Origin of the sequence: Actinoplanes sp. NPDC051470 (genome assembly GCF_040682035.1) — a bacterium.
Lineage (GTDB): Bacteria > Actinomycetota > Actinomycetes > Mycobacteriales > Micromonosporaceae > Actinoplanes.
In genome coordinates, this window is the sequence record NZ_JBFBAA010000024.1 from 1 (window position 1) to 57671 (window position 57671).

Below are 57671 nucleotides of genomic sequence, written 5' to 3' on the forward strand. Positions count from 1 at the left end.
AACAGGGTCTGCCACTGCCGGACCATGCCCAGGTTGCCGTTGTTGATGATGGCGATCTTGACCGGGATGCCCTCCAGCGCGCAGGTGGCGAGCTCAGCGAAGACGACCGACCTCCGGGGAGCGTCGGATGATGCTGGGAGCCGCCTGAGAGGGCTCCGAGGTAGTTCCGAGGTGAGCACGAGGCGGCGGCGAGGACCGGCGGCCAGACTTGGCTCCCATGCGACTCGGCCGGTGGATCCCCTGGGCGGTGGCCGGCCTGGTGGTGCTGGCCGGCGCTGCTTTCGGCGTACGCGCGCTGCTCGCCGGCGACGCCGAGCCGGCGGCCGCCCCCGCCACCGCGACGGCCGACCGGGGTGCGGTCACGGCCCAGGTCGCCACCACCGGGACGGTCCAGCCCGCGCAGACCCGCAGCCTGTCGTTCACCGCCGCCGGCACCGTGGAGAGCGTCAAGGTCAGCGCCGGCACCGTGGTGACGGCCGGCCAGGTGCTCGCGTCGATCGGCGACGACTCCGCGGCCGAGGCCGTCGACACCGCCCGTGACAACGTCGACTCGGCCGAGGACGCGCTGACCGCGGCCCGTGCGGCGGCCACGAAGAGCGCCGCCACGACCGCTTGCGACGTCGCGGCCGCCGCCCCCGCGCCGACCTCCGCCTCGCCGTCGTCCTCGCCCCGCCCGTCCGCCTCCGCGAGCACGCGCCCCACCAGCGGCGGCGCGACGCAACAACCGCGGCCGTCCGCAACCACGCCGGCCCCGACCTGCGGGACGCAGCGGACCAGCCAGGGCGGCGGGACCCAGGGCGGCGACCAGATCTTCAGCGCCCAGCAGCGCCTCCACCAGGCCGAGAAGACCCTGGCCGACGCCGAGGACGCGCTGGACGGGACCACGATCACCGCCCCGATGGCCGGCCGCGTGCTGAGCGTTGCCGGCCGGGTCGGCAGCGGCGTGCGGGCCGGTTCCCCCTTCATCTCGCTGGCCGGGGCCACGATGGAGATCAGCGCCGACTTCCCCGAGGCCGACGCCGGCCGGCTCGCGGTGAAGCAGCGGGCCACGGTGACCCTGGCCGGGCCGTCCGAGGAGGCGGCGGCCACGGTGGTCCAGGTGGATCCGGTGGGTACGGACGACGGCACGATGGTCCGCTACGGCGTCGTGCTCGCCTTCGAGAAGGCGCCGGCCGACCTGCTCATCGGCCGGCGGGCGGCGCTGCGGGTGACCACCGGCTCGGCCGATGACGCGTTGCGGGTGCCCAGCACCGCGGTGCACGACGTGGCCGGCGACCGGGGGACCGTGCTGCGCGGCGGCGCCCGGGTCGCGGTCGGTGTCGGGCTGCGCGGTGACGCGTACACCGAGATCACCTCGGGTCTCACCGAGGGTGACGTGGTCAGCCGTTCCTGGTAATTCAGCGCGCTCCTACGACATTCATGGCGAATTCAAAGGAAGCGTTGATACTTCTTCCGGGTGCTTCCCGACAGCAGCGCCTCGACCGCCCTTCTCGCCGACCCGCCGCCGCGCGCCGGACGGGTCCTCGTCGTCGACGACGACGCCGCCGCGTCCGGCTTGCTCTCCGCCACGCTGCGGCTGGTCGCCTACGACGTCCGGGTGGTGACGTCCGGACAGGCCGCGCTCACCACCATCGACGAGTTCGAGCCCGACCTGATCGTGCTCGAGGTGGTGCTGCCGGACGGCGACGGGCTGGAGGTCGCGCGGCGGCTGCGGGCCGGCGGCCAGACCGTCCCGGTGCTGGTGCTGACCGCCCGGAACACGGTCGAGGACCGGGTGGCCGGGCTGGCCGCCGGCGCCGACGACTACGTCACCAAGCCGTTCAGCATCGAGGAGGTGGTGCTGCGGATCCGGGCCATCCTGCGCCGGAGCCTGCCCGGCCCGGCCGCCCCGCCGACCGGGGCCACGTTGCGCTACGCCGACCTGGAGCTGGACGAGGACGCGCACGAGGTGCGCCGGGCCGGCCGCCTGGTCGACCTCTCCCCCACCGAGTTCAACCTGCTGCACTACCTGCTCTGCAACGCCGGCCGGGTGGTCAGCAAGGCGCAGATCCTGGACCGGGTGTGGAAGTACGACTTCGGTGGCGACGGGCGCATCGTCGAGTCGTACGTCTACTACCTGCGCCGCAAGATCGACACGGTCGGCCCGCCGCTGCTGCACACGGTCCGCGGCGTCGGGTACACGCTGCGCCGCCCGCGAGTCGACTCCGAGGCCACTCCGAGGTTCTCTTGAGCCGCGATCTCCACAGTGGGCGCGTGCCCTTCCTGTCGCGGCTCCGCCACCCCTCCGTGCTCGTCAACATCGCGCTGGTGCTGCTGCTGGCCGGTGGCGGCTACGCGATCTACCGGGTCCTGGCGGGACCGTCGACCGCGCAGGCCGCGGGCTCGTCCGTCCGGGCCGTGGCCGCGCAACAGGGAACCGTCACCAAGACCGTGACCGCCGACGGCTCGGTGGCCGCCGCGAGCACGGCGAACGCCACGTTCACCACCGGTGGCACGGTCACCGCGATCTCGGTGAAGGTCGGTGACCGGGTCACCAAGGGCCAGCGGCTGGCCAAGGTGGACCCGGCCGCCGCGGAACGGACGCTGAACACCGCGCGGGCCGACCTGGACGCGGCCGAGGACGCGCTGGACCGGGCGCAGGACGCCGGCTCCGACACGTCCGGCGCCGAGAACGACGTCGAACAGGCCCGGCTCGCGGTCGACGAGGCCGAGGCCGGCGTCGACGGCACCGTGCTGACCGCGCCGATGGCCGGCACCGTGGTCGCGGTCAACGGCACGCTGGGCAGTGCGGCCACCGGCTCGTCGAACAGCCAGGGCGGCGCCCAGCAGCCGGCCTCGACGACCACCACCACCACCACCACCACCGACAGCACCGGCTTCATCGACATCGCCGACCTCACCAGGCTGTCGGTGACCGCCCAGTTCGCCGAGGCCGACGCGACCACGCTCAAGGCCAAGCAGGCGGCCACGGTCACCTGGAACGCCCTCGACGGCGTGCAGGAGGGCGCCAAGGTCGCCGCGATCGATCCCCAGGCCACCTCGTCGTCGTCGGGCACCTCGTCCGGCCAGAGTGAGGGCTCCTCGGTCACCTACGGCGTGACGCTCACCCTGGACAAGGTGCCGACCGGCGCCAAGCCCGGCCAGACGGTGTCGGTGGCGGTGGTGACCGGCGAGGTCGACGACGCGGTCTTCGTGGTCTCGCAGGCGGTCACCACGGCCGGGCGGCGACACACGGTGACGGTTCTCAACGGCGCCGCCCAGGAGGTCCGGCCGGTCGAGATCGGCCTGGAGGGCGACTCGGCCACCCAGATCACCTCGGGGCTCGCCGCCGGCGAGCGGGTGGTCCTGCGCGAGACCACCACGACGGGTACGCAGCAGAACGGCGGCCAGTTCCGGGGCGGCGGCGGGCTGGGCGGGCTGACCGGAGGCGGCGGCCCGGCGGGCGGCGCACCGGGCGGCGGCATCCCGGCCGGCGGCGGGCAGAACCGGGGTGGACGATGAGCCGGCCCGTCCTCAGCATCCGTGACCTGCGCAAGACCTACGGCGAGGGCCCGACCGCGGTGCACGCCCTGCGCGGCGTCACGCTGGTCGTGCCCCGGGGCGAATACCTCGCGATCATGGGCTCGTCCGGCTCCGGCAAGTCCACGCTGATGAACATCCTGGGCGCGCTCGACGTGCCCACCTCGGGCAGCTACCGGCTGGACGGGGTGGACGTCAGCCGGCTCGCCGACCGGCAGCTCGCGCTGGCCCGGAACCGGCTGATCGGCTTCGTGTTCCAGGCCTTCAACCTGATCCCGCGGACCACGGCGCTGGCCAATGTGGAGCTGCCGCTGGCGTACGCCGGGATGAAGGCCAGGACCCGCCGGCGCCGCGCCCTCGACGCGCTGGACCTGGTCGGCCTGGCCGACCGGGCCGGGCACGAGCCCAACCAGCTCTCCGGCGGCCAGCAGCAGCGGGTCGCGGTGGCCCGCGCGCTGGTCACCGAGCCGGCGCTGCTGCTCGCCGACGAGCCCACCGGCAACCTCGACAGCCGCTCCACCGAGGACATCCTCGACGTGTTCGACCAGCTCAGCGCGGCCGGGCGAACCATCGTGCTGATCACTCACGAGCGCGAGGTGGGCGACCGGGCGGGCCGCCTGATCCGCCTGGTCGACGGTCAGATCGTTTCCGACGTACGCCAAGAGCCTCATCTCACGGGCCGGCACAGCGCATGAGCGTCGCGGAGGTCATCCGGTTCGCGTTGCGCGGGCTGTCGGCCAACAAGCTGCGCTCGGCGCTCACCATGCTGGGCATCCTGATCGGCGTGGCGGCGGTGATCCTGCTGGTCGCGGTGGGCAACGGCTCGGCCCAGGCGGTCGCCTCCCGGATCGAGGCGCTCGGCACCAACACGGTGACCGTGCTCGGCGCCGGTCGCAGCGCCACGCTCACCCTGCCGGTGGCCGAGGCCCTCGACGACAGGACGCTGGCGCCCGACGTGGCCTCGGTGTCGCCGGTGGTCAGCGCGGCCGCGACGCTCACCTACGACGGCAGCGACCACGACGTGAACAGCTTCGTCGGCACCACGCCCGGCTGGTTCGCGGCGTCCAACACCCCGGTCGGCCGGGGCGCCGCCTTCACCGCCGACGACGAGGCGCAGGGCCGCCGGGTGGTCGTCATCGGGCAGACCGTGGCCGAGGAGCTGTTCCCCGGCGTCGACCCGATCGACCAGCAGGTCACCGTGGGCGGGGCGCTGTTCACCGTGGTCGGGGTGCTCGCCGGGAAGAGCTCGACCGGCTTCCAGGACAGCAACGACACCGCGGTCGCCCCGCTCTCGGCGGTGCGTCAGGTCCTCACCGGGTACGGCGCGCTGAACTCGATCCTGGTCGAGGCGTCGTCGCCCGGCCGGGTCAGCGCGGTGCAGTCCCAGGTGTCGTCCATCCTCGACCAGCGCCTCGGTGTCACGGCCGGCGACACGGCCCCCTACCGCATCCAGAACGCCTCCCAGCTGCTGGAGACGCAGACCGAGACGGCCGACACGTTCACCGCGCTGCTCGGGGCGGTGGCCGCGATCAGCCTGCTCGTCGGCGGCATCGGGATCACCAACATCATGCTGGTCACGGTGACCGAGCGGACCCGCGAGATCGGCATCCGCAAGGCGCTCGGCGCGCCCCGGCGGACCGTGCTGACCCAGTTCCTGATCGAGGCCACGCTGTTGAGCGTGATCGGGGGCGCGCTGGGCGTGCTGGCCGCGCTGATCGGCAGCCGGTTCGAGATCGTCGGCGTACGCCCGGTGATCGTACCCAGCTCGGTCGCGCTGGCCCTGGGCGTCTCGATCGCCATCGGCCTGTTCTTCGGCGGCCTGCCCGCGGCCCGCGCCGCCCGCCTCCGCCCCATCGACGCCCTGCGCTACGAATGAGGACCCGCCCGTGACTGCCTCCCCTTCCCCCGAGGACACCGTGACCATCCCGGTGGCCGACGACGAGCCGCCGCAGGACGGGCTGGCCGCCGAGCTGGCCCAGGCCGCCCCGCGGCGCTGGCGCAACCGGGCGACCATCCCGCTGATCGCGCTGGCGCTGGTCGCGGGCGGCTTCCTGGGTGGCGTGCTGACCGAGCAGAAGACCGGATCGGGGCAGCGGGCCACGGCCGGTTTCCCCGGCGGCGCCAACTTCCCGGCCGGCGGATTCGCGGCCGGTGGCTACGGCCAGCGGGGCGCCGGCGGAACCGGCACACCACAAGGCGGCATCCCACAAGGCGGCACCCCGCAAGGCGGCGCCGCCACCGCGCCGGCGGCCGGGAGGGCGACCACGGGCACGGTCAAGCTCGTGCAGGGCGCCACGATCTACGTCGAGACGGCGGACGGCACGGTGATCACCGTGAAGACCGGAACGGACACCTCCGTCCGTACCTCGGCCCCGGCCAAGCTCAGCGACATCAAAGCCGGCGCCAAGGTCTCCGTGCAGGGCGCCGCCGCAGGCGAGGACGCCGTCACGGCCACCACCGTCACCACGCAGTAGTGGTCCCTATACGCGCTCAGAGCTGCTCTGAGCGCGTATAGGCACCACCCGGGCTGTTACCTGAGCCACTTTCCTGACCGATCGGTCAGAGACTGTCCGATCGGTCAGGCACCATAGGGCGCATGGTTCGCGTCAGCACGCGCGACGAGATCCTCCGGGTCGCGGGTGACCAGTTCGCCCGCGTCGGGTTCAAGGGGACGTCGCTGCAGGACATCGCCGTCGAGGTGGGCTGCTCCAAGGCCGCGCTGCTCTACCACTTCGCCGGCAAGGAGCAGATCCTGCTCGCCCTGGTCTCGACGGCCGAGACCGCGCTGGCCGACCTGCTCGCCGACCTCGACGACCGGGACGACGAGACCGCCCAGGCGCTGGCCATCGAGCGCTTCGTCGACCTCGTGCTGCACTACCGGCGCGAGGCCGCCCTGGTCTACGAGGTCGTGCCCCAGTTCCACAGTGAGCCGGCCTTCTACGGCGTCCTCCAGCACGCCGACAAGCTGTGCGCCGCGGTCACCGCCCGCTCCGGCGATCCCGCCGAGATCATCGCCGCCCAGACCGTGATGCACGGGATCGTCAACGTCGCCATCGACGACAAATGGGACGCCGCCGAGCTGCGTCCCGCACTCCTGCGCGTCGCACGGCGCGCGCTGATCACCACCCCTCACCACGACAAGGATTGAGATGGCAACCCTTCTCTACCGGCTCGGCCGGGCCTCGTTCCGCCATCGCACCGCGGTGGGCCTGCTGTGGCTCGTCGTTCTGGTCGCCCTGGGCGCCGGGGCGCTGACCCTGCGCGGCGAGACCGGCAACAACTTCACCATGCCGGGCACCGAGTCGCAGCGCGCGATCGACGCCCTCCAGCACGAGTTCCCCGAGGCCAGTGGGGCCACCGGCGTGATCGTGGTGCAGGCCCCGGCGGGCCAGACGCTCCAGCAGCCGACGGTCGCCAACGCGGTCATGGGCCTGGTCAAGGAGGCCAACGGGCTGCCCGGCGTGCTCGCCGCGGTCGACCCCTTCCAGGCCAAGGCGATCACCCCCGACGTCCGCACCGCGATGATCAACGTGCAGTTCAAGGAGCGCGCGGACACGATCACCCAGGAGCAGAAGGACGCGTACCTGGCCAGCGGTAAGGCCGCCGAGCAGGCCGGCCTGCGGGTCGAGCACGGCGGCGAGGTGCTCAGCGCCCCGCCCGAGGTCGGCGGCACCGAGGCCATCGGCGTGGTGATCGCGCTGATCGTCCTGCTGGTGACCCTCGGCTCGCTGGTCGCGGCCGGGATGACCATGCTGAACGCGCTGATCGGCGTGGGCGCGGGCATGGCCGGGCTGTTCGCCCTGAGCGACGTGATCGAGCTGACCAGCACCGCGCCGGTGCTGGCGCTGATGCTCGGCCTGGCCGTCGGCATCGACTACTCGCTGTTCATCACGTCCCGCCATCGGCAGAACCTGGTCGAGGGGCTGGACCCGGAGGAGGCCGCCGGGCGTGCGGTCGGCACCGCCGGGTCGGCCGTGCTGTTCGCCGGGGTCACGGTCATCATCGCGCTGGCCGGGCTGTCCGTGGTCAACATCCCGTTCCTCACGGTGATGGGTCTGGCCGCCGCCGGCACGGTCGCGGTGGCGGTGCTGGTGGCCCTCACCCTGCTGCCCGCCCTGCTCGGCTTCGCGGGGCTGCGCATCCTGCCCCGCAAGCTGCGGAGCGACCCGGCGTCGGCCCCGGTCACCGAGGGTTTCGGCTTCCGCTGGGCGCGGCTGGTCATCAAGCTCCGCGTACCCGTCATCCTGGTCGGCATCCTCGGCCTCGGCGCGCTGACGCTGCCCGCGCCGGACATGCGCCTCGCGCTGCCCGCGCCCGGGTCGAGCGCCGAGGGCTCGCCCGCGCGGCTGGCCGCCGACCTGGTCACCAGCACCTTCGGGCCGGGCTTCAACGGCCGGCTGGCGCTGGTCGTGTCGAGCGACTCGCCGGAGACCACCGCCGCGGCCGCCGGAGAGGTCAATGAGAAGCTCCAGGGCACGCCGAACCTGCTGTTCATCACGCCGCCCAACCCGAGCGGCGACAAGAAGACCATGGTCATCGGACTGATCCCCAAGGACGGCCCGACCTCGGTGAGCACCGAGGATCTGGTTCATGAGGTACGCGACCGCACGCACAACCTCGGCGGCGCGGACGTGTCGGTGACCGGCCAGACCGCGATCGGCATCGACGTGTCCGAGAAGCTGTCCGACGCGATGCCGATCTACCTGCTGCTCGTGGTCGGCCTGTCGGTGCTGCTGCTGATGCTGGTCTTCCGGTCGATCCTGGTGCCGATCAAGGCCGCGCTGGGCTTCCTGCTCACCGTCGGCGCCACCTTCGGCATCACGGTGTTCATCTTCCAGCAGGGCCACCTGGCCGGCCTGGTCGGCCTGGAGACCCCCGGCCCGCTGGTCAGCTTCCTGCCGATCCTGCTCATCGGCATCCTGTTCGGCCTGGCCATGGACTACGAGGTGTTCCTGGTGTCGCGGATGCGCGAGGACTTCGTGCACGGCGAGACCCCGTACCACGCGGTGGTCGGCGGCACCGGCCACGGCGCCCGGGTGGTGACCGCGGCGGCGCTGATCATGACCAGCGTCTTCGCCGGCTTCGTGCTGATCGAGGACCCGGTCATCAAGTCGATGGGCTTCGCCCTGGCCATCGGCGTGGCGATCGACGCCTTCGTCGTCCGCATGACCATCGTGCCGGCCGTGCTGTCCCTGCTGGGCCGCGGCGCCTGGTGGATCCCGGCCTGGCTGAACCGGATCCTGCCCGACGTCGACATCGAGGGCGAGAAGCTGCGCAAGCAGATCGACGCCCCGCCGACCGCCGACACGTCGCCGGAACCGGCCCGGGTCTGATCCACCGGATGGGGTGTGGCTCCCGGGCCGCACCCCATCCTGCTTTAATCTCCGCCGTGCCCCCCTCCCGTCCTGTCATCCTCCTCAGTGGACTGCTGACCCTGGTCATCCTCGCCGCCGCCGGCGTCATCTGGTTCCTCCGGCCGGGCCCGGCCGCGACGGAGCCGACCCCGGTCACGGTGGCCGATCAGATCCGGGCGGTGTTCGACGCGCAGGCCGCCGCCTACCGCGACAAGAACGAGGCCGGCTGGCTCGCGCCGGTCGACGAGACGATCCTCATCCGCTACGGGGCGACCTTCCAGAACCTGCAGAAGCTCGGCGTGTCCGAGGTGGAGTTCGTGCCGAACCTGGGAGCGGTGGACGCGACCGCCGCCTCGGTCGCCTTCGACGTCGACCTGGCCTACTGCCCCGCGAAGCGGACCTGCCCGCCGGGCGCCGGCCGGCCCGTCGTCCACTACCGGATGGAGATGGTCCCGGGCGGGAACGGGCTCCAGGTGTCGAAGGTCGCCGAGAAGGACGGCCGCTTCGACACCCAGCCGGTGCCGTGGGACCGCGTACCCCTGGCCTTCGCCACCGGCGACCGGGTCGTGCTGGCCGGATCGCCCGGCGAGGCCGCGCACGTCAAGCAGATCCTGCCCGAGGCGGAGAAGGCCGCGCGGACCGCCGGTCGACCAGGCCGCGCAGGCCACCCTCGGCAGGTCTTTCGCCACCGCGGACAAGGCCTGCGTGACCCGCATCCGGACGATGGTCCGTTAACTCAATGAACGGGCCACCGCCGTCAGGGTGGTGATCGACTCCTGTTCCAGCGCCTCGTCCTCCTCGACCGGCCAGGCGCTCGTCTTCACGATCACCACCTCTGCCGCCGGGTCGACGAAGAGGTACTGGCCGTGCACGCCGATGCCGGTGAAGCGGCCGTCCTCCAGCGTCCACCACTGGTTCGAGTAGCCCGCAGCGGCCGAGGCCGGGGCGAGCAGGCCCGGTTCCTCGATCATCAGCTGCCCGACCCGGGCCAGGTCGCGGGCGGTCGCGTTGAGGCCGCCGGCGCTGATCGCGGTGCGCGGCTTCGAGCGCGAGAGACCGTAGTAGGCGTCCGACTCGGCGCCCATCGGCTGCCACAGCCGTCGTGACGCGTACGCCGCGATCGGCTCCTGTGTCGCCGCCTCCAGCACCCAGCCGAGCACCTGCGCGTCGAACGTCGAGTAGTTGAACCGCGCGCCGGGCACCGACAGCCGGGGCGCCGACCGCACGATCGCGGTCACGTCGCCACCGTTGAGCACGGCCCGTTCGAAGCGGCGGATCGCGGTGTCCGTACCCCAGATCTCCTCGTCACCGACGCCGCTGCGCATGTCGAGCAGGTCGGCGATCGTCACCCCGTCGTAGCCGGAGCCGTGGAAGTCGGGCCGGTAGTCGGTCACCGTGTCGCCGACGCTCCCGATCAGGCCGTCGGCCAGCGCCGCGCCGACCAGGATCGAGGTGATCGACTTCGAGAGCGAGAAGACCTGCATCCGGGTACGCCGCCCGGCGAACACGCCCGGGTAGCTCTCGTGCACGATCCGCCCTCGGTGCAGCACCACGAACGCGGTGGTGTGCGTACGCCGGTGGAAGCCGGCCAGGTCGAGCGGGCGCTTCTCGCAACGCAGCGGCCGGCAGACCGATCCGCGCGCCACGCGGGCGGTCGGCAGCAGCCAGTTCATGTGGGTGAAGGTCCACTCGTTGAGCGGTCGTCGCATGACGCGGTCGGTCTGCCGCTCCCACCACGACGGCGGGCTCTGGACAGTGGTGTACGGCGGAGCACTGGTGATGGTCATGTCGGTCCCCGGTTTCGTTCGGGGGCGCGCCCGATCTCTGCTGTGGAATACGCGTGGTCCCGGCCGTCCGGTTCGCGCAAGATGGTCGCGGTGTGGGAAGCCTTGCGCGTAAGAGATTTCCGGCTGCTCTGGCCGGCCCGGCTGATCAGCCAGCTCGGCACGTGGTTGCTGGTGGTCGCCGCGCCGGCCTACGTCTTCGAGCTGACCGGCTCGGTGGCCGCGACCGGGCTCACCCTGGCCGCCGAGTTCCTCCCGCCGCTGCTGCTCGGCCCGATCGCCGGCGTCCTCGCCGACCGCTGGGACCGCCGCCGCGTCATGATCGCCGCCGACCTGCTCCGCGCCGCCGCCGTGGCCATGCTGCTCCTGGTCGACTCCCCCGGAACCGTCTGGCTGGTGTACGCCGCCCTCATCGTCGAGAACGTCGGCGCGGTCCTCTTCAACCCCGCGGCCCAGGCCCACACCCCCGCCGTGGTCGGCACCGGCAGCGCCCTGAGCAGCGCCAACGCCTTGAACGGGGTGACCGACGGCGCGGTCCGCCTGATCGCGGCGCCGCTGGGTGGCGCGCTGTTCGCCGTGGCCGGCTTCGCGCCCCTGGTCATCGTCGACGCGGGCACCTACGTGGTGTCGGCGATCCTGATCCTGTGCACGTCGCGGCGGGCCGCGGTCCCGTCGGCGACCAGGCCGAGGATCCGTGCCGGCCTGGCGTTTATCCGTCGCTCGCCCGTCGTCCGGGCGCTGCTGCTGGTCAGCACGGTGTTCCTGGCCGCCAACGCGTGCTTGTCGGCGCTGCTCATCCCGTACGGCATGACCGTGCTCGGCGGAAGCGCCCAGATCGGCCTGGTGATCTCGGCCCTGGGCGTGGGTTTCCTGATCGGCGCGCCGGTCATGCGGGCGCTGGTCGACCGCCTGCGCCCCGGCCACCTGCTGGGCGCATCGCTCGCCGCGACCGGCCTGGGTTTCGTGGCCCTGTTCTCGTCGCGCTCGCTGCCGCCGGCCCTGGTGGCGGCGGTCGCGATCGGACTGACCGGGTCGATCACGCTGGGCGCGACCCAGACGACGATGCAGCGCGTGACGCCGGCCGAGGTGCTGGGCCGCACCAGCGCCGCGATGTTCACGGCCGAGGCCGCGGCGACGCTGTTCGGCGCCCTGGCCGGTCCCGCCCTGGCCGCGGCGACGTCGATCGCCTGGACGGCCCGGGCGTCCGGCGTGACCGCGGCCCTGTGCGGGGTGCTCGCGGCCGTGCTGCTCAGCGGCCGACCGTACCGTCCGCCTGCTCGCGAATGATGTCGGCGTGCCCCGCGTGCCGCGCCGTCTCCTCGATCATGTGGATCAGCACCCAGCGCATCGTCGGCGGCCGTACGCCCTCCTCCAGCACCCGCGACCCCACCGCGTCGAGGTCGGCCGCCTCGACGATCGCGTTCGTCTCGGCCGTCTTGGCCCGGTAGGCGGCGACCAGCCCTTCGAGGGTGTCCGCGTCCTCGACGGCGTCCGCCTCCGGTCCACGCCACACCTCCGAGCCGGCGTAGTACCAGACGAACCACCGGTGTTCCGCCCGGGCCAGATGCCGGAGCAGCCACAGCAGGCTGGTGCCCGACCCCACGGCCGGCCGCCGCGCCACCTCGTCGGAGACCCCGGCCGTCTTGGCGATCACCGCCTCGCGCACGTAGTCGAGAAACGCGACCAGCGTGGCCTTCTCACCGGTGTCCACCGCGGGCGGCCGCTGATCTCCCCTGGTCATCGCCTGATCCCGTACCGGCGTTGGATCATGCGCTCGGCCGCACGCCGGGTGATCAGTCTTCGCAGCGCGAACACCAGCGGCGCCCCGCTCCCGACCGCGTAGAACGGCCGCGGCCGCTCCGCCTCGACGGCGGCGATGATCGTACGCACGACCCGGCCGACCGGCGTACCCCCGCGCTCGTTGCTGTTGAGGGCGGACAACACGGTCGCGAAGTCCTTGGCGTGCACCGAGTCCTCGGCCACGTAGGTGGTGCGGCGTTCGCTGATGCCGGTCCGGATCGAGCCCGGCTCGACCGTGGTCAGCCACACCCCGAACGGCGTCAGCTCGTACCGCGCGGCCGTGGCGAACCCGCGGATGGCGGCCTTCGACGCGACATAGGACGACCGGTAGGCGATCGGGAACGAGGCCACCATCGACCCGACCATGACGACCCGCCCGTACCCCCGCGCCCGCATCCCCGGCAGCGCGAGCTGGGTGAGCCGCACCGCCCCGAACACGTTCGTCTGGAACAGCCGCCGCACCGCGTCCCCCGGCAGATCCTCCAGCGGCCCCGACTGGCTCTCGCCCGCGTTGTTGATCAGCACGTCGACGCCGGCGAGGGTGGGCCCGAGCCGATCGATCGACGCGTCGTCGTTGAGGTCGAGGGCCACGAACTCGACCCCGTCGACCGCCGGCGCCGCCTCCGGGTCACGGCTGGTGCCGAGCACCCGGTACCCCCGCGCCACCAGCGCCGCCGCGGTCGCCCGCCCGATCCCCGACGATGCTCCGGTCACCAACGCCGTTCGACTCATCCCGGCAGCATAGGGTGATTGCCATGACGTGTCCCTGCGGCCTGGGCCTCCCCTACGCCGAATGCTGCGGCCCTGCCCACAACGGCACCGCCCCGCCCACAGCCGAATCCCTGATGCGCTCCCGCTACACAGCGTTCGCCATGAACCGCCCCGACTACCTGCTCAGCACCTGGCATCCGGACACCCGCCCGGCCACCATCGAGCCCGACCCCGGCACGCAATGGACGGGTTTGACGGTGCTCGCGGCCCGCGGCGGCCTGCTCGACACCGAGGGCGAGGTCGAGTTCGTGGCCCGCTACCTCACCGCCGGCCGCCGCGCCCGCGTCCAGGAACGCAGCCGCTTCCTCCGCCACGACTCCAAGTGGGTCTATTGGGGGGCCCTCTAGATCAAAGTCAACGTCCGGCCAGATCAAAGTCAACTTCATGCTCAGGTACGAGCGACCAACACCCCAACCGCAACACCGATCCGACGTGGCACCCCGCGGCCGGCCGGCCAGGCACGGCCGTGAACGCGCCTTTCGCGTGACCGGTCACTCCAGCCAGCCACCCGCCGCGGCCCCGGCGACCGAGCCGTCGGGCAACGCGCATGGCGCCGCGGTCAGACGACCCGCGTGACGGCGCTGTCGGCGACGCGGGTGGTGGCGAGGTCAGGCGACGCGGGTGGTGGCCTTGATCAAGGTGTTGAGGGTCGTGCGCTGCCAGGGGCCGGAAGTGATGACCACGGCGTGGTCCAGGCCCAGGTCGGTGAGGCGGGTGAGCTGGGCGGTGATGTCGTCGATGGTGGCGGTGGGAAGGACTCGGGTGCTGATGGTCTTGTCGATCTCGGCCGGGTCGCGGTTCTCGGTGTCGCAGTGGCGGGCCAGGACGTCGAGCTTGTGGCGCACCGTGCGGCCGCCGTCGGGGATGTCGAAGATGTTGCAGGCCTGGGCGTAGCGGGCCACCAGGCGCAGGGTCTTCTGTTCGCCGGCGCCGCCGATCAGGATGGGCGGATGGGGGCGGGTCGCCGGCAACGGGCGGCCGATCGGATTCTGGGCGCTGACGTGCGTACCCGTGAAGGGTTGGTCGTTGCCGGACCACATCTGGAGGGCGAGCCGGACGGTCTCCTCGACCTGCTCGAAACGCTCCGCCGTGGCCGGCAACGGCAGGCCCATCATGGTCGCCTCGCCCTGGTGGTAGCCCGCGCCCAGCCCCAGCCAGGCCCGGCCGCTGGAGAGCACGTCGATGGTCGTGACCGCCTTCACCAACAGTGCCGGCGGGCGGAATGACACCGCGGTGACCATCGCGCCCAGGCGGATCCGCTCGGTGATCGCGGTGAGGTGACCGAGCGTCGCATACGCCTCGAGCATCGGGTCGGTCGGCTCGGTGCCGGGTTCGGCCTGCACCAGGTGGTCGGCGACCCAGAGCGTGTCGAGACCGCCCTCGTCCGCCTGCCGCGCGATCGCGTCCAGCTCGTTGACGGCCGGCCAGGTGAAATTGGTGACGCCCAGGCTCACTCGCATGCCCCGCTCCAATCCTAGAGTCACCCTAACTTTAGAGCGACCCTGCTAAGATTGGCCAGTGGGATTGCGGGAGCTGAAGAAGGAGCGCACCCGACAGCTGATCAGCGAGTCGGCGAACCGGCTGTTCGCCGAGCGCGGCTTCGACGCCGTCCGGGTGGCCGAGGTGGCCCGCGCCGCGGAGGTGTCCGAGGCGACGGTGTTCAACTACTTCCCGGCCAAGGAAGACCTGTTCTTCGCCGGGCTCGACGACTTCGGCGACCGTCTGGTGGCGGCCGTCCATGATCGACCGCCCGGCGAGCCGGTCCTCACCGCGTGCCGCCGCGAGCTGCTCCACGGCAACCGCTGGCTCGAGGCGATCGACGCCGGCGACACGACCGCGCGCGACCGGGCCCGGACGATCGGCCGGGTGATCGCCGGCAGCCCCACCCTGCGGGCCCGGGAGCGCCTCGCCCTCGACCGCATCGCCGCCGCGCTGACCGCCGAGCTGGGCGGCACCTTCGAGGCCCAGGTGATGGCCGGCGCGATCGCGGCCCTGCACGCGGCCCAGATCCGGCTGACCCGCGAGCTGGCCGCCGACGGCGAACCGGGCAACCTGGCCGCGACCGCCCACGAGCAGGCCGCCCGAGCCTTCGACCTGCTGTCCACCGGTTTCGGCGCGCGCTGACGCTCTACTTGCGCCAGTTCTCGAGGCGGGTGGCGGCGCGGGCGGCCAGGTGTTCGGTGTCGGCGCGGTCGGCCGAGCCCGATTCCCAGCCGGTGTCGCTGACCACGGCGACCGCGTCGCCGACCCGGATGGCGCTGAAGTAGACGCGGTGCAGCGAGCCGTCGCCCGCCGGGACGCCCTCGTCGGTCATGGCCGGGTGGTTCCGTTCGATCAGCAGCGACTCGTCGCCCGCGCCGAGCGGGCCACGCGACACGTTCTTGTCGTTCTTCGGGGACGGGCAGTCGCGGACGGCCGCGCGGAGGTCGTCCATGAACTGCTCGGCGCCGTCCCCGCGGAAGACCATGATGTCCTCGAAGACGGCCGACTTCGGGGTCGAGTCGGGCGGCGCGTCGGCGGATCGGTAGTACATCAGCTGGGTGGCCCGGATGCCGAGGTCGCCTCGCTGCTCGTACCCGTTCCCGCAGAATTCCGGCAGGTCGTGATCGCCGGCGCCCTGGCGCTCGGGGGTGCCGCCCTCGCCGGGAGCGTCCGACGCCTGGAGGAAGGCGCGCGCGGGGATCGACGACGGGATCTCGGGCGTCTCGGGCGTTTCCGGTGGCGGCGATGACTTCGACGTGGTCGACGGGGTCGATCTCGCCGGCGCCACGGCGGACGGGGACGGGGAGGGCGACGGTGATGGCGACGTCAGGGTCGGGCTGGCCGCGGGCACCGGTGGTGGTTCGTCCCGGTCGGGGCCGGCGAGCACCATCCGGGCGCCGACGGTCACGCCGGTGACCAGCACGATCACGGCGGCCGCGCCGGCCACGGCCCGGGACAGGGTCTGCCGGTCGCCGCGGCGGCGGACGGCCCGCGCCGGCGCGAGCTGGGCCCGGTCGGCGTCCGCGGACAGGGAGGCGAAGGCGCGCTCCAGATCATTCGACATCGTGCGCCTCCAGAAGCGTCTTCTCGTGCGCCGGGCCCGGCGCCAGGATCGCGGCGAGCTCCAGCCGCCCGCGGCGCAGCCACGAGGTGACGGTGCCGACCGCCACCCCGGTCTCGGCGGCGATGTCGTTCACCGGCATGTCGTACAGGTAGAAGAGGACCAGGGCCTGCCGCAGGTTCATCGGGAGCTTGCGCAGGGCAGAGCCGAGGAGTACGGACGTTTCGCCCGGTGGGGCCGCGGGTTCAGGCGGTCCGGTACGGATCAGAGCCGCCCGCCACCCGCTCAGCCTGCGCCACCGATCGGTGGCCAGCCGGTTGACCGTCAGCCGCACCCAGGCCTCGGGCGCCGGATGATCGGCCACCGTCCGCCAGTGCCGCCAGGCCCGGGTGTACGCCTCCTGCACCACGTCCTGCGCATCGCCGAGATCCCCGACCATCGCGTACCCGTACCGCACCATGCGCGCGGAGGTGTCCCGGTAGAACTCGTCGAAGGCCTCGCTGTCCCGCATCCCCGCTCCCCCCGCTCGCCTCTTCAGCTAACGGGCCACCCCGGCGGTTTGCTGCACCTTTTCACGAACCACCTATTCGGGCGTCCGCGCCTCCGGCGTTCGCCGAGTACGCCCACCCGCCTCACCGCGATCCCGAGCTCCACGGTCACCGGGGCCGCCGAGGACTGCCCTCAATCGCGTTGAACAGCGGAAACGCCGCCACTGAGAGACCCGTCGGCCACGACGAGCCCCTCGGCTCGCCGATTTTGGGCTTGCGCGCACGGACCCGGAAGGGCTCGGGCCATCTCCGATGGGCCCCAGCCCGTAGCCCGCGGGAGCATACGATCCGTACCCCGACGAACGCGGGAAACAAAGCCCTTTGAACTTGATCTTGGCCTTGAAGGCGCCAATCGCGAAGATCGCGGCCGGAAGCGGCAGCTACGACAGGATCAGGCGCAGCGAGCGCTGGACGTGCACGGTCCAGACGGTCACCAGCTCGCGGGCCACGGACAGGCGGGTCGGCGCCGGGTCCGATGCGCGCCACGTGCTGATCACGGTCATGGCGGAAATTCTGGCCGCGCCGGGGCAGCGAACGGGTCGCGGCCCCGGCGCAGGTGGGTTGCATCACCCGGCGTCACCAGAAGAGTGTTACCGGATGGTGACCGTGGCGTTCAGGTTGTTCAGGCCGGTGCTCGCGTCCCAGGTGCCCTGGTTGGCGAGGCGGATCGAGTACTCCGGCCGGGTGGCCAGCAGCGGGTCGGGCAGTTCCAGGTACAGCTGGTACTGACCGGTCGGCAGGGACGAGGGAACGGTCACCGACTGGTTGATCGACGCCGTGGCGCCGGCCGCCCAGGTTCGCGGGTCCGAGGAGAGGGCCAGCCGGGTCAGCGCCCCACTGGACGCGTTGCGCAGCACCAGTTTCACGTTGCGCGGGTTGTACGGCGCGGCGTAGCCCTCGTTGCGGACGCCGATGGTGACCGGCAAGGCGCCGCCGCGGGTGGCCGAGGCGGGGTAGGTGCCCGAGGTCAGCGCCAGGCGGTAGCCGAGTTTCCGGGTGACATCGGTGATGCAGGAGGTCCAGGTGTTGAGGACGTCCCGGTTGTAGTCGGTGTTCAGGTACGACCAGTGGAAGCCGGCCAGCTCGGCCGTCGCCGTCGGGCACTGGGAGCGCGGCGGGTTGACCACGCAGGTCTCGCCGCCCATCGGCACCCGGAGCGTGTCCTGCTGGAGGTACGGGTATTCGACCGACGGGTTCTCGTAGGTGCCGAAGTCGTCGGGGCTGGCCAGGAAGCAGTCGTTGTGGTGGCCGATCCGCGGCACCGTGGTCGAGGTTCCGTACATCGTGCGCTTGAACTTGGGGGTGCGCAGCTGGATGGCCCTCGACGAGGGGACCACGCTCAGCAGCTTGTCGGTGACCGCCTTCCGGTCCCGCCAGTTCTGCTCGTTGATCACGCCCTCGTCGCCGAAGTTCCGGGTGTCCCACCACTCGCCCCAGGTGCCGATCATGCCGGCCTGCACGACCGAGATCACGTCGGCGTTGTTCCGCAGGTAGGGCGCGAGCTGGTCGAGGTGCGACGACACCTGCGCGGGGGTCGCGTCGGCGTCGTCCGAGTCGGTGTACGCGAACCGGAGGACGACCTTCAGGCCGGCCCGGCGAACGGTGTCCAGCTGCGACTGGAGGTGCGCCAGGGCCGCCGGCGCGATCGGTGAGGTGCGGTAGGAACGCAGGTAGAAGATGCACATCACCAGGGAGATGGACTGGGACGTCCGGTAGGACCGCAGCGTCGCCTCGTCGAAGGTGGACGAGTCGCAGTCACCGGTGTGGTGGTAGAAGCCCCGCTCGGGATTGGCGAAGACCTCGGTCGACGGTGGGTAGGAGACGTTGGAGCATAACGACGATCCGGTGAGCAGAGACGCGAGTAGAGCGACAGTGGCGATGATCTTCATTGCCTCACCCCTTTATTCCGGTCTGTGCGATGCCCTGGATGAACTGCCGTTGCAGGAACACGAAAACGACGATGACCGGCAGCGACGCGAGCAGCGAGCCGGCCATCAGCACGGGGTAGTCGGTCTGGTACTGGCCCTGGAGTGACGCGAGCCCGGCCGACAGCGTCATCGTCGACGGATCGCTGTTCACCACCAGCGGCCAGAAAAGGTCGTTCCAGGACCAGAGAAGCGTGAGTACGGCCAGCGCGACCAGCCCCGGCCGGGCCAGCGGGAGGACGATCGACCAGTAGATGCGCAACGGCCCGGCGCCGTCGATGCGGGCCGCCTCCTCCAGCTCGACCGGCAGGCTGAGGAAGAACTGCCGCAGCAGGAACACGCCGAACGCGCTGAACAGGCCGGGCACGATCAGCGCCTGGAGACTGTTGAGCCAGCCGAGATCGGACATGATCTGGTACTGCGGGATGATGAACAGCTGCGGCGGCACCATCAGCACGCTGAGGATGACCGCGAACAGCACGCGCTTGCCGGGGAAACGCAGCCGCGCGAAGGCGTAGGCCGCCATCGAACAGAACAGAACCTGTCCGAGGGTACGCGCCAGCGCCATGATCACCGTGTTGAGGAACTGGGTCCCGAACGGCAACAGGTCGAAGACCCGCCCGTAGTTGGCCCAGTGTCCCTCCGGCAGCAGCGAGGGTGGCACGGCCGTGGCGGCGGACAGCGTCTTGAGCGACGTGATGATCTGCCAGACGAACGGCACGACCATGGCCAGCGACGCCGCGATCAGCACGGTGTGCAGCAGGGCGCGCCTAGGCATAGTGCACCCACCGGCGCTGGAGGCGGAACTGCACCGCGGTCAGGATCACGATGATCAGCAGGAGCAGCATCACGATCGCGGCCGCGTACCCCCGGTCGTTGGTCACGAAGGCCCGGTCGTAGAAGAGCTGGACCACCGTCTGCAGGCGGGGGAAGGCCGGGTTGGCCCGCGCCGACGCGCCCGAGCCGGCGATGACGAAGACCAGGTCGAAGAGCTGCAGCGACCCGATCACCGAGATCACCGAGACGAAGAACGCGGTCGGCGACAGCAGCGGCAGGGTGATCCGGAAGAACTGCCGGACCGGGCCGGCGCCGTCCAGCGAGGCGGCCTCGTAGTAGTCGGCCGGGATGGACTGCATGCCGGCCAGCAGGATGATCATGTTGTAGCCGATGCTGCTCCAGACCCCGATCACGACCAGCGCGTAGAGGGCGGTGTCAGGGTCGGCGATCCAGTTCGGCCCATCCACGCCGACCAGCGACAACCCGTAGTTGATCAGGCCGTAGTCGCCGTTGTAGAGCCAGCGCCAGACCATCGCCACGGCCACCGGCATGGTCACGTACGGCAGGAAGAACAGGGTGCGGTAGACGCCGACCCCCCACATCTTCCGGTTGAGCAGCGCCGCGCACACCATCGCGAGCGGGATCGAGAGCAGACCCAGGGCGGTGTACGTGAAGGTGTTGACCAGCGCCCGGCCAAGTTCCGGGTCGCCGGCCAGCCGCACGTAGTTGTCGAGCCCGGACCACTCGTGGCCGCCGAACGCGCCCCACTCGGTGAACGAGAAGTAGGCGGTCTGCAGCACCGGCCACAGGTAGAAGACCCCGAGCCCGAGGGCCGTGGGCGCGATCAACGCGTACGCCCACAGCGCCTCGGACACCCGGTCCTTGCGACGTGCCACCCTCACTCCTTGGCGAGCAGGTCGTTCATCGCCTTGGCCAGTTCGACCGACGCCTGGTCGACCGGCTGCTGCCCGTTCCAGGCCTTGGTGAGGTAGGTCAGCTCGGCCTCGTTCCAGGCGGCGGTGTTCTTGGAGACCGGGAACGGCACGGCGTAGCTCACCGAGTCGAGGAAGGTCTGGAGCTTCAGGTTCGGGTACTTGGCCACCCAGGCCTGCTGGGTGCCGTTGTACGCCGGGATCGGCCCGGTCTTGCCGAGGATCTCCGCCGCCTCCTTGGAGCCGAGGTACTTGACGAACTCCCACGCCTGGTCGGGGTGCTCGCTCTTGGCGCCGACCACGTTCGACACGCCGTGGATGATGGTCGCCTGCTTCTCACCCTTGGGCAGCGGCGCCACGTCGACCTTGTCCTTGGCGTAGTCGTTCCCGGTGAACTCGGAGACGTTCCACGACCCGCCCCAGTACATGGCCACCTTGCCCGACTCGAAGAGCTGGAGCGGCACCGTGTCGGTCATCGTCTTGAGGTCGGGCGACTGCTTCTTGTCGAGCAGGTCGGTCCAGAACTTCAGGCCGGCGATGGTCTTCGGGTCGTCGTACCCGGACTTCTTGCCGTCCGGCGAGATCACGTAGCCGCCGGCCTGGGCGATGGTGTTGTACTGGTATTCCTGGAAGCTGGTCAGCTCGGCCGCGGTGCCGTAGACGCCGGCCTTGGCGTCGGTCAGCTTCGCCGCCGCGTCCTGGAAGTCGGCCCAGGTCCAGCCGTCCTTCGGGTACGCCACCTTCTTCGCGTCGAAGAGCTTCTTGTTGTACCAGACGCCGATGGTGTCCATGTCCTTCGGCAGCCCGTACTGCTTGCCGTCGAAGGTGTAGAGGTCGACCAGCGCCTTGGGGTAGACCGACGCGTCGACCTGCTCCGGGTTGGGCGCGATGACCTTGTTGGAGGCGTACAGCTGGAAGTTGGGGCCGTTCATCCAGAACACGTCGGGGGCGGCGCCCCCGGTGACCGCGGCCTTCAGCTTGGTCCAGTAGCCCTCCCAGGGCGTGAGCTGGACATTGACGGTGACGTTGGGGTGCGTCTTGGTGAACGCCGTGGCCAGCTCCTGCATGGCCGGCTGCTGGTTCACGTCCCAGACGCCGTAGGTCAGGGTGACCTTCTCGTTGGGGTCGGCCGCTTTGTCGTCCCCGCCGGAGCAGGCGCCGGCGGTCAAGGTGAGTCCCACGGCCAGCAGGGCCGTGCCACAAAGTTTCAAATTCAGAAATATCCTGGAGCCCATGGAAATTATTTAGTGCACTGCGACGCCGATCACAAGGCACTCGGGGCAAACGGTCATCCTCGAATGAGCGAGAAGCGGTCCTCGGCCGAGTCCAGGGCGAGCTTGGCGGCGCCCAGCGCCACCCCCTCGTCGGCCAGGGTCGAGACCCGGATCTCCGGCGTACGCAGGACCCAGCGGTCCAGTTCCTGACGCAGCGGCCCGATCAGCACGTCGGCCGACCGGGAGAACCCGCCGCCGATCACCACCAGCTCCGGGTCGAGCGTCAGGACCAGCGCGGACACGCCCAGCGCGAGGTCTTTCACGTAGCGCCGGACGGCGGCCAGCGCGGCCCGGTCACCGGCTCGCGCCGCAGCGAAGATGTCGCTCCCGCTCGGCCACGCGGCCAGGTGGTCGGGCGCCCGCTTCCAGCCCACCACGGGCAGCGCGCCGAGCTCGCCGGCGCCCTGGGCGAACCCGCGGTGCAGCCGGCCGCCGATGATCAGGCCGGCCCCGGTGCGCCAGCCGGACAGGATGAAGACCAGGTCGGAGACATACCGGGCGACCCCCCGCCAGGTCTCGGCCAGGGCCGCCAGCTTGCTGTCGTTCTCGACCAGCACCCGGCCCGGCACCAGCCGGGACACGTGCGCGGCGAGGTCGATCCCGGTCCACTCGGGCAGCGCGTCGGACAGCAGCACCCGGCCCGAGCCGTCGACCCAGCCGGTGGTCGCCACCCCGGTCGCCCACAACCGGTCGGCGATCGGCCCGGCCTCGCGCAGCACCCCGGTGACGGCCCGGTCGACCGCGGCCAGCCGTTCCCGCCGGCCCAGGTCGGTGGTCACCTCGACCCGCCGGCTGTGCAGCACCGTGCCGTCCAGGTCGGTGACCAGGGCCAGCACCTTGTGGCCGCCGACGTCGACGCCGAGCAGGTGGCCGGCGCCGGCGTTGAAGCGGTACCGCCGGGCCGGGCGGCCCACCCCGCCCGCCGCCGGTTCGACCTCGGTCACCCAGCCCAGATCGAGCAGCTCACGCACCACGTCCTCGGTCGAGGCGCGGGACAGGCCGATCCGTTTGGACAGTTCCGTCAGGGTCAGGGACGGCTCGTCCCGCAGCGTCCGGATCGCGCTGTGCGCGTTGAGCTGACGGAGGCGGGAGAGATCCCCGCCGGCGAGATGCGCGGTCAACGTGTCCCCTTGGCGTACGGCCGTCTCGGTGCTTTTAATGGAGTCCTTGTTAATTAAACGCGAAGGGACGCCATGTCTGCGGTGACTCTAGCTCTCGTCGGGGCCGGCCTTCGGGGTCAGGCGTACGCACGGCACGCCGTCTCGACCGGTGACGCGCGTGTCGTCGCCGTCGCCGAGCCCGACCCCGGCCGCCGCACGGCCGCCGCCGCCGAATTCGGCATCGCGCCCGAGTTCGTCTTCGACTCCTGGTCCGGCCTGGTCGCCGAGCCCCGGCTGGCCGACGCGGCGATCGTCGCGACCCAGGACCGGATGCACCGCGACCCCGCGGTCCGGCTCGCCGACCTCGGCTACCACCTGCTCATCGAGAAGCCGCTGGCGCCGACCGAGGAGGACGCGGCGGCCATCGTCGAGGCGGCGGTGCGCAACAAGGTGATCGCCGCGGTCTGTCACGTGATGCGCTACACGCCCTACACCCGGCTGGTCAAGGGCCTGCTGGACACCGGGCGGATCGGGAAACTGGTCAGCGTGCAACACCTGGAGCCGGTCGGCTGGTGGCACTTCGCGCACTCGTTCGTGCGCGGCAACTGGCGCAACACCGAGGAGTCCGGTCCGCTGCTGCTGACCAAGTGCTGCCACGACATCGACTGGCTGGTGCACCTGTTCGGGCAGCTGCCCGAGCGGGTGTCGTCGTTCGGCAGCCTCAGCCACTTCCGGCCGTCCGAGCGCCCGGCCGGCGCGGCCGATCGGTGCCTCGACTGCTCGGTCGAGTCGACCTGCCCGTACTCGGCCAAGCGGCGCTACGAGCAGGCCCTGGCCGACCCGGACGACCACTTCTGGCCGCTGGGCGCGGTCACCCCGATCGCCACCGAGGAGTCGCTGCGGACGGCGCTGCGCGAGGGCCCGTACGGCCGCTGCGTCTACGCCTGCGACAACGACGTGGTCGACCACCAGGTGGTGAACCTGGCCTTCCCGGACGGCGCGACCTGCTCGTTCACGGTCAGCGCGTTCACCCCGATGGAACACCGCCGCACCCGGCTGCAGGGCACCCGCGGCTACCTCGACGGCGATGGCCGGCACGTGACGCTGCTCGACTTCGTCACCGGCGAGACCGAGGTGTTCGACTCCGAGGAGGCGGGCGGCTCGTCGGCGGCCGACGGGCACGGTGGCGGCGACGAGGGCCTGACCGAGGCCTTCATCGCGGCCGTGGCCGGCGGCGACCCGGCCCTGCTCCCCTCCGACCCGGTGGAGAGCCTGGCCACCCACCGCGTCGTCTGGGCCGCCGAGCAGGCCCGCCTCCGCGACGAGGTGATCCGCCTCTGAGTCTGGTGGTAGCCCAGGGCGGCATCCGGCCCGCGGATACCGTCCTGGGCCACCACTACGGCTTGCGCCCTACGGCTTGCGGCCGACCGCGCCGTACTCGTCGGTCGGGCGCAGGTCTTCCGGCGGGGCGTCGGGCGACGGGCGCCAGGACGCGCACGGGACCAGGCCCGGCTCGAGCACCTCGAGGCCGGTCAGGAAGCGGGTCAGCTCGTCGGGGTGCCGCAGGTGGTACGAGAGCGGCGCGTTCGCGTTCCACACCCCGATGGCCTGCTCGAACGCCGGGCCGTCGATGACGTTGGTGCCGTCCGCGGTGACCAGGTAGCTGCCCGGGGGCAGGGCGGCCATCAGCGTGTGGGCGATCTCGTCGGCCCGGTCGAGGTCGGGGACGTGACCGAGGATGTTCATCAGGATCAGCGCGACCGGCTGGGACAGGTCGAGGGTGGTCTCGCCGGCCTTGGCGATGATGTCGGCCGGGTCGTGCAGGTCGGCGTCGAGGTACTCGGTGGCGCCCTCGTCGGTGCCGGTCAGCAGCGCCCGCGCGTGCACCAGGACCAGCGGGTCGTTGTCGACGTAGACGATCCGCGCGTCGGGCGCGACGGCCTGGGCCACCTGGTGGGTGTTCTCGGCCGTCGGCATGCCGGTGCCGATGTCGAGGAACTGGCGGATGCCCTGCTCGGCGGCGAGATGGGTGACCGCGCGCTTGAGGAACGCGCGCGACGACCGGGCGACCACCGCGATGTCCGGGTACAGCTGGGCGAACTGATCGCCGACCTGGCGGTCGACCTCGAAGTTGTCCTTGCCACCGAGCCAGTAGTTCCAGACCCGGGCGGAGTGCGGGATGGACGTGTCCAGCTTGTCGCTGACGTCGCGGTCGGTCATGACCCATGAGCGTACATGCTCCAAAAGGGATGGTGACGCACCGTGGCGCATTTCCACGACGTGGAACGTGATCCACGATTTTTCGGCGTCACGGGAAGCACTCTTTCCAATCACGACAAACGTTGACCGGCGTTCGGATCTCACCAAACATCAGACGCATCAGACCCACTCGACAAGAGGTGCTGATGAAACCGTCTGTCAGGGACATGATCTATTACGAGGTCAGCGACCACAGAATGGTGAGGGGCGAGGGTGTCTATCTCTACGACGACGCGGGCGAGGCCTATCTGGACTGTGCGTCGGCGACGTTCAACCTGAGCCTCGGCTATTCCCATCCGGCCGTCGTCGGCGCCGTTCAGAAACAGGCCGAGCTCGCCATTCATCTGACCTCGACCTTCCGCAGCGACCCGGTCGACGACCTGGTCGGCAAGCTGGTCGCCTGCTCCCCCGAGAGCCTGACCAGGGTGCATCTCAAGGTGGCGGGCGGCTCGGAGGCCAACGAGGGCGCCATCAAGATGGCCCAGGCGGCCACCGGGCGGCGCGAGGTCATCACGCTGTTCCGCAGCCATCTCGGCCAGACCATGATGATGACGTCGATGTCCGGGAACGCGTTTCGGAAGGCGCCGTTCCCGCTGCTCTATCCGGGCTCGGTGCAGGTTCCCGATCCGTACTGCTATCGCTGTTTCTATGGGCAGGACCGAAACACCTGCGGGCTGATGTGCGTGGACCGGCTCGACGATTTCCTGGAGTACGCGAGCGGTGGCCAGGTCGCCGCGATCGTGCTCGAGCCGATCTCCGGCAACGGCGGGAACATCGTTTCCCCGGACGGCTATCTGCCGGCGTTGCGACAGTTCTGCGACCGGCACGGTATCGCGCTGATCCTGGACGAGATCCAGACCGGGATCGGGCGTACCGGGAAAATGTTCGCAGCTCAGCACTTCGGGGTGGAACCGGACGCGATAACCGTCGGAAAAGGACTCGGCGGCAGCGGCGCCCAGGTGGCCGCGATCCTCACCGGCGAACGGCTGACCGGGCTGCCCGGGCACCACCACTCGTTCACCTACGGCGCCAACCTGCTGGCCGCGGCGGCCGCGAGCGTGACCCTGGACATCGTCGGCAAGCCGGAGTTCCTGGCCAACGTCACCGCCACCGGCGAGCGGATCATGGCCCGGCTGACCGACCTGCAGCGCCGCTTCCCGTGCATCGGGGACGTGCGCGGAGTGGGTCTGATGATCGGCGCCGAGATGATCAAGCCGGACCGGGAACCGGACGTGGCGCTGACCAACGAACTGGCCGCGCGCGCCATGGAACACGGGCTGATCCTGCGGACGTCCCGCTACGGGCACGGCAACGTGATCAAGATCCGGCCGCCGCTGATCCTCACCATGGCCCAGGCGGACGAGATCGGCGACCGCTTCGAGGCGCTGCTGCGTGCGGTGACCCGATGAGCGCTCACCTGCGTACCCTGCTCCTCGGCACCGCCCAGGCCGTGCGGACCGCCGTGCTGGACCACGCCCGGGCCGGCCTCCCCCGGCACGTGCAGGGCGACTCCCCCGGCGGCGACGCCCAGTTCGACATCGACGCCGTGGCCGAGGACGCGGTCTGGAAGCACCTGACCGAGCACGCACCCGAGCCGGTGGCCGTCTACACCGAGGACAACATCCTGCGGACGACCGGGCCCGACCCGCGGCACGTGCTGCTCATCGACCCGATCGACGGCACCCGGCCGGCGTCCGCGGGCCTGGAGATGGCCACCGTGTCGATCGCCGCGGCGCCCCTGACCGACGATCCGACCCTCGCCGACGTCTGCGCCGCCCACTTGCTCGAACTGCAGAGCGGGAAGCGGCTCTACGCCGACGACACGCTGGCGGCGCCGCTGGAGTGGCACGGCTACGACTGGACGCTGCCCCGGCTCAGCCGGACCACCTCGATCGACCGGATGTTCTGGTCGCTGGAGTTCAACGGCCACCCGATGCGGCTGATGACCGACGCGTACGCGCACCTGGTCGACGCCAGCGCCAACACCGGCGGCATCTTCCTGTTCAACAGCGCCACGTTCTCGATCAGCCGGATCATCACCGGCCAGCTCGACGCGTACGTCGACATCGGCAACCGGGTCCTGCGCGACCACCCGGCGACCGAGAGCGACTTCCGGCGGGTCGGGCGCGGCAACATCCTGCACCTCTTCCCCTACGACATCGCGGCCGCGGTCTACCTGGCCCGCCGCGCCGGGGTGGTGGTCACCGACGCGTACGGCGAGTCGCTCGGCCCCACGCCCCTGCTGGCCGTCGACCCGGAGGCGCAGCGCTCCTGCGTGGCCGCGTCGACACCGGAACTGCACCAGGCTCTGCTCGACACGATCCGCTGGTAATGGCACGCCTCGATCCGCTGGTAATGGCACGCCTTGATCCGCTGGTAATGGGAGGTCACACGATGAAAGCCCTGGTACTGGGCGTCGATCGGACGCTGGAGCTGGTCGACCGGCCGCGACCGGTCTGCGCGGCGCCGGACGACGTGGTGCTGCGCGTGGTGCAGGTCGGGATCTGCGGTACGGACCGCGGTGTGCTGCTCGGCAAGTTCCCGGCCGAGCCGGGCGTGGTGATGGGACACGAGGCGGTCGGCGAGGTCGTCGAGACGGGCAGTGGCGTCACCACGCTCAAGCCGGGCGACCGGGTGATCGTCAACCCGACGCTCTACTGCGGGCTGTGCGACCGGTGCCGCGACGGCGTGCTCAACTTCTGCGAGAACAAGACCGGCAACGAGATCGGGATCGACCGGGACGGAGCGTTCGCCGAGTTCATGCGGCTCGAGGAACGTTTCCTGCACCTGATCCCGGACGGCATGTCCTACGACCGGGCGGTGCTGGTCGAACCCCTGGCCTGCGTGCTCAACAACCTGCTCGCCGCGTCCGTCGGCGCCGGGGACCGGGTCGCGGTGCTCGGCGCCGGGCCGATCGGCACGGTCACCGCGCTGGCCGCGTCCGAGTTCGGCGCGTCCGTGCAGCTGGTCGAGAAGGACCCGTTCCGGCGCGACGCCGCGGTCACGTTCTTCGAGGACACGACCGTGACGGTGACCGAGACGCCCAGCCGGGCCGACGTGGTCGTGGACACCGTCGGGTCGCTGCTGCCGGAGGCCTGCGCGCTGGCCGCCGACCTGGGCCGGGTCGTGGTGATGGGCTTCGACGAGCGGGCCACGGCCGAGGTGCGCCCGCTCGAGCTGCTCCAGCGTGGTCTGCGGATCATCGGCGCCGGCGACTACAACAGCCAGGTCTTCGGGCGGGCCGTGCGGATGGCCCGGCACCTGCCGCTGGAACGGATCGTGTCGCACCATTTCGGGCTCGACCGGGTGGACGCGGCGCTGACCGCGCTGGGCATCGGCGGCGGGGCCGCATACGCGGGCCTGAAAGTGGTCATCGAGCCGGGCGGTGGTGCCGCGTGACCCGGCCGCTGCTCTACGGCGAATACCCCTACTACCGCGCGCTGCCGGAACGCTGGGACGCCAACCTCGGCGCCCTGGCCACGGCCGGGATCGACGTGGTGACCTGCTACCTCCCGTGGCGGTTCCACGAGATCGACGGCGACGGGTACGACTTCAGCGGCGCCACCGACGCCCAGCGCGACGTGCTCCGGCTGCTCCGGCTGATCGCCGCGCACGGCATGAGAGCCGTTCTCAAGCCCGGCCCGTTCGTGCACGGCGAGGTGCAGCTGGGCGGGCTGCCCGACCGGGTCAGCCCGACCGTCGACCCGGCCCTGCCGGCCGTGCTGGACGCCGACGGCAAGCCGGTGACCTCCCAGGCCCTGGCCCTGCCGAGCACGTTCGGCCCGGCGTACGCGGCGCAGGTCCGCCGGTGGTTGTCGGCCGTGGACGAGCAGGTGCTGACGCCACATCTGGCCCCGGCCGGCCCGGTGGTCGCGGTCCAGCTCGGCAACGAGGGCGTCTACAGCGACGCCAACCGGGCGGTCACCGCGCACGACTTCGCGGCGCCGGCGATCGCGGCGTTCATCAGCGCGCTGGCCCGGACCGACCCGGCGCTGGCCGAGGCGGCCCGCACGTCACCGCGGAACTGGCCGATGGCGGTGCGCGCGGCGTGGGCCCGGCACGGCGGCACGGTGCTGAGGGCGCAGTACGAGGAGCTCGCGGCCGCCCTGAAGCCGGCCACCCGGGAGATCGCCACGGTCAACCTGCCGCTGCCCGACCTGACCGTGGCCGGCAGCGCCGCCGGCTGGCTCCTGCGCACCGCCGACCTGGACGACATCGGCTTCCACGAGGGCTACACGAGTTGGGTGGGCAACGCGTCCCGGTCGGCCGACGCGTTCGCCGCGCACTGGTTCGGGGTCCGCGCCCGCCGGTCCAGCAACGTCGAGGACAACTGGGGCTTCACCTGGACCGACGAATCATTCGCCCGGCCCGGCACGGTGCTGTTCCACGCGCTGCTCGCCCTCGGGCTCGGGTCGTCCACGTGCAGCGTCTACACGTCCACGGCCACCACGCACTGGGGTCCGGAGATCGACCTGGACCCGGCCGGGCTGCGGTCGGAGGGGCTGGACCCGGCCGACTACGGGCCGCCGTACTGCCCCGGCGCCCCGTTGCACGAGAACGGGCGTACCGGAGCGAACCTGCACGCCCTGCACGCTCTGCGCGACCTGCTCCGGGCGCCGGAGGTCCCGCACGGCGCGCGGTTCTCGGCCGATCTCGCCCTGCTGGTGCCCGACGTGCTGGCCCGGGCGGCGGCGTGGACCGAGGCGGACGGCCCGGCCGACGCGGTGCTGCGGGCCGCGATCGACGCCTCGATCGCGCTGATGACCGACCACCAGTACCGGGTGGACGTGCTCACCGAACGCAGCGCCGCGCACGAGCGGGTCGGCGACGTCTGGCTGGTGCCGCTGGGCGCCCAGGATCCGGACGACGCGCTGCTCGCGCTGCTGCGCCGGCACCGGGACGGCGGTGGCTCGGTGATCCTGCTGGCCGAGCGGGCCCGCCCCGGCTGGTCCGAGATCGGCGACGTGCTGGTGCCGATCACCGTGGCCGCCGAGACGCTGCCCCGGCTGCTGCCGGCACCGCGCTACGCCCACCCGGCCAGCGACCCGGGCGTGGCGTTCGTCCACGAGGACCCGGCCGGCCATCCGGTGGGCCTGTTCGCCTTCAACCCCACCGAGAACGCCGTTCTGGTACGCCGGAAGCTCGGCGACCGCGTCGTCACCGCCGACCTCCCGGCCTTCGGCGCCGCCTACCTGCACGCCCCTTCGTTCGACGTGGCGGTCGCGACGTCCGACGTGGATCTGCCGTCCTTCCCGCCCGCCGGCCTCTCCCTGGAGCTCTCATGATCACCTTCGACACGCTGGTGCCGCGCGCCCTGGTCGACCGCGGCGACACGACGACCGTGCTGATCACCTCGTACGCCAAGGAGGGCAGCACGCTGACCGCCGGGGCCGCCTGGTCGCGGCTGGGCGGCTACTACACGCTGCTCGACCACGAGACGCACGACCCGATCCTGGTGCTGGAGACCTTCCGCCAGGCCGCGCTGCTGATCGCCCACGTCGTCGACGACGTGCCGCTGGCCACCATGCAGATCATGCGGTCGGTGGAGTTCACCGTGGACCCGGCCGGCCTGAAGGTCACCGCCGACCCGACCGAGCTGATCGTCGAGCTCACCACGGCCCGCCCCGCCTCCACGGCGTCGCACAGCATCATGCAGACGACGATCGGCATGTCCCTGTTCCGCGGCGGCGACCGCATCGCCACCGGCACCGGCCAGGCCATCGTGCCGCCCAACGAGACCTACCTGAAGGTACGCGGCCGCGACCCCGCCACGGTCGCCCTGTCCCGGGCCACGATGCCGCCCCCGGTCGACCCGCACACGGCCGGCCGCGCCCTCGCCCGCGACGTGGTGATCTCGCCGCACGGCGCCGGCTTCCGGCTGCGGGTGGACCCCGAGCACCCGAACTTCTTCGACAACCCGACCGACCACGCCCCCGGCATGCTGCTCACCGAGGCGATGCGCCAGGCCGTGATCGCCACGTCGGGCGACCCGTTCTACGCCCCGCTGTCGGTGTCCCTCCAGTTCTTCCGCTTCGTCGAGCTGGACTCGCCGGCCTCCGTCACGGTCGCCCGCCGCTCCGACGGCTTCCACACCGAGGTGCGCCAGTTCGAGAAGCTGGCCGCCCGCGCCCACTGGCCGTCGGCATGAGCCCGCCCGCCCCCCACACCCAGCCCGCCCCGCACACCCAGCCCGCCCCGCACACCCAGCCCGCCCAGGCCCTCCCGAATGCCCTGCTCGCCCTGTCGGCCCGCGAGGTGCTCGCCCGGCTCCGATCGGGCCGGCTCGACGGCGAGGAGGTCCGCGACGCCGCTCTCGCGCAGCTGGCGTCGGTGGACCCGGTGATCAACGCGGTGCCGCTGCGCGTGGCGTCGCCGCGGCCCGGCCTTCCCATCACGGTCAAGGACGTGCTCGACGTCGCCGGTTTGCCCACCACCCTCGGCTCGCTACTTTGCTCTGCGCACTCATACTCACCTCCTGGTCGTGCGCCTAGGGTCGCGAGCACCTCGGACCCGTTGGTGCGACGACTGGAAGCACAGGGCATGGCGGTGATCGGCAAGACCAACGTGCCCGAGCTCCTGTCCGGCCCGGAGACCACGAACGACCTTTTCGGACCGACCCGTAACCCCTGGAACACGGCCCTGAGCTGCGGCGCGTCCAGCGGCGGAGCAGCAGCCTCGGTCGCGTCCGGCACGTCCTGGCTGGCCCACGGCGAGGACACGGCCGGCTCGATCCGCATCCCGGCGGCGTTCTGCGGGGTGGTCGGGCTGCGGACCACGCCCGGCCTGGTGCCGGCGGCGGCCTTCCCGGAAGATCCGGTGCCGGGGTTCACCGTGCACGGACCGATCGCCCGGGACGTCGACGACGCCCTGCTCATGCTGCGGGCGATGGCGCCGTCGCAGCCGGCCGCGCCGCCGGTGAGCAGGATCGGTTACAGCGCCGACCTCGGCGGTCGCGTGCCGGTCGATCCGGCCATCGCGGACATCTGCGCCCACGTGGTGGCGGCGGCGCTCGGCGACCGGGTCGAGGCGGCTTCGCCCCAGGTCGACGGGTGGCACGAGGCCTGTGTGGACCTGCTCGCGCATCGGGCCGCGGTGCTGCACGGGCCGGCGGTCGACCGGTTCTCCGACCGGCTCGGGGCGGGCATCCGGGCCGAGGTGGAGGCGGGACGATCGCTGTCGCCGGCCCGGCTGGCCGCCGCGCGGGCCGTGCACGCCAAGGCCCAGCGCACGGATCTCGGCGTGCTGGTGACCCCGGCGTTCGGGGTGCTGCCCTGGCGGATGCCGCTCGACGACCTGGGCGCGGTCGCCGCCTCGTGGCCGCTCACCACCGTCGCCACCATGGCCGGTTGCCCGGCGCTGGTCGTGCCCTGCGGTGTCACGGCCGAGGGGCTGCCGGTCGGGCTCCAGCTGATCGGCCCGCCGGGCGGCGACGTCGCCCTGCTGGAGCTCGGGCGGGAGATCGAGCGGGTCCGGACCATGCCCGGCCTGCCCCGATCGCCGAACTGGAGGGTGTCATGAGACCAGGAGGTGAGTATGAGTGCGCAGAGCAAAGGGGGCGTGAGGGGGATGCTTCGGGCGCCGCTTTGCGGGTGGATGCGCCGGTTCGATACCCGATGAGTCGCGAGGAGCCGTTGCATCCGCCGGCGGTTTACGCCGCGTGGCGGGAGGCCGGGCCGGCCACCCGGATCGTGCTGCCCAGCGGGGCCGAGGCGTGGCTGGTCACACGGTACGACGACGTGCGGCGGCTGCTGAAGGAGCCGGGGCTCAGCTCGGACGCCACCCGGCCGGGTTATCCGCGGTTCGGGGCGGCCGTGGAGACGCCGCCGCTGAACCGGACGTTCATCGGGGTGGACGAGCCGGAGCACGGGCGGCTACGGCGGATGGTGGCGGCCGAGTTCACGGTGGCCGCGACCCGTCTCGCCGGGCCGATGCTGGAGGAGGTGGCCGCGGAATGCGCGGAGCGGTTCGCCGACGGGGCGGGACCCAAAGATCTTGTTTCCGGGTACGCCCTTCCGGTCGCGTCCGGCGTGATCTGCCGGGTGCTCGGGGTGCCCTACGAGTGCCACGACGAGTTCGAGCATCTGACCGAGGTGCTCACCGACGGCGAGCGGTCCGACGAGGACAAGCTGGCCGCCGGGCGCGGTATCACCGAGCTGCTCCGCGGCCTGGTCCGGCAGCGGGCCGCGGAGCCCCGGGACGATCTGATCAGCCGGCTGATGACCGGGCCGGTGGCGGCCGGCGAGCTGACCGAGCCGGAGGCCATCCACAACCTGGTGCTGCTGCTCGGCGCGGGGCACGACACCTCGGCCAGCATGCTCGCGCTGGGGGCGTACTCGCTGCTGACCGATCCTGGTCTCAGCCGCGACCCGGTGGCCTCCGACGAACTGCTGCGCTTCCACACGATCGTCCAGCTCGGCATCGCCCGGGTCGCCACCCGGGATCTGCGGGCGGGCGATCAGCTGATCCGGGCCGGCGAGGGCGTGGTCCTCAGCCTGCAGACGGCCAACCGGGACCCGGACCGGTTCCCGGACCCGGACCGGATCGACCCGGACCGGCCGAATGCCCGGCAGCATCTGGCGTTCGGGTTCGGGCCGCATCAGTGCATCGGGCATCTGCTGGCCCGGGCCACACTCGACGTCGCGCTTCCCCGGCTCTTCCATCGGCTGCCGGGATTGCGTCTCAGCGAGCATTCTCAGCGACTCCCCGTCACCGAATCCATGGACTTCCACGGCATTCGGCAACTGCACGTCACCTGGTGAGCACCACCGATTCGAAGCGGAGGAAACACAATGTCGGCGGACCGCAACAAGCAGATTATCCGCGAGTGCTACGAACAGTTCTTCACGCATCGTGACCTGAGCCGGCTGACCGAGGTCCTCGGGGAGGGCTTCGTGCAGCACAGCCCGGACGCGCCGTCCGGGCGACAGGCCTACCTGGACCATCTGGCCGAGGCCGCGTTCTACGGCGGCAGCTCGGACATCAAGCTGATCCTGGCCGACGGTGACCACGTGGCCGTGCACCACAACATGAAGTTGCCGGGCGAATCGGGCGAGGGGCTCGCGGTGGTCGACCTGTGGCGGCTGGAGAACGGCCGAATCGTTGAGCACTGGGATGTCGAGCAACCCGTTCCAGAAGGGTCCAGAGTACCCAATGGAATGTTCTGAAAATCCTGTTTCGAGGTGATGATCACTACATTACCGAAGGCTACACATTAGACACGGAATGGAGTTACGCTCACCGGCAACTTTCTGACAGACCTCGGGTTTGGAGATTTATCGGTTTCATCGTTCAGTCGACGGTTCGATTCTCTTCAACGGGGAGAAAAGCGTGACGATCGTGACTCCAGCCGCTGCCCGCACCGCCAATGATCGTGCCTTCCTCCTGCTCGACGCGCTGGCCGCGCTCGGACCGGGTCCGCACCGGTTGCGCGACGTCGCCACCCAGGCGGGATTGGAGCCGTCCACGGCACACCGGATCCTCCAGTCGGCCATCCGCGTCGGCACCGTGTCGAAAGCGGACCGCGGCCGGTACTCGCTCGTCGACCGCGCCGGTGACTCCTACACCGGCGCGGTCGAGCCGGCCCCACCGTCCGTGATGGCCCAGACCGGCACCGGGTCGATGCTGGCCCTGTCCCGCCGGACCCGGCTGCTGCTCGCCGCGCTGCAGCGGACCACCGGCCAGACCGTGCTGCTCTACGTGCCGCTGATGCTGGACACGCCGATGCGGTACTGCCTGGCGTACTTCGCGCCGAAGCACGACGAGTTGCTCGGCGACGCCGAACGCCAGCTCACCTCCGACATCCTGTTCTGCGCGCCGCTCTCGGTCGACGCGCCCGGCCGGGTCATGCTGGCCGGCCTGGTCGGCGACCGGATGGTGGCCGACCCGGAGATCGCGGCGATCCGCGCACACGGCTACGCGTTCGGCCCGTCCCCGGTGGCCGGCTGGCAGTCGGTGACCGTGCCGCTGCGCCGGTACGGCCACCTGGCCGGCGCCGTCTGCATCACCGCGCCCACCCGGTGGATCGACGCCCACCGCGACGAGACCCTGCGTGAGCTGCTGCGGATCAACGCCGAACTGGCCGAGAAGATCGACCCCACCTGAGGAGCATCGACATGCATGCCATCGTCCTCGGCGCCGGGCTGGCCGGACTGCTCGCCACGGCCGCGCTCACCCCTCGCTACGACGTCACGCTCATCGAACGTGACACCCTCCCCTCGGAACCCGACCATCGCCGCGGCCTGCCCCAGGGCCACCACGCCCACGTGCTGATGTCCAGCGGCGCCCGCATCGTCGACGACCTGCTCCCCGGCACGGTCGACGCGTGGATCGCGGCCGGGGCACATCGGCTCGGGCTGCCGCACGGCTATGTGATGCTGCTGCCGCAGGGCTGGCTGCCCCGGCGCCCGACCGGCGAGTACGTGATCTCGTGCAGCCGGGCCCTCCTCGACCACGTGCTCCGGCAGCGGGTCCTCGCCCGGCCGAACGTGCGGATCATGGACGGCACCACGGTCGACGGCCTGACCGGCGACGCGCGGCGGGTGTCGGGCGCACGTACCCAAGAAACGATCTTGAACGGCGATCTTGTCGTGGACGCGACCGGACGGGGGTCGCGGCTGACCCACTGGCTGGGCGAACTCGGCGTCCCGGAGGTGCCGCAGCAGGTGGTCGACTCGGGGCTGAGGTACGCGACGCGGCTGTTCCGGGCCCCGGCCGGCGACTTCCCGATCGTGAACATCCAGGCCGACCCCACGCTGGGCCGGCCCGGGCAGACCGCGGCGCTGATGCCGATCGAGGACGGGCGCTGGCTGGTCACGCTCTCCGGCACCCGAGGGGGCGAGCCACCGGCCGGCGAGGACGAGTTCGTGGCGTTCGCGCGGGCGATGCGGCACCCGATCGTCGGCGACCTGATCGCCGGCGCCGAGCCGCTCGGCCCGGTCCGGGTCACCAACACCACGGCCAACCGGCGGCGGCGCTACGACCGGGTGCGGGAGTGGCCGGCGGGGCTGGTCGCGCTGGGTGACGCGGTCGCCGCCTACAACCCGGTGTACGGCCACGGCATGTCGATCGCCGCCAAGCAGGCGTTGATCCTGCGCGACCGGGTGGACCAGGCCGCGATCACCGCCGCCGCGGCCGAGGGGTGGGGGCACGCCGCGGGGTCCGACGTGCGGTTTCCCGGCGTACGCGGGGCCGCGCCGGCCCGCACCGACCGCCTGGTCTGGCGTTACCAGCACCGCTTGTTCCGCACCGCGCTGGACCGGCCGGACGTGGCCGAGGAACTGGTCCGGGTGTTCAGCCTGAACGCCCCGGCGACCCGGCTGTTCCGCCCGCGCACGGTGCTGGCCACCGCCCGCGGGCCACGCTCGGCCCCGCCGGCCGAGCCGCCGTTCACCGACGCCGAACGCGCCGTGGCGGCCCTGCGATGATTCTTGCGAGGCAGGGCAGTTCTCGCACCCCCGATCGGCCGCCCGGTTCGGTCTTCCCGGCGCCGGCCGGACCTATCGGGGCTGACCGGCTCAGGGCCGGGCGGGAACTGCCGATACGGGTGATGTGAACATCGCCCTCCTGCGCCGCGCCGCGGCTGGATGCATAGTGATGCTGGCCGTCGCCATGGTCGGGCTGGTCGGCTTCTACCTGGCCCGGACGCAGGCCGAGGCGCGCGACCGGATCGTCGGCGAGTTCGACGCCCGGGCCCGGCTGGCCGCGTCGGTCACCGGGGACACCATCACCGCCAGTGACACCAAGACGCGCGGCTGGGCGACCACGACGTTCGCCGGGCCGGTCAGCGACCTCGGCCCCGTGCTCGACGTCCAGCGGGTGGGCGTCGCCTGGCTGGCCGTGCTGCGAGCGGACGGCGCGGTGCTGGGCGCCTCGCCGGCCTCGGCCGCGCCGACGGCGGCGACGTTGCCCGCCTCGCCCGGGTTCCGGCTGGCCATGACGACCGGGAAACTGGCGTACGGCGACGTCGCGATGGAGAACGGCACCCCGATGCTCTACGCGTTCCAGCCCTTCGCCACGCAGGGCGGGACGCGGGTGCTCGTGGTGCCGGCCGGCGCCGTCGAGGTCGCCGACGTGCTGCGCAGCGCGCTCAACGTGACGGCGACCCGGACCTACATCGTCGACAGCACCGGCCACGTGCTGGTCGCCTCGGACGGCACACCGGCGGGCCGGCCGGTCCCGGACGCCCGGCTGGCGACCGCCGCGGCACGGGTCGGCAGCGGCGTGACCGGCGGCGACTACTTCCAGACGCTGCCCGTCGCCGGAACGGCCTGGCGGTTGGTGATCGCGACGTCCCGGTCGGGCCTGCTGGCGCCGCTGCGGGCGACCAACCGGGCGGCCTGGCTGATCTTCGCCGGATTCGCCGGCGCGGTCACGCTGATCCTGCTGATCGGCGCGGCCACCCTGATCAGCTCGGCCCGGCTGGCCCACGCCCGGTTGCACGACACGCTGACCGGGTTGCCCAACCGGGCGCTGTTCCTGGAACAGGCCGAGGCCGCGATCGCGCAGAAGCGGCCGGTGGCGGCGCTGTTCCTCGACCTGGACGGGTTCAAGCCGGTCAACGACACGTACGGGCACGCGACCGGCGACCGCCTGCTGGCCGAGGTGGGCGGGCGCCTGATCGCGGCGACCCGGCCCGAGGACTTCGTCAGCCGCTTCGGCGGTGACGAGTTCCTGGTGCTGTGCCGCGGGCTGCACGACGACGCCGGGGCGTACGCGGTGGCCGACCGGATCCGCGACGACCTGACCCGGCCGTACGAGATCGACGGCCGCAGCGTGACCATCGGCGTCTCGATCGGCATCGCCGTCATGGACGCCGAGACGGACACCGCCGAAGGCCTCGTCGACCACGCCGATATCGCTCTCTACCAGGCCAAACGCTCGGGCCGCGGCCGCACCGAGCGCTACACGCCGGAGCTGGCGGGTACAAACAGCACGTGACCGGGGCGCATCGCGTGGTGGCGATCGGACCGGCCTGAGCCCGACCGACTACCAGCGACGGTTCGGCCCGCCCGGCCGGTGACGACCGGCATCTATGCTCGGCCGGTGCGGACACGCGATCAACTGGGTGATTTCCTGCGCCGGCGGCGGGAGCGGCTCAGCCCCGGCGACGTCGGCCTGCCCGACGGGGCCCGGCGCCGCACGCCCGGCCTGCGCCGGGACGAGGTGGCCGGGCTGGCGCACATGTCGACGGTCTACTACGAGCGGCTCGAGCAGGGCCGGGGGCCGCAGCCGTCGGTGACCGTGCTGGCCGGCATGGCCGAGGCGTTGCGCCTGACCGACGACGAGCGCGACCACCTCTACCTGCTGGCCGGGCAGGCGCCGCCCGCGCGCCCGGCCCCCGGGAAGCCCGACCCGGAGCTGGCCTACGTGCTGCACGAGATGGCCGGCACCACACCCGGGTTCATGTCCGGCGAGCTGGGCGGGCTGATCGCCCAGAACCGGCTGAACGTGCTGCTGTTCGGGGACATGGTGGGCGTCAACCTGGTCCGGCTGTGGTTCACCGACCCGGGGTGGCGGGACCGGCTCGACCCGCCGGAGCAGCAGGCCGACACCTCGCTGGCCTACGTCGCCGACTTGCGCTCGGCCGTGCAGCGGCGCGGCGCCGACCCGGAGGCGGCGGCGCTGGTCGAGGAGCTCCGGGCGGCGAGTACGGAGTTCGCCGAGCTGTGGGACCGGCACCCGGTGTCGGCGCTGCACTGCTCGGCCAAGGTGGTGCACGACCCGCGGGTCGGCCGGCTCGACCTGGAGTGCTCGGTGCTGACCAGCGCCTCCTCCCGGCAGCGGCTGCTGATGATGAAGGCGGCGGGCCAGGTCACCGAAGGGCGATTGGCGGCGCTGTCCACGTACAGCTGATGTGTGGTTGACCGTCCCGGCCGGCCCTACGGTCGGACCACATGCGAACAGTGATTCTGGTCCATGGCTTCTGGCACGGCACCTGGTGCTGGAGCCCCGTCACCGCCCGGCTGGCCGCCCGCGGCGTACCCTCCGTAGCGGTTGATCTCGAAGGGCACGGCCTGCGGGCGAAGCGGGCCGGGAACCCCGTCGACACGCTGATCGAGGACATCCGGCTGATCGGTGGCGGCGAGCCGTGCGTCGTGGTGGCGCACAGCATGGCCGGCGCGGTGGCCACGATCGCGGCCGAGCGGGAGCCGTCGCTCTTCGAGCACCTGATGTTCGTGGCCGCGTTCGCGCCGGTGACCGGGCCGGTGATCGACTACTTCATGAGCCCGGAGAACGCCGGCGAGATGGTGAACCGGCTGCTGAGCGGCGACCCGGCCGAGACCGGCGTGATGCGCGTGGCGGCCGATCCCGAGCAGATCCGGGAGACCTTCTACCACGACGTCGACCCGGACACCTCGGACGCGGCGATGGGGCTGCTCACCGCCGACGCCCCGGCCGCCATCACGGTGGCCGACCCGGGAGTGACCCGCGAGCGGTTCGGCGCGGTGCCGCACTCCTACGTGGTCTGTGCCAAGGACAACGCGGTGCCGGCGGCGTTGCAGCGCCGGTTCGTGCGGGACCTCGACGAGGTGTCGGCCGCGCCGACCACGGTGGTCGAGCTGGACGCGGCGCACTCGCCGTTCCTGTCCCACCCGGACGAGCTGACCGCCGCGATCGCGGGTGTCAGCTACCCGGATGGGCGTCGGTCATCACCACATTGGTGATGGTCTCGAACTCGAGGGGGCGCGGCCGGCCCGGCGGCAGCACCGGGCGCACCGCGTCGAACACGCGGCGTGCCGCCTCCTCGGTCCAGCCGGCCGGGTCGTCGGTGGCCCGGAGCAGCAGGCCGCCCGTACCCAGCTCGGTGATCTCGGCGAACGCGCCGGTCGCCCGCAGCGCGCCGGCGCCGCCCAGGGCCTTGGCCAGGTCGGACGGGCACACCGTGACCCACTCGTAGCCGCGCAGGAACCGGCGGCCCGCCTCGAGCGAGTCTTCCCCGATGCGGCGCAGCACCCGGTCCAGCGCGGTCTGCGGGCTCTGCGGCTCGCGGTCGACCAGGATCTCGCCGTAGATCGGGTCGGCCTGCGCGCCGGTCGCCTGCAGCACCCCGATCATCGCGGTGCAGACCGCGGGCAGCGCCGCCGGACCGGTCAGGCCGGCGAGCAGGTCGAGCCAGAGGAAACCGCCACCGGTACGGAAGACCCGGACGTCGACGTGTTCGACCGGGCCGTGCGGCCGGGCGTCGCCGTAACTCCAGATCGTCTGCAGCTGATCGAGATCGGGCACCAGGTGGTCGGCCCAGACCGCGCCACCGATCGGGCCGCCGCTGCCGTCCGCGGCCCGGACGAAGCCGGTCACCTCACGCTTGACCGCGGGGGCGGCCGGCGGCTGGACCATCGGCAGCAGCGCCGCCTCGGCCGCGTCGTGCCAGGGGCTCAGAGCCGGCAGGTCGGCCGCCTCCAGATAGAGCACGGCCCGCACGAAGGGCTCCATCCGATCCTCCCGGTGATCGTGTCCGACCCGCAAACGGTACCGGCCGCGGGCCGGGCGGGATGCCCGGCCCACGGCCGTCGCGGGTGTTACGCCGGAGCGCCGGTGATGCCGCTCCAGAGGATGCCGATCACGATCGCGACCCCGGTGGCGACGGCCACCGCCCCATGGCCGACGTCACTCGCCGACGGCGGATCGAAGTGGAACGGCAGATCGCCGCTCTCCGAGTAGGCCGGGGACACCGACCCGCCGTTCGGGCCGGGCACCAGCCTCGGGATCCCCTCGGTGCCGGGCGCCGGGCCGGGTGACACGTTCGGCACCCGGTTGGTGTTCGGGTTCTCCTTGGGCTGGGTCGCCGGGACCGGGATCGGGTACGGGCGGTACGGCTGCTTCGGATCCGACTTGTCCTTGCTCGGCCCGTAGAAGATCAGCCCCGGGAACTTGCCCGGCTCCATCCAGATGTCCAGCCGCTTGCCGTCCGGGGTCGGGATGCCCTTCATGCTGGGAATCGCCGGACCGGCCTTGACCGTGATGCCCTTGCCCTTCAGCTCGGCCTGGAGCTCCCGGATGTATCGCTCGATCTGAGGCTTGCCCTCCGCCTTGCCGGCCGCGTTGCCCGGCTTCACCTCCCAGATGTAGACGGTGTCCTCGCCCCACATGATGATGTCGGCCTTGCCGGAACGGCCGTCGCCGCTTTTGTGCGCTCGCGGGATGGTGTTCCGCTTGGCGCCGCCCGGCCCGAGGTCGGCGGTGACGTCCCGGTGCAGCCCGAACCGGAACAGGATGGCCCACCAGGAGATCAGCACCGTGAGGTTGTGCCAGCTGGACTGGTTGCCGCCACGGTTGCCGCCGCCGTCCGGGTCGCGCGCCGGCATCCGGCCGTCCGGGTCGGCCAGCGTGACCGGGTTGTGGTCGGAGTAGCCGTACCCCTGCATCTGTTGCGGCTGGGACGGGCTGGTGACCGGGTCGACCGAGAGGAACCGGCCGAGCCCGGGATCGTACGGCCGGGCGCCCAGCTGGGTCAGGCCGGTGGTCGGATCCTGGATGCCGCCGACGAACCCGCGCTGGTTCGGCCACACCGACGGCGCCGAGCGCTCTTCACCGAACGCGGTGGTCCGCCGGCGTGTGATCGCGCCGTTGACCGCGTCGATCGCGACCATCGCGGTGTTCTGGTGGTCGCCGCCGAGGAACTGCACGCCGGTCTTCGTCCGCATGGCGACCTGCTTGTCGCCGAACGTGTAGTACCGGGTGGCGTCGACGGCCTTGGTGGTCGTGTTCAGCCGCAGCTCGGTGCCGGGCAGGTAGAGCGTGACCGCCCCGGGCTCGCGCCGGAGCCAGCGGTTGCCGTCCGGCCCGTACACGTAGCTGGTGCTCTGCGTGCCCTCGCGGACCACGCTGATCCGGTTCTCCTCGTCCCAGTCCAGCGTCTGCGCCTTGCCGGGCAGGTTCCGGGCGGTCGTGTTGCCGGCCTCGTCGTAGCCGAACGCCGAGGTCTTCGTGCCGGACGCCGTGGTCTCGATGACCGAGCTGACCGCGTGCGGCTGCGGCTTCTCGTACTTGTACTCCTTGCTGACGTCCGTCCCGCCGTTGACGCCGTGGCGCACCTCGGTCTTGCGGTTGCCGGCCAGGTCATAGGTGTACGAGTGGTGGTACGGCGCCGCGCCGCCCACCCCGGTCGTGTCCGCCCCACCGGCGCACGGGTCGGCCGCCGTGCTGGCGCTGGTCCACGCCTCGGTCAGCCGGCGCAGCCCGTCGTTGGTGAAGCACTGCACGTCCCGGGTGCCACCGGCCGGGGTGTCGGCGATCCGCTTGACGTTGCCGGCCGCGTCGTAGGTGTAGTTGGCGTCCAGGTCGACGACCGGCGCCATCTCCCGGTCGACCCGGGCCTTGGTCAGCCGGTCGGTGCCCTCCTCGTAGTTCCAGGTGAACCAGGCCTGCTTGCCGCCGGTGTTCAGCTCGATCTGCATGAGCGAGCCGGTGTGCGTGTACCGGGTCTCGGTCCCGGTCACGTACGGCGTGTCGCCGGTCATCCCGATCGGCCGGTCGAACGCGTCGTACGTCCAGGTGACGCCCTCGGCCTCGAGCCCGCCGGCCTTCGGGTAACCGACCGCCTGCGGGGTGCCGTCCCGGTTGAACGTGGTGCCGTACTCGTAGGTGCCGTTCAGCTCGGGGTTCGGGTCGTTCTTGACGATGTACCGGGTCTTCGCGGGGCGGTAGAACGCGTCCCGCTCGAAGTAGGCGACGCCGTACTCGGCCGTCCCCTCGAACCGCCGGGTGAAGTCGATCTGGTTCTTCAGGGCCCGGTCGAACACCCACTCGCTGATCTTGGTGCGGTTGGCGCCCTCACCCCGGTAGGTGGCCGTCTTCCGGCCGATGTCGTCCCAGTCGTGGCTGAGCACGGCGCCGTCGGCGGTGGTCTGGGTGAGCACCTGGTCGAGGTCGTCGTACGTGGTCTTCACGGTGCCCGCGTCCGGTGACGTGGCCTCCTTGAGCCGGCCGCGCTGGTCGTACACGTTGCGCCAGACGTTCTGCGCCGCGTCGGTGTAGGTGGCCACCTGACCACCCGGCGTGTACGTGTACTTCACCGTCTCGTGGTCGCCGGTCGGCCCGGCGCCCTTGTACTGCCACAGCTCGGCGACCGTGTTCCGGGCGTTCATGATCGTCGTGGTCGGCGTGCCGCCCTCCGGCGGGTCGACGTGCACCCGGTCGCCGCCGTAGGTGGTGACCGTCCGCCACTTGTCGTTGCCCGAGACGGCCTGGATCTCCACCTTGGGCCGGTCGGCGCCGTCGTACTCGGTGCGCTTCTGCCCGGACACCGAGCCGTCGTTCACCTCGATGATCCGGTCGCCCGGGGCGCCGGCGGCCAGATACTCGTCGTTGACCTTGGCGACCTTGCCGGTGGCCGTGTAGAACGTGTCGGCGACCAGGCGGCCGCCCGGTCCCGGCCGCTGGCTCTGCCGGATCCGGCCGAACCCGTCGTACAGCTCGAAGGTGGCCACATAACTGCCGTCCACATCGATCTTCTCGGTGCGGGTGACCAGTGGCAGATCCTTGCGCTGGTAATAGGTGTGCTTGACGCTGGGCGTCTGCTTGGCCGCCTTGGAGCGGTCGGCCAGCCACACGTCGGTGACCCGGCCCAGCGGGTCGTAGTCGGCCTCGTCCCGCCGGCCGTTGGCGTCGACGTGTGCGGTCTCGGCGCCCCAGGCCGGCGCGTACTCGACGGTCTTGTCCCAGAGCAGCGGGTTGGTCTCGACCATCTTGACGAGCAGGCCGTCGGCGTTGTGCGTGTAGGCCTTCTTGGTCAGCCGGCCGAGCCCGTTCTTGGACCACTCCTCGCGGCCCCAGGCGTCCGGGTCACTCTCGGAGACCGTCTTGTACGTCGCCGTGGTGCCGTTGTGCGACGCGAGCCGGTCGACCTTGGTGACGTAGCCCTGCTCCGGGGCCACGCCGAAGCCCTTGGTGTCGTAGTAGGTGCGCTTGTCGTCGATGACCTGCTTGCTGCGGTCGACCGGCTGGCCGCACTTCACGGCCACCGTCTCGACCCGGGCCACCCGGGCCAGCACGCCGGTGGTGGTGTTGGTGACGTACGACGTGGTGGTGCACTGGTCGTCGGCCGCGGTGCCGATGTCGCCCAGGTCGTCCACCTCGGTGGCCACGCCGTACTTCTTGTCGTACGTGGTGATCTGCTTGGTCTCGCGCCACCCGCCGCTGTCCAGCGCGACCTGCTTGCGCACCGTCTCCGGCCGGACGATGGTCGACCGCCGCGAACCCCACGTCTCGGTCTGGGTGTGGGTGATCTGCCGCCACGGCGTGGTGGCCGAGCGTTCCACCACCTTCGACCCGTCGTACGTGACCGAGCTGGCCTCCAGGCCCATGAATTCCCGGACGTCGGTGGTCTTCTGGCCGAGCTCGTCGGTCAGCGTGCCGTCCATGCCACGGAAGAACTTCTTGTCCTCCCGGGTGGTCATCCGCTGGCCGTCACCCTTGCGGACGCGCACGTCCTCGTAGCCGCGCCAGTCGCTCCAGGTGACGTACTTGGCGTCGGTGATGCCGTCCGGCTCGGGCTTGCGCCAGCCGGCGTCGCCGATGTACTCGTAGCTGGTCACCATGTCGAACGACTTGGCGGTGCGGTCGGTCTCGATGGTGCGTTCCACCACGTACTTGTGGAACCAGTCGGTGATCGGCTCCTTGACCGAGTCCGACGGCGACCACTTCACCGGGAAGCAGCGCTTGGTGCTCTCCCCCGGCTTGGGCAGGCTGCCCGACGCGCAGTTGACCGGCGCGTAGTTGATGTCGAGCTGGCCGCCGGTGTCGGTGTAGACGGCCGCCAGCCGGAAGCGGATCAGCGGCGAGATGTGGTCGCCGGGCTTGTCCACCCGGTTGGGCAGCTGAATGCCGTAGAGATCGACCGACGGCAGCGAGGCGCTGCCACCGACCAGGCCCTTGTGGGTGATGCCGTTGAGCCAGAGGGTACGGCTGCCGTCCGCGTTGTCGACGAACAGATGCTTGAGCGCCCACGAGTCGACCGGCGTCCAGTCGCCGCCGGACCGGATCTCGGTGCGGATCTCGGTCAGCCGCTTACGCGTCCAGAAGGTCGGCGCGCTCTGCTGGATCGTGCACTTCTTGTCGGCCGCGCAGTTGCGGTCGTACGGGACGTCCGGCCAGTTCCGCGCGGTCGACTTCTTCAGGTCGCCCTCGCCGCACTTCACGGTCGCGGTGGGCAGGCAGCGCTCGGCCGTGCCGAAGACCACCCGGGCCGGCGCGTCGGTGCTGTAGACCTGGCCGTCCCGCTGGCCGTAGTCGATGTGCTGGAGGTAGCCGCCGCGGTCGTACTTCGTACCCTTGACCTTGCTCTTGCCCCGCAGCGCGTAGTGGTTCTCCTCCGGCTTGTAGAAGAACGAGACCACGTTGCCGAAGGTGTCCTTGACGTAGTCGAGGTTCCACCGCCAGCCCTGCTGGCACCAGCCCTTCTCGAAGGTCGAGGCGTGGCACGGCTCCTTGTCGTCGTCGCCGAAGACCGGAACGGTCCACACCGACTTCGTCTCGGTCCTGCCGGCCGACCAGCCGGGCAGCTTGTTCAGGCCGAAGAAGTACTGCTTGCCGTCCGGCGTGGTGACCTTCCAGTGCTCACCGTTGTCGTCGTCGTTCTTCCCGTCCTCGGCCAGCCGCTTGATCGTGGTGCCGTCGTCGCTGGCCAGCTTCCAGTTGTTCTCGTCGACCATGACCAGCTCGCTGGACGAGCCGCCGAGCATCATCGTCGCGTTGTACCGGGCCCAGCACTGGTCGGCGACCTTCTTGTGGCCGTCGTCCCGGCACGGCCGGTACCGCCGCTCGATGAAGCCCGGCTCGTAGGTGAAGCCCTCACCGATCCAGGAGCCCTGGTTGTTGGTGGCCGAGGTCTCCCCGTCCACCGTCTGCGACGAGTAGGAGAGGGTGACCTCCGGGGCGAGACCGCCCGGCACCGGCGGCACCCGCGTCGGGTACGACCAGTTCAGCCCGCCCGCCGACTCGTTCACCGACCAGGTCGACGACGGCGGCAGCTTGGTCGCGGCGAAGCTGCCCTGGGCCGACTCAGCCCCACCGGCCAGCCCGAACACCGCACCGCCGGAGGCGGCCGCGGCCGAGGCGGACCGGCGCGCGGCGGCCGGCGGCGCGGCCGGCACCTCGAAGGTCGCGGTGGCGGTGCGATCGGTGGCGTCGACGTCGGTCTCGACGTCCTCCGGCTCCACGCAGGCCTCGTCGTCCGGGGTGTCCGCGACACACGAGGGCAGCTCGACCACGCGCAGCCGGGAGCCGAAGTCGGCGCCGTACGCGTTGCCGAAGTCGGCGAAGCCGACCTTGAGCCGCGCCGAGACCGCGCCGGTCCCGCCGTCGGACCGGCTCAGCCGCAGCAACGGGCCGTCCACGCCGGCCCGCTCGGAGAGATCCGGGTCGAGCACCTCGACCCGGACCTTCGCGTCGGCCGCGGCGGCCTTCTTCAAGCCCGCCGGCGGAGGCTCGGGCGCGACGACCAGACCGCCGATCGTCACCCCGTCGGAGTCGGACAGATCGACCTCACCGGTCGCCGCGTCCGGCCAGGTGGCCGTCGGCGGCTCGGTGACCTCGGCCTCCGCCGCCGGGTCCTCCTCCCGGTCCTTCACCGGCACGACCGTGCCCTCGGCCGGCGGCTTCAGCTCGGGCAGGCCGGGGCCGGAATCCTCCGCCGCGAAGGCCGCCCTCGGCACCAACAGGATGGTGGCGACCAGCGCCAGGACAAGCACGAACGGCCATAGCCGAGCGCGCACCACTACCGAGACCATGACGACTCCCCAGGTCGACGCGTTGGACAGAATGTGGAGCGGTCCGGTCAGATCCCGGTGAGCTCGGTGGGCAGGGCGAGGCGTTGCACCAGCGTCGGGTCGGCGGCGCCCTCGTACACACGGACGTCGTCGATCACCCCGGCGAAGAACTGGCCCCAGGCGCCGTTCTGCTTGGCCCGGGCCACCTGGAAGCCGCCCGTGGCCTGCCACACCTTGTCGTGCCGGCCCTGGGCCGCGTCGGCCAGCTGACCGTTCACGTACAGGCGGACCTCGTTGGTGAAGGCGTTGTAGACCACCGCGAGGTGGGTGCCGGAGTTGCCGGCGCCGGGCAGCACCTGGTCGTCGAGGATGTCGTCGCTGACCGGGTTGGCCTTGTCCTCGGTCGGCAGGTTCAGCTCCCAGCGGTTGCCCGCCGAGCAGCGCACGACGAAGCCGCTGCTCTGGGTGCCGGCCTGGGACAGCACGGCCATGTTCTTGCCGCAGCCGTTACCGGCGAGCCGGACCCGGGCGCTGACCGTGAAACTCCGGTCGGTCGCCGCGATCGGCGCCGTCGTGGCGGCGTAGTCGTCCACCCCGTCGAACCTCAGGTGCCCGGCGCCGACCAGGGCCGGCTCGGCGAACGGGTCGTCGTTCAGGTTCGGCGCGTAGAGCACCGGGTTGCCGCCGGTGGTCAGCGCCGGCCCGCCGGTCGCCTCCGGGGTGCTGTTCTGGGCCAGCGTGTTCATCGTCCAGTAGGCCGAGCGGAACGGCACCAGGTCGAACAGCTCGCGGACCTCCTTGGGCACGATCAGCCGCCGGTAGACGGCCACGTCGGCCAGGTCGCCGGTCCAGGCGCCGCGGTACCCGGACGGGCCGGTCGCCCGGCCGATCTGCACCGGGCCCCGGGCGGTCCAGGCCGAGCGCCGGGGCGCCGACGCGGTCACCGAGCCGTCGTTCACGTGCAGCGTGATCGAGCCGATCTCGCTGTCGTAGGTGGCGACCAGGTGGGTCCACTCGTTGAGCAGCGCCGGGCCGGCCAGCACCGACCAGTCACCCAGCGACAGCACGTCGCCGACCGGGACGCGGAACGCCCACTTTCGGCTGGCCGCGTCGTAGCCGAGGGTGAAGCCGGCCTCGCCGGATCCGTCCTGGCTGACCGCGGTGGCGTTGCGTGAGCTGTCGGTGAGGCGCACCCAGGCGCTGACCGAGAACGACTTGCCGGTGTCCACCACGGTCCGCGCCGAGGTGGCCAGGTTGGCGTCGGCCGTGCCGTCGAAGCGGGCCGCGAAGTCGCTGCGGCCGCCCGGTCCGGGCACCCCGAAGCCGACGCCCCGGCCGGCCGTGGCCGGGTGGAGGTCGCCCTCGCCGTTGCTGTCGGCCGCGGCCGACGATCCGGCCGGGTCGTTCAGCGCCCACTGCCCGGCCGCGCCGACCGTGGCCACCCGGAAGTGGCAGATCGCGATCGGCGACTTCTTGTTGGCCTGGTCGATCGCCTGCACGGTGACGAAGTTCGGTCCGTCGCTGGTCGGCATCCACCGCCGGGACACCGGCCCGCCGAGCGAGGTCGGCGTCAGCTTGTTGTCCGGCAACGGGTTTCCGTTGAACCCGTAGATGTACTCCTTCACGTCGGTGGCCGCCGAGTCGAAGGTGAAGCCGCCGTACGTGCCGATGCTGCCACGCCACTCGGCGTCGTCACCGGCGCAGTTCGACGTGGTGTCGGAGACGTCGCCGGGCAGATATTCCGGCGAGTCGATGTCGGGCGCGGTCGGCTGCGTCTTGTCGAAGACGAACTCGCACCGGCCGCTCCACCCGCCCCATTCCCTGGTGTCGTAGGCCCGGGCCTCCCAGCCGATCACCACGTTCTGCGGCAGGTCGGACGGCAGCGTGACGTTGAACTGGCTGCCGCTGGCCTTGTACGAGGAGATCGGGATCGTCCGGCTGGTGGTCGGCGCGCCGGCCGGCCAGTACACCTTGATCTCGCCCTTGACCTGCTCGGTGTGCTTGCTGGAGTGGTCCGGGTCGCGGAACACGGCGAACGCGCGCGGCGGCACGTCGCTGAACGGCCGGTTGGCGCCGGTGACGCAGGCGCCACCCGGCGACATGGTCATCTCCGAGGTCTTCGGCGCGGCCGGCGGGCGGTTGTAGTTCACCGAGAGCACCGCGTTGTTGCAGAACCGCTTGACGAAGTGGATGTCGCTCTCGTTGTCGGCGCGGATGCCGAACGTGGTGGTGGAGTCCTTGTCCTTGACCGCGTTCCGCACCGCGGTGGTGGCGTTGAAGCCGACGTTCTGGTTCGTCGTCGTGCACGAGGACTGCTTGCCGGTCGGCGACCTGGTGTCGACCTTGTCGCTCCAGCTGCCCTTGCCGCCCGGCTGGTTGTTCCAGTTCGTCTTGGACGAGATGCCCGAGGGCATGCGGTAGAGCGAGACGTCGCGGGCCGACGAGTCGTACGTGTGCACCATCGTCACCCGGAACTCGGCGCTGATGATGTGCTTACCGACGTACGGGGTGGACAGCGCGTAGAACAGCCGCTTGACCACCGACCGGTTGCAGCCGCTGGGGCAGCGCCCGATCCGCTCGTGCGACTCGTTGTCGAACTTCCAGTACTCCTCGGTCGGGTAACCGCTGTCGACCATGGCCCAGCCGCTGCGGGTGGTCGACGACCACACCGGGTCGATCGCCACCGGGTACTGGGTGTCCGGCCCGGTCAGCAGGTCGATGTCCGGGGTCAGCGTGAGCTTGCCGTCGCCGACGGCCACGTCGACCGTGGACACCTGCGCCGACTCGGACGGGCCGTTCAGCACCGGCGGCAGGTTGGGGTCGGCGGCGGCGACCGCGAGCCGGCTGTCGGTCTGCGGGTCGGCCGGCGGGGTCGAGTCCCACATGGTCGGCGCGCCGCCCTCGAAGACCGGCTGGCCGGTGGCCTCGTCGGTGGCGACCAGGCCGCCCTCCTCGTCCGGGGCCACCGTCACGCCCTCGGTCTGCAGGCCGAACTCCAGGTCGTGCAGCTTCTCGTTCTTCGCCGCCTCGGCGTTCTTCACCACCAGCACGTGCGAGAAGCCGGACGGCGTCACGGTGATGACCAGGTCGACGCCCTCGAGCACCTCGGCGTAGGTCGCGTGGCTGCCCTCGATGACCGGCGTGGGCAGGTCGCCCAGCAACCAGTTCAGGTTCAGCTCCCGGCCGGCCTTGTCCGCCTGGATCAGCGGCTCCGCGCCCTCGCCGTCGGTGATCCGCAGGGACGTGGCGGCGGCCTTCGGGCCGATCGTCCCGTCCGGGCGCTCGACCAGATCGGTGTCGACGTCCACCCACCGGCCGTCGCGCATCATGCGCACCGGCTCGGCGTGTTCCTCGGCGGTCAGCGTGCCGTCCGGGTTGGCGTACACCTCACGCTGCTCGTCGCGGAAGGCCAGGACCTCCACGCGTTCGCCCGAGGCCTCGGCCAGCCCGACCGCCGCCTCCTCGGTCTCGGCCACCGGTCCGGTCTCCGCGGCGGCCGCCGCCGGCCGGGGTGTCTCCGGCGCCGCGTGCGCCGGGACCGGCGCGGCGATCAGCAATCCGACCGTGGCGATCAGCGCGAGCGTTCTCCGTGCGGCCATGCCGCCCTCCTCCTTCATGAAAAGTCTCATCGCTGCCGCCCTCAGCCGATCGCCGAGCCGGGGTTCTGGTACATCACGGCCGGGGTCTTCTTCCCCGCCGCCAGGTCGGCCCAGAGGACACCGTGGAGCTGGTTCTGCCGCGGGCTGGCGACCCAGAGCCGCCCACCGGACGACCCGAGGTACGCCCCGAGCAGCTCACCGTCGGCCGGCGAGCCGGGCAGCGACGTCGAGCTCCGCTGCACCATCAGGCCGGACGGGGTGACCGGGTCGGTGGCCGCGCCGAAGACGTTGATCAGGCCCGCGTCGGCGACCCCGCTCAGGTCCTCGCCGGGCACGCCGACCGCCGCCTGCAGGGTGGCCGCGGTGGCCTCGTCGGCCGGCTTGGTGCTGACCAGCGTGACCTTCTCGCCGAAGTAGTCGCCCGCCTCGGCCGGCTCGCCGTTGGCGAAGGTGTTCTGGGTGATGCCGCCGAGCGAGGTGAGAGCCGTGGCGGTCAGCTTGTAGCGCTGCACCCGCCCCGCGTCACCCACCGCGTCGACGTCCTCGCCGGGCACGCCGACGAACAGCATCGACACCGGGGTGCCGGCCGCGGTGCCCACCGGGCGGTACGCGGCCAGGGCCACCGACTTGCCGAAGTTGTCGTTCGCCTCGGCCGTCTCCACGGTGCTCTGGTCGATCGTGACCAGCGCCTTGGGCAGCCCGGACACCAGCTCGTGGGTGTTCACCTGCACGGCGCCGGCGAAGGCGGCCGAGCCGATGGTGCGGCCCGGCAGGCCGAACGCCAGGTGGTGCGGCGAGCCGGCCACCGAGTAGCCGAGCCGGTCGTCGGTCTTGGCCGGGGCGGGCAGGCCGGATCCGGCGTAGAGGGTGGCGTTGACCGCGCCGCGTACGTAGTGGACCAGGCCCGCGTCGATCACCGTGCCCACGTCCTCGCCGGGCACGCCGACCACCAGATAGCCCTCGCCGGCCGCGGTCCGGCCGGCGGTGACCGACCAGCCGAACCAGTCGGCGGCCTCGGCGTCGTCACCCCAGCCGGTGGAGTTCTGCGTGTACCAGAGCGTCCCCGGGCCCCGGCCGAGACCGGCCGGCGAGCCCAGGATCAGCGCCACCGCACCGGCGTCGGCGACCGAGCCGGCCTCCTTGAACGGCACACCCACGGCGAGGTCGGCGCAGCCGTCGTTGTTCGCGTCGTACGCGGCCACCGAACGACCGAACTGGTCGCCGGCCGCGCTCGAGCCACCGACGTTCTCCTGGGTGACCGTCTCGGCCGGCCGGGTGCCGCCGTAGATCACCGAGACCTGCCCGGCGCCGTCCTTGCCGCCGGCGTCGGCGTCCGGGTCACCCGCGGCGACGTCGGAGACGCCGTCGCCGTTGAAGTCGGACTCGGCGCCGGGCGTGCAACCGCCGGCCGGCGGCGCGGTCAGGTAGGTGTTGAACTCGCAGGACTTGTCCCAGTCGGAGCTGCCGGTCACGCCGTCGGAGACCTTGACCCGCCAGGAGTAGTTGCCGCCCTCGACGAACTGCCCGGCCGGGACGGTGGTGAAGACCGTGCCCGTCCTCGCGGCCAGGTTGATCGTGGTGCCGCCGAGCTTGGTCGTCTCGCCGACCCGGTACCACTCGAAGTCGATGGTCAGCGCGTTGGCGTCGGCGTCGCTCACGCTGACCTGGAGCTTGGGCGTCAGCGTGTTGATCGCCGGGCGGCTGGTGCCGGTCTTGCAGGAGGTGGCCGGGTCGGTGCTGCGCGCGGTGATCAGCGGCGGCGCCTGGTAGTTGACCACCGCCACCGGCACCTCGGCGGCCGCACCCTGGCTGCTGCGGAACTGCTTGAAGCCGGCCGTCTTGGTCTCGTCCTGGGCGCGCAGGCCCATGTGCGCCAGGGCGCTGTTGGCCTTGGCGAAGTGCTGGAAGAATGCCTTGCCGTCGATCTCCACGGTGCCGTCGGCGCAGTTGGTGCTGCCCTTGGTCTGGGTCGAGGTGGCCGACGCGGCCGAGGCCCAGGTGGGCTGGCTCGCGTACGTGTGGGTGGTGTTGGCCGCGGTGGTCGTCCAGATCTGCCAGCCGGTCGCCGTGCAGGTGTGCGACCAGAAGTTCAGGAACTTCACCGACGCGCTGGTGATGTGCTTGCCCGAGAGCACCGCGGAGTCCCAGGTGATGAACGATCGGGCGATCGTCGGCGGGTCGGTGGCGTAGAGGCCGAGCCAGAGGTCGTTCGCGGTGTGCGCGTTCGTGCTGGTCGACTGCCGGACGTAGGTGTCGAAGGTGACCCGCGCCGGGTTCAGCGCCGGGTCGATGGTGATCGGGTACGCCCGGGCCGGGTCACGCAGCCAGCGGGCGTCCGGGCGCAGCACCAGGGCCAGGCCCCGGCGGTCGCGCTCCACAGTGGTGCGCACCGCCGTCGTGGTGGCGGGCACGCCCGCCGGGGTGAGCTTCGCGTCCCACATCTCCGGCTGGGGGATCTGCATGGTGGCGCCGCCGGCCGCCGATTTCAGCGTGACCGAACCATTCGCGCCGCGGACGTGCTGAGCCGCGCCCGGACCGCTGAGCCGGAACCGGACCGCCCCGATCCGCGCCGCGGCGGCCTTGTCCCGCACCACCAGCAGCTGCTCGAAACCGGTGCGCGAGGCCCGGACGACGAGGTCGACGCCGGGCAGGGCCTCCGGATACGTGGCCTCCGAACCGGACAGCCGCGGCGCCGGAAGCTTGCCGGTCCAGTGCATCGCCACGCGCTCGGCGCCGGCGCCGACCGCCGCCAGCTCGTGGTCGCCGGCCGGACGCTCGCCGGCCAGGACCAGGTCGCCCGGGTGCGCCTTGGGGACCACGACGTCGCCGCGGGCCTCCAGCGTCGGGTCGATCGTGATCCACCGGCCGTCCCGGCGCATCCGCACCGTGCCGGCCGAGATGTGTGCCTGGAGGTCGCCGTCGGGCTTGGCCCAGACCTCGGTGGTCGGCGAGGTCAGACTTTCGACCTTGACCGGCTTCCCGTCGGTGCGTGCGGCAAGCAGCGCACGTCCCTCGGCGGTCAGCGGCGCCAGCGCCTCGGTTGTCGTCTTCTCATTGCGGGTGACGGCAACAGCAGCCACCGCGATCGACACGGCCAAAGAGGCCGTGGCCGCAATCCGGACACGCCGGATCCACGGACGTCTGTTCATCTGGTCATCCCCCGTCAGGACTCAGAGTCACGTCTGTGGATGAAGCTAGCCGTCCGGTGATCTCCGCGTTGTCCCGTGTCGATGGGTGCCAGATACAGGAATTTTCTTCGTGTTCCTCAGCGTCCGCAGGTCAGAGGCCCTTTGAGGCAGCCGGGACAACTAAGGAGACGTAAAGGTTGTGTCCGAAGGGATGAGTGCGGATCGGCCGAACCGTCAGGCGTCCGGGGTCGCGGCCCGGGCCATGTGGGCGGCGTACCAGGCCGGCCAGTTCTCGTCGAAGACGCCGCCCAGCTCCTTCTTCTCATACTCGCCGTGCGCCGCCGCGGCGTCGCGCAGCGCCTGCTCGAGCTCGGCCACCGAGCGATAGACCAGTGTGAAATCCATGGCGACATCCTTTCCCAGACAACCGTCGATGCGTCGTGACTTAAAGCACAAGAAAGGTTGTGTCCGAACGGCTGACGGAATACGGACCGAACGGCGAAACGATCTCCTTCGATGCCGTCGTGATCGGACTGACCTGGGAAAAGGGGCCCACTGTCGGGTTTGGACATAACCCCGGAAAGCTCAATTCGGATCAATACGGATCGGTAGCATGTCGAGCACGTGCTGCAACCGCCGCATGATCATTCCGTGTCGTCACCGGGAGGACGAGTGTCGACAGGGCCGCTGCAGCGCCACCCCACACGGGTCGGCCTCCTGCGTCCCCGGCTGATCGACGCGCTGGGCGGGCTGCGGACCGCCCGGCTGGCGATCGTCGCCGCCCCGGCCGGCACCGGCAAGACCACCCTCCTGGCCCAGTACGCGCACGGCTGGCCCGGCGCGGTCGGCTGGTGGCAGGTCGAGCCGGGCAACGCGACGGTCGACGCGGTGGTCAGCGGCGTGTGGCGGGCGGTGGGCGGTCAGGGCGCCGACGAGCGACCGCGGAGCCTCGACGAGCTGGCCGGCCGGTTGGCCGCCGCCCCACCCGACGAGCACCTCCTGATCATCGACGACCTGCACTACCTGAACGGCACCGACGCCGAGGCGGCCCTCGAAGCGCTGATCCTCCGGGCGCCCGGCGCGCTGCGCGTCCTGATCGGGACCCGGCGCATGCCCGGCTTCAACCTCGCCCGGCACGAGTTCTCCTCCACCACCGTGGTCAGCGCCGAAGACCTGCGGTTCCGGTCGTGGGAGGTGGAATACCTGCTGTCCGACGTCTATCGCGAGCCACTGCCGCCGGACGACGTCGCCGCGCTGACCCGCCGGTTGAACGGCTGGGCGGCCGGCGTGCACATGTTCCACCTGTCGACCGGCGCGCGGTCGCTGGCCGAGCGGCGCCGGGCCATCGCCGCGCTGGACGGCCGGTCCGCGCTGACCCGCGGCTACCTGGCCCGCACGGTGCTGGCCGAGCTGCCGGCCGACCTGCGCGAGTTCATGGTCCGTACCTGCGTCTTCGAGACCTTGACCGCGGCCCGCTGCGAGCGGCTGCTCGACCACCCGGGCCACAGCGCCCGGCTGCTGGCCGAGCTCGACCGGCGGCAGGCCTTCACGTCCACCAGCGACGGCGGCCAGACCTACCGCTACCACGACGTGCTGCGCGCCCACCTGGGCGGAACGCTGGCCGAGGAGCTGGGCGAGGCGGGCGCCCGCGCGTGGCACGCCCGCGCGGCCGAACAGCTCGTGGCCGAAGGGGCCCGGGTCGAGGGCGCCCGCGCGTACGCCCGGGCCGAGGAGTGGGCCAAGGTCCGCGGCCTGCTCGACGAGCTGGGCGGCCAGGTCGCCGAGGAAGACATCGAGCCGTGGCGTGAGCTGCTGCCCGGCTGGCTGGTGGCCGGCGACCCGTGGCTGATCTACGCCGAGGCCCGCCAGCTGCTGGGCCGGGGCCGGCTGACCGGCGCGGTCGAGCGGCTGCGGCAGGCCGAGGAACACGTGGGCGACGAGCGCAGCCGGTCGCCGGTCCGCGCCCTGCGCCACGCGATCGCGGTCTGGCTGCCGGGCGGCCACGCGCCGGCCGGCCCGGGCCTCGGCCGGTTACGGTCGGCGGTCCGCGGCCACCCGGCGCTGACCGCGAGCACCTCGGCCGACCAGCCGCTGGTGGCCGCGCTCGCCCACCTGATCGCCGGTAACGTGGCCGAGGTCCGCCGCACCCTGCCCGAGCGTTCGCCCGAGGCGGCCGACCTGCCCGAGCTGGGCGCCCGGCTGCTCGACGCGGTGCTGGCCACCTCCGGCCGGCACCCCGAGGCCAAGGCCTGGCTGGCCGCGGTGCTGGCCGACGCCGAACGCGCCCGGCTGCCGTGGCTGGTCCGGCTGACCCGGGCCGGCGCGGCGCTCAGCGGCGACGCCGACGCGCTGGCCGACGCGCGTGCGGTGATCCGCGAGTGCGACCGGGACGCCGACGAGTGGGGCGCGGTGCTCGCCCTGGGGATGATCTGCCTGGCCCGGTCGCTGGCGGCGGAGCCCGACGCGGCCGATGTGGACGACGCCGCGGCCTGGCTGGAGCGCTGCCGCGCGGTGGACGCCGCCGCCCTGGCCGCGTGGGCCCAGTCGCTGCTGGCCCTGGCCGCGGCGCGGAACTCGCTGGCCGACGCCGAGCTCGAGGCGCAACGGGCCGACGCGCTGGCCCGGTCGGCCGGCGTGCCCGGGGCCCGGGTGGCCGCGCTGGCCGCCGCGGCCCGGTGCGGCGCCACCCGCGCCGACGTCCCGGCGCTGGCCGTCGAGTGTGGCCTGCCGGCCGCGGTCGCCGCCGCCTGGGCCGGGAACGCCGCCGGCCGGGCCACGGCCGACGAGCCGCCCGAGATCGAGGTGTGGTGCCTGGGCGGTTTCCGGATCCGCCGGCGCGGCGTCGAACTCGACCTGTCGCTGATCAAGCCACGCACCCGGGCGGCGTTGCGGCTGCTGGCCACCTACGCCGGCCGGCCGGTGCACCGCGAGAACCTGATCGAGGCGCTCTGGCCCGACATGCCGATCGCCCAGGCCACCCGCAGCCTCCAGGTGGCGCTGTCCAGCCTCCGCACGTTCCTCGAGCCGGGCCTCGGGCGCGGCCAGTCCGAGCTGATCGTGCGCCACGGCGAGGCGTACGAGCTGGCCCTGCCCCGCGGCGGCGTCAGCGACGTGGCCCGGTTCCGCGCCGCCCTCGGCGAGGCGCAGCGCTGTGAGCTGGCCGAAGACACCCCGGGCCGGAGGTACGCGCTGCGGGTCGCCCTGCACGCGTACGGCGGCGAACTGCTCCCCGAGGACGGCCCGGCGGAATGGGTCGTGCCGGAACGTGCCCTGCTCCAGCGCCACGCCGCCGAGGCCGCGGCCGACCTGGCCCGGCTCCAGCTCGACGCCGGGGCGGTGTCCGACGCCATGCTGACCGCCCGGCGCTGCGTCGAGATCGACCGGTACAGCGACCCGGGCTGGCGGCTGCTGATCGAGGCCTGCGAGCTGGTGCCAAGCCCGGCCGCCGCGGCCCGGGCGAAACGCGGCTACGCCGACATGCTGGCCTCGCTCGGCATCACCGCCGGGCCGAGCGAGACCCTGGTCCGCAACGCTTCCTAACCTCGCTTGAGGAACTCCAGCTCGCCGATCCCGCAGAAGGTCTTCTTGTCGTCGTAGCACGAGATGATCGTCAGCCGGACCCGCTTGACGTTGCTCACCTTGACCTCGAAGCTCTGCGGGCCCGGCTTGTCCTGGAGCACCAGCGGGAAGGCCTTCTGCTCGTTGTCCTCGTTCGTCGTGGTGACGATGATGTCGTGCGGCCGGCCCTCGGAGATGAACTTCTTCTGCTCCTTCGAGACACCCGCGTTCACGATCACGTTGAGCAGGCGCACCGGCTGGTCGAAGGTGCCCTCGATCCAGGCACCGGCGAATGGTTTCTGCGGCGACCAGAACCGGTTGGTCGCGGTGTCGGCGACCAGGGTCGGGTCGGCGCCGTAGATCGAGGTGGACGCGTGCAACTCCTTCGCCCGCACCGGCGCCGGGTCACCGGTGCGGTCCCGCACGGCGGTGATGGCGCGCTGGAGGTAGACCTTGGTCGGCAGCACGGTGAACGCGGCCACCACCAGACCGATCACCGCCAGCACCGCGATCAGCCGCGGCAGCATGCTCCGGCCGCGTTGCACCCGCCGGGTGCCCGCGTCGTACCGCCGGCCCTTGCCCCGGATCTTGTC

General features: G+C 71.8%; 47 protein-coding genes (1 of these 47 running past the window's edge). 27 read left to right on the plus strand and 20 right to left on the minus strand.

The genetic code is table 11. The features are described from left to right. Positions 1 to 179: thiamine pyrophosphate-dependent enzyme (locus tag AB0M54_RS33225; RefSeq protein WP_364475827.1), on the minus strand; the 179-nt coding region annotated here is incomplete at its 3' end. Between the two features lie 38 nt (positions 180 to 217). On the opposite strand from AB0M54_RS33225, the gene AB0M54_RS33230 reads away from it, so the two are divergent. The 9 genes from AB0M54_RS33230 to AB0M54_RS33270 all read left to right on the plus strand — a co-directional run bounded on the left by AB0M54_RS33230 (position 218) and on the right by AB0M54_RS33270 (position 9616). Next, a complete protein-coding gene (locus tag AB0M54_RS33230) occupies positions 218 to 1396 on the plus strand; it encodes an HlyD family efflux transporter periplasmic adaptor subunit (protein ID WP_364475682.1) in 1179 nt (392 codons plus the stop codon). A 60-nt stretch (positions 1397 to 1456) separates the two neighbouring features. After that, entirely contained in the window at positions 1457 to 2230 is a 774-nt protein-coding gene (locus AB0M54_RS33235; RefSeq protein ID WP_364328670.1) for a response regulator transcription factor, read from the plus strand. Positions 2231 to 2253: 23 nt separating this feature from the next. Then, the gene (locus AB0M54_RS33240) at positions 2254 to 3501 is read left to right on the plus strand and encodes an efflux RND transporter periplasmic adaptor subunit (protein ID WP_364475684.1); all 1248 of its coding nucleotides are present in this window, start codon (positions 2254 to 2256) and stop codon (positions 3499 to 3501) included. After that, positions 3498 to 4214 carry an ABC transporter ATP-binding protein gene (locus AB0M54_RS33245; RefSeq protein WP_364328676.1) on the plus strand — a complete coding sequence of 239 codons (717 nt, stop codon included), beginning with the start codon at positions 3498 to 3500 and terminating at the stop codon, positions 4212 to 4214. Before AB0M54_RS33240 ends, AB0M54_RS33245 begins: the two co-directional genes overlap by 4 nt. After that, positions 4211 to 5395 (plus strand): ABC transporter permease, encoded by a 1185-nt coding sequence (locus AB0M54_RS33250; protein WP_364328678.1) that lies wholly within the window; start codon positions 4211 to 4213, stop codon positions 5393 to 5395. Before AB0M54_RS33245 ends, AB0M54_RS33250 begins: the two co-directional genes overlap by 4 nt. A gap of 10 nt (positions 5396 to 5405) precedes the next feature. Next, on the plus strand, positions 5406 to 5993 hold the full coding sequence (locus AB0M54_RS33255; protein WP_364475686.1) for a hypothetical protein: 588 nt from the start codon (positions 5406 to 5408) through the stop codon (positions 5991 to 5993). Between the two features lie 122 nt (positions 5994 to 6115). Continuing rightward, positions 6116 to 6667, plus strand: a complete 552-nt coding sequence (locus tag AB0M54_RS33260) for a helix-turn-helix domain-containing protein (RefSeq protein ID WP_364328684.1) — start codon at positions 6116 to 6118, stop codon at positions 6665 to 6667. Between the two features lies 1 nt (position 6668). Next, a complete protein-coding gene (locus AB0M54_RS33265) occupies positions 6669 to 8852 on the plus strand; it encodes an MMPL family transporter (RefSeq protein ID WP_364328687.1) in 2184 nt (727 codons plus the stop codon). 56 nt (positions 8853 to 8908) lie between these two features. Then, complete coding sequence (locus AB0M54_RS33270; RefSeq protein ID WP_364475688.1) at positions 8909 to 9616, plus strand: hypothetical protein; 708 nt, start codon at positions 8909 to 8911, stop codon at positions 9614 to 9616. Here AB0M54_RS33270 and AB0M54_RS33275 read toward each other — a convergent pair. After that, positions 9605 to 10660 (minus strand): serine hydrolase, encoded by a 1056-nt coding sequence (locus AB0M54_RS33275; RefSeq protein WP_364328693.1) that lies wholly within the window; start codon positions 10658 to 10660, stop codon positions 9605 to 9607. The genes AB0M54_RS33270 and AB0M54_RS33275 overlap by 12 nt on opposite strands. A gap of 42 nt (positions 10661 to 10702) precedes the next feature. Here AB0M54_RS33275 and AB0M54_RS33280 point away from each other — a divergent pair, with 42 nt between their 5' ends. Then, a complete protein-coding gene (locus AB0M54_RS33280; protein ID WP_364475690.1) occupies positions 10703 to 11944 on the plus strand; it encodes an MFS transporter in 1242 nt (413 codons plus the stop codon). On the opposite strand, the gene AB0M54_RS33285 is transcribed toward AB0M54_RS33280, so the two are convergent. Together AB0M54_RS33285 and AB0M54_RS33290 are read right to left on the minus strand one after the other, a co-directional pair. Then, on the minus strand, positions 11907 to 12398 hold the full coding sequence (locus tag AB0M54_RS33285; RefSeq protein ID WP_364475692.1) for a DinB family protein: 492 nt from the start codon (positions 12396 to 12398) through the stop codon (positions 11907 to 11909). The two genes, AB0M54_RS33280 and AB0M54_RS33285, sit on opposite strands and share 38 nt — an antisense overlap. After that, the gene (locus tag AB0M54_RS33290) at positions 12395 to 13189 is read right to left on the minus strand and encodes an SDR family oxidoreductase (RefSeq protein ID WP_364328702.1); all 795 of its coding nucleotides are present in this window, start codon (positions 13187 to 13189) and stop codon (positions 12395 to 12397) included. The genes AB0M54_RS33285 and AB0M54_RS33290 overlap by 4 nt, the downstream gene beginning before the upstream one ends. 23 nt (positions 13190 to 13212) lie before the next feature. Here AB0M54_RS33290 and AB0M54_RS33295 point away from each other — a divergent pair, with 23 nt between their 5' ends. Further along, positions 13213 to 13575 carry a YchJ family metal-binding protein gene (locus AB0M54_RS33295; protein WP_364328705.1) on the plus strand — a complete coding sequence of 121 codons (363 nt, stop codon included), beginning with the start codon at positions 13213 to 13215 and terminating at the stop codon, positions 13573 to 13575. A gap of 261 nt (positions 13576 to 13836) precedes the next feature. On the opposite strand, the gene AB0M54_RS33300 is transcribed toward AB0M54_RS33295, so the two are convergent. Beyond that, the gene (locus tag AB0M54_RS33300; RefSeq protein ID WP_364475694.1) at positions 13837 to 14688 is read right to left on the minus strand and encodes a TIGR03560 family F420-dependent LLM class oxidoreductase; all 852 of its coding nucleotides are present in this window, start codon (positions 14686 to 14688) and stop codon (positions 13837 to 13839) included. Between the two features lie 58 nt (positions 14689 to 14746). Here AB0M54_RS33300 and AB0M54_RS33305 point away from each other — a divergent pair, with 58 nt between their 5' ends. Continuing rightward, positions 14747 to 15352 (plus strand): TetR family transcriptional regulator, encoded by a 606-nt coding sequence (locus AB0M54_RS33305; RefSeq protein WP_364328711.1) that lies wholly within the window; start codon positions 14747 to 14749, stop codon positions 15350 to 15352. Positions 15353 to 15356: 4 nt separating this feature from the next. Here AB0M54_RS33305 and AB0M54_RS33310 read toward each other — a convergent pair whose 3' ends face one another. The 8 genes from AB0M54_RS33310 to AB0M54_RS33345 form a co-directional block, all read right to left on the minus strand. Next, complete coding sequence (locus AB0M54_RS33310; protein WP_364475696.1) at positions 15357 to 16274, minus strand: hypothetical protein; 918 nt, start codon at positions 16272 to 16274, stop codon at positions 15357 to 15359. Continuing rightward, positions 16264 to 16782 carry a sigma-70 family RNA polymerase sigma factor gene (locus tag AB0M54_RS33315; RefSeq protein WP_364475698.1) on the minus strand — a complete coding sequence of 173 codons (519 nt, stop codon included), beginning with the start codon at positions 16780 to 16782 and terminating at the stop codon, positions 16264 to 16266. Before AB0M54_RS33315 ends, AB0M54_RS33310 begins: the two co-directional genes overlap by 11 nt. Positions 16783 to 17199: 417 nt before the next feature. Next, a complete protein-coding gene (locus tag AB0M54_RS33320) occupies positions 17200 to 17322 on the minus strand; it encodes a hypothetical protein (protein ID WP_364328723.1) in 123 nt (40 codons plus the stop codon). An 87-nt stretch (positions 17323 to 17409) separates the two neighbouring features. Beyond that, positions 17410 to 18708: a DUF4832 domain-containing protein gene (locus tag AB0M54_RS33325; protein ID WP_364475700.1), complete on the minus strand. Its 1299-nt coding sequence runs from the start codon at positions 18706 to 18708 to the stop codon at positions 17410 to 17412. A gap of 4 nt (positions 18709 to 18712) precedes the next feature. Then, entirely contained in the window at positions 18713 to 19522 is an 810-nt protein-coding gene (locus tag AB0M54_RS33330; RefSeq protein ID WP_364328729.1) for a carbohydrate ABC transporter permease, read from the minus strand. Further along, a complete protein-coding gene (locus AB0M54_RS33335) occupies positions 19515 to 20417 on the minus strand; it encodes a sugar ABC transporter permease (protein WP_364475702.1) in 903 nt (300 codons plus the stop codon). Before AB0M54_RS33335 ends, AB0M54_RS33330 begins: the two co-directional genes overlap by 8 nt. 2 nt (positions 20418 to 20419) lie before the next feature. Further along, positions 20420 to 21634 (minus strand): sugar ABC transporter substrate-binding protein, encoded by a 1215-nt coding sequence (locus AB0M54_RS33340; protein WP_364328734.1) that lies wholly within the window; start codon positions 21632 to 21634, stop codon positions 20420 to 20422. Between the two features lie 107 nt (positions 21635 to 21741). Next, complete coding sequence (locus tag AB0M54_RS33345) at positions 21742 to 22848, minus strand: ROK family transcriptional regulator (RefSeq protein ID WP_364328737.1); 1107 nt, start codon at positions 22846 to 22848, stop codon at positions 21742 to 21744. 72 nt (positions 22849 to 22920) lie between these two features. On the opposite strand from AB0M54_RS33345, the gene AB0M54_RS33350 reads away from it, so the two are divergent. Next, entirely contained in the window at positions 22921 to 24168 is a 1248-nt protein-coding gene (locus AB0M54_RS33350; RefSeq protein ID WP_364328740.1) for a Gfo/Idh/MocA family oxidoreductase, read from the plus strand. A gap of 69 nt (positions 24169 to 24237) precedes the next feature. On the opposite strand, the gene AB0M54_RS33355 is transcribed toward AB0M54_RS33350, so the two are convergent. Further along, entirely contained in the window at positions 24238 to 25047 is an 810-nt protein-coding gene (locus AB0M54_RS33355) for an SAM-dependent methyltransferase (protein WP_364328743.1), read from the minus strand. Between the two features lie 206 nt (positions 25048 to 25253). Between AB0M54_RS33355 and AB0M54_RS33360 the strand changes: the two genes are divergently transcribed. The 13 genes from AB0M54_RS33360 (at position 25254) to AB0M54_RS33420 (ending at position 39749) form a co-directional block, all read left to right on the plus strand. Next, positions 25254 to 26495, plus strand: a complete 1242-nt coding sequence (locus AB0M54_RS33360) for an aspartate aminotransferase family protein (protein WP_364328746.1) — start codon at positions 25254 to 25256, stop codon at positions 26493 to 26495. Then, complete coding sequence (locus AB0M54_RS33365; protein WP_364475704.1) at positions 26492 to 27418, plus strand: inositol monophosphatase family protein; 927 nt, start codon at positions 26492 to 26494, stop codon at positions 27416 to 27418. Before AB0M54_RS33360 ends, AB0M54_RS33365 begins: the two co-directional genes overlap by 4 nt. A 62-nt stretch (positions 27419 to 27480) precedes the next feature. Beyond that, positions 27481 to 28485 carry an alcohol dehydrogenase catalytic domain-containing protein gene (locus tag AB0M54_RS33370; RefSeq protein WP_364328752.1) on the plus strand — a complete coding sequence of 335 codons (1005 nt, stop codon included), beginning with the start codon at positions 27481 to 27483 and terminating at the stop codon, positions 28483 to 28485. Beyond that, positions 28482 to 30371, plus strand: a complete 1890-nt coding sequence (locus AB0M54_RS33375) for a beta-galactosidase (protein ID WP_364475706.1) — start codon at positions 28482 to 28484, stop codon at positions 30369 to 30371. The genes AB0M54_RS33370 and AB0M54_RS33375 overlap by 4 nt, the downstream gene beginning before the upstream one ends. Continuing rightward, positions 30368 to 31234 carry a ScbA/BarX family gamma-butyrolactone biosynthesis protein gene (locus tag AB0M54_RS33380; protein WP_364328758.1) on the plus strand — a complete coding sequence of 289 codons (867 nt, stop codon included), beginning with the start codon at positions 30368 to 30370 and terminating at the stop codon, positions 31232 to 31234. The genes AB0M54_RS33375 and AB0M54_RS33380 overlap by 4 nt, the downstream gene beginning before the upstream one ends. Then, positions 31231 to 32604: an amidase gene (locus AB0M54_RS33385; RefSeq protein WP_364475708.1), complete on the plus strand. Its 1374-nt coding sequence runs from the start codon at positions 31231 to 31233 to the stop codon at positions 32602 to 32604. The genes AB0M54_RS33380 and AB0M54_RS33385 overlap by 4 nt, the downstream gene beginning before the upstream one ends. A gap of 95 nt (positions 32605 to 32699) precedes the next feature. Continuing rightward, entirely contained in the window at positions 32700 to 33845 is a 1146-nt protein-coding gene (locus AB0M54_RS33390) for a cytochrome P450 (protein WP_364328764.1), read from the plus strand. A gap of 30 nt (positions 33846 to 33875) precedes the next feature. Then, a complete protein-coding gene (locus AB0M54_RS33395; RefSeq protein WP_364475710.1) occupies positions 33876 to 34250 on the plus strand; it encodes a nuclear transport factor 2 family protein in 375 nt (124 codons plus the stop codon). A gap of 163 nt (positions 34251 to 34413) precedes the next feature. Beyond that, positions 34414 to 35187, plus strand: a complete 774-nt coding sequence (locus tag AB0M54_RS33400; protein WP_364328770.1) for a helix-turn-helix domain-containing protein — start codon at positions 34414 to 34416, stop codon at positions 35185 to 35187. A gap of 11 nt (positions 35188 to 35198) precedes the next feature. Next, positions 35199 to 36509 (plus strand): enterotoxin, encoded by a 1311-nt coding sequence (locus AB0M54_RS33405; protein WP_364328773.1) that lies wholly within the window; start codon positions 35199 to 35201, stop codon positions 36507 to 36509. Positions 36510 to 36633: 124 nt separating this feature from the next. Beyond that, positions 36634 to 38022 carry a GGDEF domain-containing protein gene (locus tag AB0M54_RS33410; RefSeq protein ID WP_364328776.1) on the plus strand — a complete coding sequence of 463 codons (1389 nt, stop codon included), beginning with the start codon at positions 36634 to 36636 and terminating at the stop codon, positions 38020 to 38022. Between the two features lie 105 nt (positions 38023 to 38127). Continuing rightward, positions 38128 to 38937, plus strand: coding sequence for a helix-turn-helix transcriptional regulator (locus tag AB0M54_RS33415; RefSeq protein ID WP_364328779.1), 810 nt, complete (start codon positions 38128 to 38130; stop codon positions 38935 to 38937). Between the two features lie 41 nt (positions 38938 to 38978). Further along, on the plus strand, positions 38979 to 39749 hold the full coding sequence (locus AB0M54_RS33420) for an alpha/beta hydrolase (RefSeq protein WP_364328782.1): 771 nt from the start codon (positions 38979 to 38981) through the stop codon (positions 39747 to 39749). Here the strand turns inward: AB0M54_RS33420 and AB0M54_RS33425 are convergent. The 5 genes from AB0M54_RS33425 to AB0M54_RS33445 all read right to left on the minus strand — a co-directional run bounded on the left by AB0M54_RS33425 (position 39709) and on the right by AB0M54_RS33445 (position 53925). After that, positions 39709 to 40518 (minus strand): hypothetical protein, encoded by an 810-nt coding sequence (locus AB0M54_RS33425; RefSeq protein ID WP_364475712.1) that lies wholly within the window; start codon positions 40516 to 40518, stop codon positions 39709 to 39711. The genes AB0M54_RS33420 and AB0M54_RS33425 overlap by 41 nt on opposite strands. An 86-nt stretch (positions 40519 to 40604) precedes the next feature. Continuing rightward, a complete protein-coding gene (locus AB0M54_RS33430) occupies positions 40605 to 46814 on the minus strand; it encodes an RHS repeat-associated core domain-containing protein (RefSeq protein WP_364475714.1) in 6210 nt (2069 codons plus the stop codon). A 47-nt stretch (positions 46815 to 46861) separates the two neighbouring features. After that, entirely contained in the window at positions 46862 to 50392 is a 3531-nt protein-coding gene (locus AB0M54_RS33435; protein ID WP_364475716.1) for a LamG-like jellyroll fold domain-containing protein, read from the minus strand. Positions 50393 to 50433: 41 nt separating this feature from the next. After that, a complete protein-coding gene (locus tag AB0M54_RS33440; RefSeq protein ID WP_364475718.1) occupies positions 50434 to 53484 on the minus strand; it encodes a DNRLRE domain-containing protein in 3051 nt (1016 codons plus the stop codon). 270 nt (positions 53485 to 53754) lie between these two features. Continuing rightward, positions 53755 to 53925: a hypothetical protein gene (locus AB0M54_RS33445; protein ID WP_364328796.1), complete on the minus strand. Its 171-nt coding sequence runs from the start codon at positions 53923 to 53925 to the stop codon at positions 53755 to 53757. Between the two features lie 267 nt (positions 53926 to 54192). Between AB0M54_RS33445 and AB0M54_RS33450 the strand changes: the two genes are divergently transcribed. Beyond that, the gene (locus tag AB0M54_RS33450) at positions 54193 to 57060 is read left to right on the plus strand and encodes a winged helix-turn-helix domain-containing protein (RefSeq protein ID WP_364475720.1); all 2868 of its coding nucleotides are present in this window, start codon (positions 54193 to 54195) and stop codon (positions 57058 to 57060) included. Here AB0M54_RS33450 and AB0M54_RS33455 read toward each other — a convergent pair. After that, positions 57057 to 57671: the 3' portion of a zinc ribbon domain-containing protein gene (locus AB0M54_RS33455; protein WP_364328802.1), read on the minus strand. It continues 543 nt past the right edge of the window; only the last 615 of its 1158 coding nucleotides appear in the window; the start codon falls outside the window, past its right edge; its stop codon occupies positions 57057 to 57059. The genes AB0M54_RS33450 and AB0M54_RS33455 overlap by 4 nt on opposite strands.

What these genes read in the sequence shown, in the direction of transcription:
- AB0M54_RS33295 (WP_364328705.1), top strand. Translation starts at nt 13,213, where the DNA reads ATGACGTGTCCCTGCGGCCTGGGCCTCCCCTACGCCGAATGCTGCGGC.
- AB0M54_RS33365 (WP_364475704.1), top strand. Translation starts at nt 26,492, where the DNA reads ATGAGCGCTCACCTGCGTACCCTGCTCCTCGGCACCGCCCAGGCCGTG.
- AB0M54_RS33315 (WP_364475698.1), bottom strand. Translation starts at nt 16,782, where the DNA reads ATGCGGGACAGCGAGGCCTTCGACGAGTTCTACCGGGACACCTCCGCG.
- AB0M54_RS33380 (WP_364328758.1), top strand. Translation starts at nt 30,368, where the DNA reads ATGATCACCTTCGACACGCTGGTGCCGCGCGCCCTGGTCGACCGCGGC.
- AB0M54_RS33230 (WP_364475682.1), top strand. Translation starts at nt 218, where the DNA reads ATGCGACTCGGCCGGTGGATCCCCTGGGCGGTGGCCGGCCTGGTGGTG.
- AB0M54_RS33310 (WP_364475696.1), bottom strand. Translation starts at nt 16,274, where the DNA reads ATGTCGAATGATCTGGAGCGCGCCTTCGCCTCCCTGTCCGCGGACGCC.
- AB0M54_RS33355 (WP_364328743.1), bottom strand. Translation starts at nt 25,047, where the DNA reads ATGACCGACCGCGACGTCAGCGACAAGCTGGACACGTCCATCCCGCAC.
- AB0M54_RS33430 (WP_364475714.1), bottom strand. Translation starts at nt 46,814, where the DNA reads ATGGTCTCGGTAGTGGTGCGCGCTCGGCTATGGCCGTTCGTGCTTGTC.
- AB0M54_RS33405 (WP_364328773.1), top strand. Translation starts at nt 35,199, where the DNA reads ATGCATGCCATCGTCCTCGGCGCCGGGCTGGCCGGACTGCTCGCCACG.
- AB0M54_RS33350 (WP_364328740.1), top strand. Translation starts at nt 22,921, where the DNA reads ATGTCTGCGGTGACTCTAGCTCTCGTCGGGGCCGGCCTTCGGGGTCAG.
- AB0M54_RS33390 (WP_364328764.1), top strand. Translation starts at nt 32,700, where the DNA reads ATGAGTCGCGAGGAGCCGTTGCATCCGCCGGCGGTTTACGCCGCGTGG.
- AB0M54_RS33245 (WP_364328676.1), top strand. Translation starts at nt 3,498, where the DNA reads ATGAGCCGGCCCGTCCTCAGCATCCGTGACCTGCGCAAGACCTACGGC.
- AB0M54_RS33370 (WP_364328752.1), top strand. Translation starts at nt 27,481, where the DNA reads ATGAAAGCCCTGGTACTGGGCGTCGATCGGACGCTGGAGCTGGTCGAC.
- AB0M54_RS33395 (WP_364475710.1), top strand. Translation starts at nt 33,876, where the DNA reads ATGTCGGCGGACCGCAACAAGCAGATTATCCGCGAGTGCTACGAACAG.
- AB0M54_RS33385 (WP_364475708.1), top strand. Translation starts at nt 31,231, where the DNA reads ATGAGCCCGCCCGCCCCCCACACCCAGCCCGCCCCGCACACCCAGCCC.
- AB0M54_RS33360 (WP_364328746.1), top strand. Translation starts at nt 25,254, where the DNA reads ATGATCTATTACGAGGTCAGCGACCACAGAATGGTGAGGGGCGAGGGT.
- AB0M54_RS33250 (WP_364328678.1), top strand. Translation starts at nt 4,211, where the DNA reads ATGAGCGTCGCGGAGGTCATCCGGTTCGCGTTGCGCGGGCTGTCGGCC.
- AB0M54_RS33435 (WP_364475716.1), bottom strand. Translation starts at nt 50,392, where the DNA reads ATGGCCGCACGGAGAACGCTCGCGCTGATCGCCACGGTCGGATTGCTG.
- AB0M54_RS33300 (WP_364475694.1), bottom strand. Translation starts at nt 14,688, where the DNA reads ATGCGAGTGAGCCTGGGCGTCACCAATTTCACCTGGCCGGCCGTCAAC.
- AB0M54_RS33290 (WP_364328702.1), bottom strand. Translation starts at nt 13,189, where the DNA reads ATGAGTCGAACGGCGTTGGTGACCGGAGCATCGTCGGGGATCGGGCGG.
- AB0M54_RS33285 (WP_364475692.1), bottom strand. Translation starts at nt 12,398, where the DNA reads ATGACCAGGGGAGATCAGCGGCCGCCCGCGGTGGACACCGGTGAGAAG.
- AB0M54_RS33425 (WP_364475712.1), bottom strand. Translation starts at nt 40,518, where the DNA reads ATGGAGCCCTTCGTGCGGGCCGTGCTCTATCTGGAGGCGGCCGACCTG.
- AB0M54_RS33275 (WP_364328693.1), bottom strand. Translation starts at nt 10,660, where the DNA reads ATGACCATCACCAGTGCTCCGCCGTACACCACTGTCCAGAGCCCGCCG.
- AB0M54_RS33420 (WP_364328782.1), top strand. Translation starts at nt 38,979, where the DNA reads ATGCGAACAGTGATTCTGGTCCATGGCTTCTGGCACGGCACCTGGTGC.
- AB0M54_RS33445 (WP_364328796.1), bottom strand. Translation starts at nt 53,925, where the DNA reads ATGGATTTCACACTGGTCTATCGCTCGGTGGCCGAGCTCGAGCAGGCG.
- AB0M54_RS33330 (WP_364328729.1), bottom strand. Translation starts at nt 19,522, where the DNA reads ATGCCTAGGCGCGCCCTGCTGCACACCGTGCTGATCGCGGCGTCGCTG.
- AB0M54_RS33325 (WP_364475700.1), bottom strand. Translation starts at nt 18,708, where the DNA reads ATGAAGATCATCGCCACTGTCGCTCTACTCGCGTCTCTGCTCACCGGA.
- AB0M54_RS33265 (WP_364328687.1), top strand. Translation starts at nt 6,669, where the DNA reads ATGGCAACCCTTCTCTACCGGCTCGGCCGGGCCTCGTTCCGCCATCGC.
- AB0M54_RS33320 (WP_364328723.1), bottom strand. Translation starts at nt 17,322, where the DNA reads ATGACCGTGATCAGCACGTGGCGCGCATCGGACCCGGCGCCGACCCGC.
- AB0M54_RS33260 (WP_364328684.1), top strand. Translation starts at nt 6,116, where the DNA reads ATGGTTCGCGTCAGCACGCGCGACGAGATCCTCCGGGTCGCGGGTGAC.